Here is a 56,059-nt window from a genome sequence, read left to right as displayed (position 1 = left end):
CCGCAGCCATCTTTGACGTCTGGCTCGGCTGGCCGCTGCCGCTGACCATCGTGGTAACGCTGGTGCTTGGCCTGTTATTGGGCACCTGGAATGGCTGGTGGGTCGCATACCGTAAGGTACCCTCGTTCATCGTCACGCTGGCGGGCATGCTGGCGTTTCGCGGCATTCTGGTTGGTATTACCGATGGCACCACCGTTGCGCCAACGACGCCGGCGATGTCGCAGATCGGGCAAAGCTATTTGCCCGGCGGTGTTGGCTTTGGCTTTGGCTTCGCCGGTCTGGCGCTGTTTATTCTCTGGCAATGGCGGCTGCGGCTGCGTCGCCAGCAGCTGGGGTTATCACAACCGGCCGCCAGCGGCACGGTGGCACGCCAGGCGATTACCGCTGTTCTGGTGCTGGGTGCCATCTGGTTACTGAACGATTACCGCGGGGTGCCGACACCAGTCCTGCTGCTGGCACTGCTGCTGCTCGGCGGCATGTTTATGGCCACGCGCACCGCCTTCGGACGACGGATTTACGCCATCGGCGGCAACATTGATGCGGCGCGCCTGTCGGGCATCAACGTGGCGCGCACCAAGCTGGCGGTGTTCGCCATCAACGGCGTAATGGTGGCTATCGCCGGCCTGATCCTCAGCTCACGTCTTGGTGCTGGCTCGCCCTCGGCGGGCAATATTGCCGAACTGGACGCCATCGCTGCCTGCGTGATTGGCGGCACCAGCCTGGCCGGCGGCGTCGGTTCGGTGGCTGGCGCGGTGATGGGCGCCTTCATCATGGCGTCTCTGGATAACGGCATGAGCATGATGGACGTGCCGACCTTCTGGCAGTACATCGTCAAAGGGGCGATTTTACTGCTGGCGGTGTGGATGGATACGGCCACGCGCCGCCGGGTGTAATCGCGTGGGCGATCACAATGTGGCGCAAACAATTTCTGCTGCCTTTTCCGCCGTGCTATGCAATGCGCAACAGGTTTAAGGGAGCGCGCCACGATGCACGAAAAACGTTACCGTATTACGCTGCTGTTTAACGCCAACAAGGTATATGACCGCCAGGTAGTGGAGGGGGTCGGCGAGTATCTGCAGGCTTCGCAAACCGACTGGGATATCTTCATTGAAGAGGATTTCCGCTGCCGCATCGACAACATCCGCGAATGGCTGGGGGACGGCGTCATTGCGGATTACGACGACAGCTCGATCGAGAGCCTGCTCAGCAATGTGCCGGTGCCGATTGTCGGCGTTGGTGGCTCCTATCACCGCCAGCAGGATTATCCGCCGGTGCACTACATCGCCACCGACAACGCTGCGCTGGTGGAGAGTGCCTTTCTGCACCTGAAAGAGAAAGGCATTCATCGCTTTGCGTTTTACGGCCTGCCCGCCGCCAGCGGCAAACGCTGGGCGCAGGAGCGCGAGCAGGCGTTTCGCCAGCTGGTGATGCGCGAGCGCTACCAGGGTGTGGTGTATCAGGGGATGGAAACCGCGCCGGAAAACTGGCAGCACGCGCAAAACCGCCTCGCCGACTGGCTGCAAACGCTGCCGCCGCAGACCGGCATTATCGCGGTGACCGACGCGCGTGCACGTCATTTGCTGCAGGCTTGTGAATACCTGAAAATTCCGGTGCCGGAGAAGCTCAGCGTAATCGGCATCGATAATGAAGAGCTGACGCGCTATCTGTCCCGTGTGGCGCTCTCTTCGGTAGCCCAGGGCACACGCCAGATGGGTTATCAGGCCGCCAAGCTGTTGCATCGTCTGCTCGATCGGCAAACGCTGCCGCTGCAACGCATTCTGGTGCCGCCGGTGAAAGTCATTGCCCGCCGCTCTACCGATTTTCGCTCGCTGCGCGATCCGGCGGTGATTCAGGCGATGCATTACATCCGCTTTAACGCCTGTAAAGGCATCAAGGTCGAACAGGTGCTGGATGCGATTGGCATGTCGCGCTCCAATCTGGAAAAACGTTTTCGCGACGAGACCGGCGACACCATTCACGCCATGATTCACCGCGAGAAGCTGGAGAAAGCGCGTGAACTGCTGGCCTGCTCTTCATTGAATATTAATGAAATTTCGCAGATGTGCGGCTATCCTTCCCTGCAGTACTTCTATTCGGTGTTTAAGAAAAGCTACGCCACCACGCCTAAGGAGTATCGGCAGCATCACGGCGAGAAGGTGCAATAACGCCCCGCTGCGATCAAGATTTTGCCGCCAATTGCCGCTATACTGCGCGGCATCTTCAAAGGAAGATCGTCGTCTCCGGTGAGGCGGCCGGATTTCAAATCCGGTTGGGGCCGCCAGCGGTCCCGGGCAGGTTCGACTCCTGTGATCTTCCGCCACTCACCACTCAGGCCCAGCCATGCTCATCCATCCATCCGACAACCTTCCGTTCTCTGGCGATCCGCGTAAGGAAGAACTGCGCCAGCGGCTGCTGCGGCCGGATGCGCCCAAAGTCATTGCCGTGTCACTGTCGAAGGAGCTGGATCGCGAGCGACGCACGCATCGTCATGCCGCCGGTCAGCTGTTTTGTCTGCGCCAGGGATTGATGACGGTGAACACCTCGTCGGGCATTTTTGCTAATCCGCCGCGGCTGGTTGGCTGGATTCCGCCGTGGTTTGACCATGCCCTTGTCGGGCCGGGGCGCGTGCTGGGCTGGACGGTACTGATTGACGAAGCGCTGGCTGCGCCGCTGCCGGATCGGCCGGTGCTGCTCTCCTGCCCGACAGTGCTGGAGCCGCTGGCAGAACGGCTGGCGGTGCTGGAGCCTGAACTGTGGAGCAGCGCGCGCTATGCCCGGCTGGGTCAGGTGTTTCTTGATGAACTGTACGAATCCACGCCGCAGGAACTCACCCTGCCGCTGCCGGATGAGCCGCGGCTGCGGCAGATTGCACGCCTGCTGATGGACGATCCGGCTGATACACGCACCGGGCCGGAGCTGGCGCAGTGGGCTGGTCTGAGCGCGCGCAGTCTGAGTCGCCACTGGTCCAGCGCGGTTGGCATGAGCCTGAGTAAATATCGTCAGGTATCGCGCCTGCTCAAATCGCTGGAAGGGCTGGCGGCAGGCCACAGCGTGCAGCAGGTTGCCTGGCAGGTGGGCTTCGACAGCGTCAGCAGCTATATCAGCGCGTTTCGCGCCGCCTTCGGCTCAACGCCAGGCAAATATTTTACGACGCCAGCCGACTCTGCGAATGCAGCATCAGCAGGCTAGCCGGACCGTCAATCGGTGGCAGGCTGTGCCGGTATTTGCGGCGAAACGCGCCGGGTGGCAGGTCAAACATGCGCCGAAAGGTGCGGCAGTAGGTTTGCTGTGAATCGAAGCCAAACTGCAGCGCAATCTGCATCAGCGACGTATTACTGCTGAGCAGGGTGATGACGGAAGCCGTTAGCTTACGTTCACGGATATAGGCTCCCAGCGCCACGCCAGTGTAGCTGCGGAACAGCCGCTGCAAATGCCACTGCGAATAACCGGCCCGCTGTGCAACCGTCTCCAGCATGAGCTTTTGTTCAATATTCGCCTCTATCCACATCATCAGCTGATGCATAAAGGCTGCGTGAATATCCATCCTCTCCTCCTGATGCCGTGGTGCGACTCAATCTGCGACATTGTAAAAACAGGACGACTGGCTGTGTTTGCGCATAAAGCCAAAAAATAGCGATAACTCGCCAATTTACATGTCACTACTCTGGCGGGGAGAACACGCTGTTGCGTCAGCGCACATCATGTAATATTTTAAGTTACATGATAGATAAGCCGCCGTTCTTTCCGCTGCGCCAATCGTCACAAAGGAGAAAATCTATGCATGCCTTTTTACTCTCTGACACGGGTGTGTGCCTGGCGATTGCGCTGGCCTCAGCCAGCATCGCGATGACCATGACGCAGACCGAACTGTTTGCAGGTTTGCGCGCCTGGACCGCACGCAAACACGCCTTACTCGGCCATCTGTTTCACTGTTTCTATTGCCTGAGCCATTGGGTGGTGTTTGCCGCGATACTGATTTACCACCCGACGCTGCTGAACAGCGGTTGGCCGCTGGTCGACTGGATCATGACAGCCTTCATCACGCTGACGCTGACCACGTTTGTCAGCGGTATGATGTTTAAAGTGTTTCAGGCCGCCGTCACCACGCATGTGATGAAGCATGACGCGCAGATCAAATTGCAGAAGCAGGATTAACAGCCGCGCTGTTTAGTCGCTGCAGCGCGGAAAGATGTGCGGATCCAGCCCAAGGCTGGCCATTTTTTGCAGGTAATCGTCGGCGATGTCCGCCACGGTAATCTGGCTGAAGCGCTGCAGCAGTAGCGCTTCGGCTTCACCCAGCGCCTGGTCAAGCCGGGCGTCCACCGCATGTTCCACCAGGCAGGGCGAAGGATCGGCCGCCGGGCCAATGCTGAACAGCGCCGGTGAGCCGATAGCCTGGTACACATCCAGTAGCGTGATATCGCGCAGGTCCGCGCGCAGCTCCCAGCCGCCGCCGTGCCCCTTTTCCGACACCAGATACCCCTTTTCACGCAGCCCCGACATCATGCGACGCACCACCACCGGATTGGTGCCGAGCATTTTTGCCATGGCATCGGAAGTAGCGCGTTTAACGTGACGATCAAGATGAATGAGCGCGTGCAGCGAGCGGGACAGGCGGTTATCGCGTGGCATGGACGTTTCCTCTGAAATTCCCGCTACTGTAGCAAACCACGCTGGCGGCAACAATTTATCCCGGCTGAGAGTGGATGGCGCCCTGACCAGACATTCGTATTAATCATGCTGCCAATAGGAAAAGGCAAACCGCCACAGTAAAAGAAATTACGGTGAAAAGGCGATTGGGCATCGGTTAATTAATTAAATAACTGAGTGACAGAAAGGGAAAATTTATTTCCCAGAAGGAAAGACAACGCCCCAGAGCGGAATAAACCCTTCCCTTTTAAAATTAAATTTATCTTGTAGGACATGGACTACAAATAATTACTTTATTGTTCTTGATCATACGCAATATATAAAATTAAACGAGCGGCTAAAGTTTGACCTGTCATTCACTCATCAGGAAAAGGTTAACTATGGCTCAGGTCGTTGTGGTTGATGACCATCCGATCGCGCGGATGGCCGTTCGTTATTTGCTGGAACAAAATGGACATACGGTGCTGGCCGAAAGCGCCGATGGCCGGGAAGCGGTAACGCTGATTCAGCAGCAGCAGCCGGATATCGTCATCATTGATATCGACCTGCCGTCGCTGGACGGAATTGAAGTGGTTAAGTCATTGCGCGAGCAGAGTTTTCCAGGAAAAATCATTGTTATCTCCGGAAAAAATGAAAACGTGTATGCCGTGCAGAGCCTGCGCAGCGGTGCCAATGGCTTTGTCAGTAAAAAAACCGATATGCCAGAGATCGTCAGTGCTATTCAGGTGACACAACGTGGTTACGGTTATTTCCCGCTGGGCGGTTTTATGCAGCAAATGGAGCAGGATAGCACGCTGGCGGAGAAAAAAATGATTGAATCATTGTCACCACAGGAGTTTCAGGTTTTCCATCACATTATTAAGGGCCTGAATAATATGCGCATCGCGGCGCGGATGGGCGTCAGTAATAAAACCGTCAGCACTTATAAAAGCCGGTTAATGGATAAACTGCACTGCAAAACCATGAGTGATTTATTTGCTTTCGTGCACCGCAATCAAATGGAAGCCTCATGATCCGTCTGCTGATGTTTATCGGACTGGTGCTGTGCTGCAGCTCCACGGTGGCGCAGCCGATGCCACAGCTCTATATTCCGCTGGAGCGGGAACCGCTGGCACCGCTGATACCGCAACTGTCGCAGGACGACTGGCAGGCATTGCGTCAGTCGCCCACGCTGCGCATTGCGCTGTGGGCGCCCGATATTCCGCCTTATCTCACCTTCCTTGATATGTCATCTGAGGAAAAAAACGTGGAAGGCGTATTTGCTGATTACGCCCGGCTGATTAGCCAGGCACTTGGCATGCGGATAGAGATGCTGCGCTATACCGATCGTGACGCGGCGCTGGCCGCTATCGCTGCCGACCAGGCTGATATGCTGTTTAGCAAAGCCGGGAACACTGTGCCCGCCAACGCCCAGCTGGACGCCTCACAGAATCTGCTGATCAACCGACCGGTGGTGGTGACCCAGCGCGATCGCGCCATGCAGCCGGTGCCTTATGCAGCGCCAGTCAGACTGGCGGTGGACCAGCACTATCTCAGCGACAGCGTAATCCGGGCGCAATTTCCTCAGGCGCACATCATGCGTTATGCCTCCAGTCGCGTCGCGCTGTCGGCGCTGGCGACCGGCGAGGCGGATTACGTGCTCGATAATCTGACCTCCGCCAGCTTTTTAATTGAACGCAACTACCTCAATCAGCTGGCGCTGGCCGACATTCTCGCCCCACGCGCGCAGGATGCCAGTCGGCTACTGGTCAGTCAGCGCAGGCCGGTACTGCTGCGTGCAATAAATCGCGTCATCGCGGCGATCCCCGCAGAGCAGCATCGCGCGATCTCACGCCAGTGGACACAGCGCCCGGACATCTGGCGTCTGCAGCAGCCGCTGGCGCTTACGGCTGCTGAACAGCGCTGGCTACAGCAGCACGGCAGCGTGCGCGTGGGTTTTAATCCGTTTTTTGCGCCACTGGCACTGCTGGATGGGCGTAACCAGTTTCAGGGCATCAGTGCCGAACTGCTGCACCAAATCCACCTGCGCACCGGTATCAATTTTGTCGCCGTGCCGGAGTATCACGAAGACACGCTCCTGATGCAGCTTCAACAGCATAAAATCGACATGGTAGCCGCACTCTCCTATAACGCGCAGTGGCCAGGCCGTTTTACCCAGCCGTGGCTGCACACGCCGTTTGTGCTGATTACTGCCGCTAACGCGGGTGCACCCGCCGCGCTGCACTCGGGCTTACGTATCAGCGTAATGAAAGGCAGCCCGGTCATTGGCTGGCTGCAGCAACACTATCCTGAAGTACAGCTACAGCTGGTGGACAACGCCAGTCTCGGCATGCAGCAAGTGGTGGAAGGCAAAGCCGATGGCATGGTGCATAACCAGCTGGGCGCCGCTTACCTGATCAAACGCTATTTTTCCGGACGGATGCGTATTGTCCAGCGCGTCGGCACCCAGCCCGCTCACATCAGTTTCGCCGTGCACGCTGGCGATCCCGAGCTGCTAAGCATCATGAATAAAGCCCTGAATGAAATATTACCCAGTGAGATCTCGCAGCTCACCAGCCGCTGGCAGGGTACGCCCGAGGTGACGGCCAGCAGCTGGCCACTGTATCGCGCGCCATTTTATGCGCTGGCGGGCGTGGCAGCCTTCGTCTCCCTCGCCTGCCTGCTCTGGGTGTATCAGCGCGGCCGGGAAATCCGCCGCCGCCGCCGGGCGCAGCGGCAATTGCAGATCGCCCGCGATCGTGCCGACCGTGAAAATCAGGCCAAAAGCCGCTGGGTTGCTACCGTGAGCCATGAGATTCGCAATCCGGTCAACGCGATCATCGGCCTGCTGGCGCTGGAAGCGCGTAAGGCCGGTGCCAGCGAGGCGCTGCTGACTGCATGGCAATCGGCACAGGCATTAAGCGGCCTGGTGGGCGACATTCTGGATATGGCGAAGATTGAGCGTGGGCAGCTGACGCTGGCACCGCAGTGGCACAGCATCGCGACCCTGTGCCAGCCGGTACTGCAGCTCTATCAGGGGCTGGCGCATGAAAAAAACCTTACGCTTAGCTATCACACTACGCTGCCTGATCTTGAAGTCTGGGTTGATGCGCCGCGCCTGCGTCAGGTGATCGCCAATTACATCAGCAACGCCATTAAATTCACGCCGCAGGGAAACGTGGCGGTGTATCTCAGCGGTGAGCAAAACGCCGCTGGCGAACTGGTGCTGGAAATTGAAGTACAGGATAGCGGCATTGGCATCAGCGAACAGGAGCAACAACAGCTGTTTCAGCCGTTTGCGCAGGCCGCAGCCGGCCGTCAGCAAACCGGCTGCGGACTGGGGCTGGTGATCAGCGCGCAGCTGCTGCAACAGATGCAGGGCAGCATGCGGCTGCACAGCGAGCCGGGTGAAGGCACCCTGGTTCACGTCACGCTGCCGCTACCGAGTCGCGCACCGCCGCCGGTAACCCTGTGCGCGACTGGTGCGCCGCCCGCCGTGCCGGCACTGCATATCCTGGTGGTTGACGATCATCCGGCGAATTGTTTGCTGCTGACCCGTCAGCTGGAAGCGCTGCAGCATCGTGTTACCGCGATCGGCCAGCCTGACCTCGCACCTGAGATCATCGCAACACAGCAAATTGACGCGGTAATCACCGATTGCCATATGCCGCAGATGGATGGTTTTACGCTGACCAGTATGTTACGTCGCCGTGGTTATCGTCACAAAATCATCGGACTTACCGGCAGTGCACTGGCTGAGACGCGCGAACGCGGCCTCGCGGCTGGTATGGATGCGTGCCTGTTTAAGCCGCTGCATCCGGATCAGCTTAACGCTGCCCTGGCGCAGCCTGCTACCCTGCCGGCATTGCTGTCGTTGCCGCAGCTGCGCGCCATGGTGCACCACGATGACGATATGGTGGCAAAACTGCTGCTCAGGGTATGCGAAGAGAATCAGCGCGATTTGCAACAGGCCCAGCAGGAACTGGCGCAGCAGCAGTGGCCGGCGCTGGCACGCACGCTGCACCGGCTGGCCGGGGCAGCTCAAATTATCTATGCAGCAGATATCAATCAGCTGTGCCAGCAGCTTGAGCAGGCCTGCGTCGATGCGCGCGATGGCGACCTGCTCAGCGTGGGTCTGGCTGGCCTGGCCTCGCGTATTGACCAGCTACAGCTGGCCATTGATTGCTGGCTGCCGTTCAATCATGTTGTAAAGCAATAAATATCCCGCTTACTGCTTCATCAGGCTGCTTTGCCAGGCATGGAACAGGGTGAGCCAGTTTTGCACCGGCAGATGTTGCTTCTGCCCGGTGCCAAAGCCGTGACCGCCCTGCTGGAACAGATGCAGCTCCACATTGACCTTGTTCTGCCGCAGTGCGCTGAACATGTCCAGCGCGTTTTGCGGTGAGGCGGTGCCATCGTTCAGCGCCTGCACCAGAAAAGTCGGCGGCGTGTGTGCGCTGACGCGATCTTCCTGCGAAAGCTGTGCCATTTGTTGGGCAGTGAGATCTTTTCCGTACAGCGCCGCGCGCGTGCCTGGGTGGGTCACGCCCTGTTTCAGCGACAGCACCGGATAGATAAGCGCGCTGAAATCCGGGCGCGCCGACACCTTATCCTGCGCATCGACGGCCTGATAGTTAGCTTCATCGGGAGTGTTGCTCAGATTGGCGGCGAGAAAGGCACCGGCGGAAAAGCCCATCACGCCAATGCGGTCAGGCTCCACCTGGTACTGCTGCGCATTGGCCCGAATCAGCCGCAGCGCTCGCTGGGTGTCGGCAAAAGCCTGCTGGCGATACTGCGCTGAACCGTCGTGTGGCAGACGATAAATTAACACAAATGAAGCGTAGCCCTGCTTGCTGAGCACGTTGGCCACATCCAGCCCTTCGAGATCTTTCATAATATAAGAAAAACCCCCACCGGGAATGATTAGCACCGCCGCATGATTATTTTTTCCTGTTGCCGGAACATAAATCATTTGTGGCGCATCGACGTGGGTAACAGCCCGGTTATTAATGGCCGGGTTTTTACTAAAATTAATAAATTTATTATTTGCTGACACTTCATTTGGCCAGATCGGAATTTCCTTATTGGCAAACGCGGCCGGAAGATACAGTAAAAAAAACAGGCTAAATATCCGCAACCCTCTCATCGCACTGGCTCCAAATCCTGAATAAAAACAGTAACAAAAGTCAAACTGAACGGATAAAATCGCTCAGTGACGCTCCGGCTCCCCGCGAGATAATGAAAAAAACATACTCATCGAAAAATGTCTGTGGAAACGGTAGCAAATAAATATGGCAAAACCTATTCAATATAATATCGGACCAGGAAAAATTAGACTTTTCTCATGTTTACGTTAACAAGGCCGTATGTTATAAGTGAATTTTAAACTATAAGAATCTGTGACCATGGGAATTTACTGGATCATAAGTCTTAGCCTGACTTTCGTCGCTATTGTCGAAATCATGTTAAGTAAAAATGAAAACACAGCGCAAATCAGGACGTGGCTTTATTTTGTTGCCGTTGTAGTACTTTTTACTTTTGGCGGTATTCGTGGCCTGGGAACCGGCCTTGATGACTTCCAGTATCGCGACTTCTATGCCCAGTTTATCGATAAAATTATTATCGAAGGTTTCTGGCGTGCGGTCGTGGAATTCCGTTATGAACCAGCCATTTACGCCATTGCCGGTGCGACACGCATCTTTACCGCTAATCCGGACATTTTCATCTTTGTCTTCGCGGTCATCGCTGTTGGTGTCAACGCGCACTACTTCCGTAAGCTGACACCGCTGCCGCTGGTGGCCCTCGCCGTCTACTCTGCGCACCTGTTTATCAACAAAGACATGAACCAGATTCGCTTCGGTTTATGTTCGGCGTTTTTAATGGGCTTCGTCTGGCACATGTCGCGGCGCAGCAAGTCTGGCATGATCACCACCTTCATCCTGTCGTTTATCAGCCACGCCACCGCGATTGTCGCGCTGCTGATTCCGCTGGCGATGATTGTGCGTAAAAACAAATACATCCCGATTGCTATCGTGGTCGCCAGCCTGCCGCTGGCGTTTCTCGGCAGTTCAGCGCTGATCGCCGCGCTCTCAAGCCACCTCGGTGCGCTGGGCGACAGGGCCATGGGCTATGCCGATGCCGATTCACGCCAGGAGCAGGGCATTCTGACCCTGTCGAACCTGAAGAATATCGGCTTCGTCTTTATCTTCAGCTACATGTTGCTGAGCGATAAAATTAAAAATTTCGACCCGGAAAAGTTTAATACCTATTACATTCTGGTGATCACTTTTGCCATCGGCAGTGGCCTGAGGATGGCGCTACAGGATTACGCTTCTGGTGGTCGTCTGGCGAACTATTTGCTGCAGGTTGAGCCGGTGCTTATTTCGCTGTGTATCTGGGAAACCCGGAAGCTGAAGAAGGTACTTGCCGTGGCTGTCACCATTCTGATGGTGCTATACTATCTCTACTACAACACCGTATCGAGCAAGCAGTCGATTGTCGGCTATGAGGTGTCACGCACCTTCCAGCTGTTCCGTTAGGTCCAGAAATAACGCTAGCCAACTGGTTAGCGTTTTTTCATTAATAAGCCCTTTATCATCGTCATCCAGGGAAAATCCGAATATTTTACTGGTCCTGAACATTGCTTGCTTTTTATGAGGATTAAAATTCTAATAGATTGCATCTGCTCACGCAGAACACCTGTGATAAGAATATTCCGAAGCAACCATGCAAAGTCTTTCATGGCTTTTCCTGGCACGTCGTCACTCAATGAAAGAATGCTGACATGAACGAAAAAAACAATTTTGACATCGTACGACTTTCCCTCGCCTTTATCGTAATGCTGGTGCATTCCGCTGAGGTGACGAGAAACGCCGATATCCGTTTCCTGGCGCATTTTCTCAATAGTGATTTTGCCGTCAAAGGATTTTTCGCAATAAGTGGTTTTCTTATTGCAAAAAGTTACTTAAGAAGTAAATCGCTGACGTCCTATTTTATTAAGCGCGCACAACGTATATTGCCGGCTTATATTTTCACCATCATCATGTGTTTTGTGATTGGCATGTGTCTTACCACCCTGCCGCTGATGGATTTCCTGAAAAATAAAGAAACCCTTAAATATCTGGTCGCCAACTTCTCGTTTCTTAACTTTATTCAGCCGTCGCTGCCGGGCGTGTTTACCAACAACCCCAATCAGCCGCTGGATGGTTCACTGTGGACCATCAAAGCCGAGCTGACGCTCTACGTGCTGCTGCCCTTTATCGTGCCGTTGCTGAAACGAAGCCCGCTGAAAGTGTGGAGCGTGATTTTTATTATCTCCTGCGCCTGGTACTTCTACTTCACCGCGCTGTACAGCGGCCCGAAAGCCGATACGCTGGCCAAGCAGTTTATTGCGCTGTCGTCTTACTTCTTCTTTGGCAGCCTGCTGGCGGTGCATCAGCCAACCTTTGACCGCCTGAAAGAGATCACCATTGTGTCACTGGTGGTGTTCCTGCTGTTCAAGAGCACGGATTACGCGTTTATCGTTGAGCCGGTGGCGTTTTCGGCGGTAGTGATTCTGTTCTGCAACAACCTGTGTAAAGAGATTAAAATCAGCCAGTACGGCGATCTCTCTTACGGCATGTACCTCTATCACTGGCCGATTATTCAGGTGCTGCAGCATTTCGGTGTATTCGATGCCAACGCGTTTGCTGGCCTGGGGCTGACAATTGTAATGACGCTGGCGCTGGCTTACACCTCGTGGAATTTGCTGGAGAGCCGTTTCCTGAAGCGCACCCATCACGCTCAGCCGTCGATTGTGCCGCCCACCGCTGCACGCGACTAAGCGTTAATTATGCAGGCGCACGTCGCGCCTGCACCAGAGCGCCACCGCTCAAATGGTGGCGCCCATCGACAGCTGATAATGCAAATCCACCTGTTCAATGGTGGGCTGCTGGTTAATCTTCTTCAGCACAATTTCCGTTGCCACTTTGCCCATCTCGAAGCGCGGTGTAATCACACTGGCCAGCCGCGGCGTTGTCGCCTGACCAATCTCCAGTCCGTGGAATCCGGCAATCGCCAGCGCCTGCGGCACTGCAATGCCTGCCGCCTGACACTCCTGCAGCACGCCGACCGCCAGATCATCGTTGGTACAGAGAATGGCATCCATCTGCGGATAGAGCTGGCGCGCCAGCGTCATCATGCCAGTGCCAATCGACACCGAAGAGACTTTGTTCGGTACGATGCGTCCGGCCGGCAATCCGGCCGCCGCCACGGCATCGCAATAGCCGGCGTAGCGCTGCTGGTCACGGCGATCGGACATCGAGCCAAAATAAATCACCCGCTGTTTACCGCTGGCCAGCAGCATCGCGGTCATGTCGTAGCCGGCGCGGTAATTATCAAAGCCGACGTTAATGCGCCCGCGCGTCTCGCTCAGTCCCATCACTTCGGCGACCGGAATGGTGGCCGCGTTAAGATACTTTTCCGCGCGCACGGTGTGCACCGACTCGGTCAGGATCAATCCCTGCACGTTAAAAGCCAGTACCGTGGCAATCTGCTCCTCTTCGCGCTGCGGATTGTAGTCGTAGTTGACCACCAGCGTCTGATAGCCGTGGGCGCTGGTGACCGATTCGATACCGGCCAGCAGATCGGCAAAGATTTGATTATTGAATGAGGGGATGAGTACGCCGATGCGCGGCGGCGGGTGCCGCGACGCCGCGGTGTTTTCCTGTTCGGCGACGTAGCCGATTTCGGCCATGACGTTGGCGATTTTCGCCGCCGTTTCCGCCCTGACCTTTTCCGGCGTGCGCAGATAGCGGCTCACCGTCATCTTGGTGACCCCTGCGAGAGTCGCAATATCGTCCAGAGTGATGCGCTGCGTTTTCATTGCGCGGTCCGCAAAGAGAGCCTGTCAATCAACGTATTATGCCCGCTGGCGAGTCAAAAAAGAAACGCTGCTCCGCCGGTCATACCGCTCGTTCATAGTGCTCAATCACCGCCAGCGCCAGACCGTTGGCCGGATCGATGCGCTGCGGCAGAAAGTGCAGCGCGGTATGGGCAAAGGTAAACGCCAGCGTGCCGGCCTGTGCCGCCTGCTGTACCGCCTGCACAAACGCCGGTTGCGCATTCCACGGGCCGTCAATGATGATGCTGGCCGGATTGACCAGCTGCATCACCTGGCTCAGCGCATGGCCGAGATAGCGGCCGGTCTGCGCCATCAGCTCATACACGATCTCCGGCTCGCTGTCGCCAGACTGCCAGCGTAAGCCGGGCTTACGCCGGGCCAGCTGCTGCTGGATCGCCGGCAGGCTCACCAGCGTCTCCAGACAACCCTGTCGCCCGCAGCTGCAGCGCGCGCCGTTGGGCTGCACGCTCAGATGGCCGATCTCACCGGCGGTCCAGCTGCTGCCGCTGAACACCTCGCCGCGCTCCACCAGCGCGCCGCCCACGCCATCGGCGATGCGCAGATAGAAGTGGCTTTGCGCTTTATTGAGCTCCAGCTGCTGCACCGCCAGCAGCGCGGCCGCTTTGACGTTATTCATGATGCGCAGCGGCAGCTCAACGCCGCGCCGCAGCGGCGTCAGCACATCGACATCCTGCCAGCCGAGCGGCGCAGAAAAGTGCACCCGTCCGCGCTGAGAATCAATGATGCCGGGAAAACCGATGGCCACGCCCAGCAGCGCCGGATGCGCCGCGCGCAGCGTCTGACACACTTCCGTCAGTTCGTGCAGCAGCCCGTCGGCATCGGCCGTTTCGGTGCGCCAGGTTTGCTCGGCCACCACGCGCGAAAAGTAGTCGCACACGCGCCAGTGAATCGCCTGGCGCTCCACCATGATGCCCGCGCTTTTCAGCTGACCCGCGCGCAGTTCGATCTCAATTTTGGGCCGGCCGGCCGCAGCCACGCTGACCGGGCCAAGCTCGTGAATCAGCCCCTGCGCCAGCAGGTCATCGATAATCAGGGAAACGGTGTTTTTGCTCAGGTCGAGCGCCAGCGCCAGATCCTGGCGGGAAGTGATGCGGGTGGTACGCAGCTGCGTCATCACCCGCTTGAGGTTGTTCAGTCGAAGTACCGCTGGTCCTTTCCCGGCTGCTTTCATCGCACCCTCACCTGACAAAGAGTAATAGGTGTAAGTTTAGCAGCCCGCACCGGCGGTTAATCGCCGGTAAAACCGGGTTTTTACCGCTTCTGCCGCGTATCAGTACTCGTCACCGCGCACGCGGCTGCGGTAACTTTCCCAGTCAAAACGCACCCACAGGCTATTACCGAGGCGCATGCGATCCATCACCCGTTCGCCAAGCAGCGTGTTCATGCCGGCCGGATCGAGGTTGGAGAGCATGCCGGTCGGCCGCTTTGACGACGAACGGCGATCGACAATCTGATTGATGATCACTTTCTCGTAGCGCGATTCGCTCTGCATGCCGATCTCATCGATCACCAGCAGATCGACATGGCTGAGATCCTGCAGCAGCCGCTCTTCGGTCAGGTCGCTGCCGCCGCTGAAGGTGCCTTTCATGCTCGACATCAGATCGGCCACCGTGACAATCAGCACGCTTTTGCCGCGCAGAATCAGATCGTTACCAATCGCCGCCGCCAGATGGTTTTTACCGGTGCCAGGACGGCCGGAGAAGACAAAGCTGGCGATGCTGTTCTCAAACCCGGCGGCGTATTCACGCGCCAGACTGAGCGCCTTGCGCTGGCCGTCATTTTCGACGCGGTAGTTGTCGAACGAGCAGTTCATGTGCAACTCACGAATGCCGGAGCGGCCCATGATGCGCTGCATCTTCATGGCGCGGTTTTCGCGCACAATCGCTTCTGAGCGCAGCCGGCCCTGCTCCTGATTCCACGCCAGCAGCTCGGCGCCGTTTTTAAACTTTGGCTGCACATCCGCGGGCATAATTTTTTTCAGGCGACTGAAAAGATCGTTCGGCGTTTTCATTACTCACCTCGGAATCCATCGGGAATATCATAATCAGTATTGCTGATCTGGGTGATATCGCGCTTTGGCTGACCGCCGTTGGCGGCACGGTTCATCTGCACGCTGCGCGCCAGTTTCTGCTGCCACTGCACATGGTGAAAGAGCCGACCTTCCGCCTGCCAGTAAGCGACAAAAGCCGCCAGCTCTGCGGCGGTCACCGGCTCGCTCAGCGCCACGCCCCAGATCGCCGCCTGGCGCTGGAAGTCGCTGTCCGGCTGCCAGCCCGGATACATGGCGAACTTGCCCACCGGCACGGCGATTGGCGCGGCGTCGCTGTGAAACAGGCTGTCGTCCAGCGTGACATCATTCGGCTGCTGCGCCGCCGCTTCCAGCGCCAGCAGGTGCGCGAGGCGCTGCGGCGTGATCGCGTAAAACGCCGGAACATTGTTGTGCAGCACCGCCAGCGTGCCGTTATCGGCCTGCTGCAGCGTGGTGAGGGGATCGTGGCAAAAGCCGTCCAGCCCCACCAGCGTTGAAGATAAGATTTTGACTGACATGAAGAAACCTGACGTTGACTCACCCGGTGCACCGGCGACCCGGTGCTAAGCGGTCAGTGTACCTGTTTTAGCACCGGGGATCGCCATAAAACCGCGCGGATTTAGCGCGAGGCGAAGTGCGGTTCAGCCGCCTCAATGCTGACCACGCGACGGCTGGCGCGTGCTGCTGCCAGCGCCGGGCGGGTTTGCCACAGATAGCGCAGCGATGCCACCAGACACAGGCTGTAGCCAAACAGCTCGCTGCCCTCTTCCGCCATGTTCTTCACCACGCGGTTATAGCCATCCAGCATCAGTTGCTGCCACAGCTCATGCATGCCAAACAGCCGCGAGAACACCAGCACCGCCAGCAGCCCGGCGGCCATCATTTGCCAGCTGCGATGCTGCAGCAGTGCCGCCAGGCCCGGCAGGATTTGCCGCGGCTGACGCAGCGCCATCGCCAGCGAGGCCGCGGTCGTTGCCAGCGCAAACCACAGCCATGCGCCGTGCTGCACCACGTCGAACAGAAAATCCATTTCACGAATCAGCATGCAGCTGAAGAAGCCACCGACCAGAATCAGCGCGCTGCGCTGCTGCGGTCGTTGCCAGGCGGCGAGGAAGAACAGTGCGGCAATGACCGCCAGCATCAGCTCCTGTGTCGCTTCGGTGAAAGAGGTTTCGTGCAGTGCATCGTTCATCCAGTTGACGTCGATGTAGATCATCGCCATACAGAAGACCAGCACCAATCCACTGATGATAAAGGCCGCCAGTTCGCGGCTAATAAGAATAATGTTTTCGCGCATTGTGATACCAAATCAGAAAATAATTAGCGCGCTTATTATATTTCTGCTGGCTGGCACCACTTCTCATTTCATGCCGCTTCAGAAGCTGGCGCTGACGCCGAGGTTGTAAATGAACTGTTCGCCGCTGCTGACCGCGCCGGTCTGGGCGAAGGAGGCGAACGCCGCCATGTTCTGGCCGAGCGGCAGACGGGCACCGACGCTGACATCCATCCAGTTCGTTTCCCGGTTCATCTCTTCCGGCCGATCGCGCGGCACGGCCGTGCCGTCTAAGCTGAGCTGATGGCTGTAACTCACCTGTGCCCACGGCGATATCCAGCCAAAACTGGAATCCACGCGCCAGCCCAGTGAAGCGATGTGTTCGGCGTTGTTACGATCGACCGGCGCGCAGGCGGCGCAGCTCAGGGTGGAATCATCGACGGCAAACTGCGCCACCGGACCGGTGCGCAGGCGGTCATTCATCGGCAGGTTCCAGCCTGCCGAGTAGCGGTTCACCAGCGGCGAGTTGCCGACGCTGGCCGTTTCGCTGTGCAGCGCCATGCCGCCGCCGGGCGGATTGAGCGCGGCATCAAGCAGATCGCTGTCGCGGTTTTCTGTCAACATCAGATGATTACTGGAAATTTTTTCGGCAAGTATCGCATTGTAATCCGGCGCGCTGCTCTCGCTGGCCTGATCCCACGCGTGCGCTGGCAGGGCCGCCACCAGGAGCCACCCACCGCTAAAGGCCAGCGCAAGGAGACGCTGGCCGGTCCGCTGACTGTTCTGCCACATGGAAGACTCCTGACGAGCCGGAAGGGATCGGGTTGGCCTTGAAATTGATGATCATCCTGAAGCGTTCACGCGGTTGCAGCGCGAACGTCCATGACGTTATTATCGGCACCCATTGATTAACTATTAATCGATTCTTTCAAACGTCAAGCGACTGACCGCTTTTTCCTCATGCTTAGGGAGTGATGCAATGCAGCGATGTGGCTGGGTAACACAGGATGCGCTTTATCTGGCGTACCACGACACGGAATGGGGCGTGCCGCAGACCGATAAGCGCGCCTTATTTGAGATGCTGTGTCTGGAGGGGCAACAGGCTGGCCTGTCATGGATCACCGTGCTGAAAAAGCGCGAGAACTATCGCCAGGCGTTTCATGATTTTGATCCGCAGGCGGTGGCGCTGATGGATGAGGCCGATCTGCTGCGCCTGCTGCAGAACAGCGGTTTGATCCGCCATCGCGGCAAGCTGGAAGCCATCATCAATAATGCCAAAGCACTGCTGGCGCTGGAGGCCACCGGCGAAGACTTTTCCCGCTTTATCTGGTCATTTGTCGATAACCAGCCGATTTTGCACCGTTACGCGGATTATAAACTGGCGCCTACCACCTCCGAACCGGCCATTGCGCTGTCTAAGGCGCTTAAGAAGCGTGGTTTTAAATTCGTCGGGCCTACAACCTGCCACTCTTTTTTACAGGCCTGCGGGCTGATCAACGATCATCAAACCAGCTGTTTCTGCCATCCCGATAATCTTTAAGGCAAAAGTTTACAAATTAAGACTGCGCCTCACGAATTTCCCCATCATTGAACGGCATAATAGTGCCGTTTTGGGGCGTTTTCCCCGTTTCCGTATGAGGGACTTTTTCATGAAAAAGCGTGTACTGGCGCTGGCCTTGTTAATGAGCGGCAGCGTGGCGCTGTCGGGTTGTACCACCAATCCTTATACCGGCGAATCGCAGGCCGGGAAATCGGGCATCGGCGCGGGTCTGGGCGCGGTGCTGGGCGCTGGCGTGGGCGTGCTCTCTTCGTCGAAGAAAGATCGCGGTAAAGGTGCGCTGATTGGCGCAGCGTCCGGTGCGGCACTGGGCGGCGGCGTCGGCTATTACATGGATGTGCAGGAAGCCAAACTGCGCGACAAGATGCGCGGCACCGGCGTCAGCGTAACGCGTCAGGGCGATAACATCGTACTGAACATGCCGAACAACGTGACTTTTGACTCCAGCAGCGCCAACCTGAAACCGGCCGGCGCAAATACGCTGACTGGCGTGGCGATGGTGCTGAAAGAGTATCCGAAAACCGCCGTCAACGTGGTCGGCTTTACCGACAGCACCGGCACACGCGCACTGAACATGCGCCTGTCGCAGCAGCGAGCAGAAAGCGTTGCCAGCGCGCTGATCGTGCAGGGCGTGGCGCAGAACCGCCTGCGCACCCAGGGCATGGGCCCGGATAACCCGGTCGCCAGCAACAGCACCGAAGCCGGTAAAGCCCAAAACCGTCGCGTCGAAATCACCCTGAGTCCGCTGGGCTAAGGCACAGGCCGGTCTGCCGCTGCAGGCCGGCTTTTGACGCGCTTTTACGCGCTTATTGACGCGCAAAGCAGCAGATAACGCGTAAACGTCGCCGGACGATAGAGCCAGCGATGACTTTATGCTAGCGTGATCAAAATTTGATCAGTGGAAAGCCATCATGTCACTCAAAGCTATCGCCTCCGCCCTTGGCCTCTCTGTGACCACCGTGAGCCGCGCGCTGAATGGGTTTGATGATGTCGCCGCTGCTACCCGCAAACGCATCGAAGAGGAAGCTGACCGGCGCGGTTATCGCCCGAATGCTGCCGCGCGCCGCCTTAAGACCGGCCGTGCCAATGCGGTTGGGCTGGTGTTTCCGGTTAGCAATGCCTCACTCAACGACAGCTACTACAGTGAAATGCTGTTGACGCTCGATCAGCGCCTTGCCCTGCACGAGATCGATCTGCTGTTGCTCCCCGACAAACCGCAGGATCAGCAGCGCAATTTGCTGCGTATGCTGCGCAGCGGCGTGCTGGACGCACTGATAGTCACCCATACCACGCCGCAGGATGTGCGATTGCAGCGCCTGCAGCAGAAGGGTTTTCGCTTTCTTACGCTGGGGCGCAGTCAGCTGCCGCAGCCTTACGCCTGGTTTGATTATGATAACCATGCCGGAACGCTACTGGCGGCGCAGCACTGCCAGCAGCAGGGCTATACGCGCATCGCTTATCTCGGCGGTAACGAGCCCAGCACCTACATTCTTGACCGCCGGCAGGGGTTTATCGACGCGCTGCCCGCCACGCCCTGCGCGCAGCAGGCTGGCTGGATGGCCGCGCTGCCGCCCTCGCGCCGCGCGGGCTATCAGCAAACCCGTGCCTGGCTGGCGCACGTTATCCAGCCTGACGCCATCATTATCGACTGCAGCCCGCTCGGCGAAGGCGCAGCGATTGCCCTGCAGCAGGCCGGGCGTCTGAGCGGCGCGCAGGCGATTCCCCTGTACGTGTACGATGGTTTGCCGCACGACTCCATTATCACGCAACCGGTCAACGCGATTCTGCAATCATCACAGCAGCGGATTGGCGAACGCGTCGCCGAAATGGTGCTGCAGCTGCTGGAGGGCGCGCCGCCCGCGCAGTTACAGACGCTGTGGCAGCCAATGCTGCGCCTCACTTCTGACGCACAGTGATTGCGCGGGTGCCGCGCTGTGATAGTCTTCGCCTGATGCAATTAATCAGGTGTATGTGATGAAAACCAGGCCGCCACGAGCCACAATCAGTGACGTTGCCCGCACGGCAAAAACCGGTAAAACCAGCGTTTCCCGCTATCTGAATGGCGAAGTACATCTGCTTTCGCCGGATCTGAAAGCCCGTATCGAACAGGCGATTGCCGACCTCAACTACCGCCCCAGCCAGATGGCGCGCGGACTCAAACGCGGCCGCACCCGGCTGATAGGCCTGATCATTGCCGATATCACCAATCCCTACTCGGTGGATGTGCTGAGCGGCATTGAAGCCGCCTGCCGCGCGCGCGGCTTCACGCTGCTGATGTGTAATACCAACAACGAAGTTGACCTCGAACAGCACTACCTGCAGCTGCTCAGCAGCTATCAGGTGGAAGGCATTGTGGTGAATGCGGTCGGGATGCATGAAGAGGTGCTCAACCGTCTGCAGCAGTCGATGCTGCCGATGGTGCTGATTGACCGCAAAATTCCCGACTTCGCCTGCGACGTGGTCGGGCTCAACAACCCGGAGGCCGCCCGCATCGCCACCCGGCATCTGCTGGATAACGGCTATGAAGCGCTGCTGTTTCTCAGTGAACCGCTCGGCAGCGTCAATACCCGCCGCGAACGTCTCGCCGCCTTCTTTGACACCATCAGCAGCGCGCCACAGGTGGTGGCGGAGAATGCCGAAGTGGTGTTGCATCAGCCGGCGCAGCTGGAACAGGTGCTGCAGGCGTTTCATCAGCGCCATCCGGGCAAACGCTGCGCGGTGATGGCGGCCAACGGTGCGCTGACGCTACAGGTGGCGCGGGCGTTACAGCGCCTGACGCTGCGCTGGGGCGAGAGCATTGGCCTGCTGGGCTTCGACGAACTGGAGTGGGCGGCGCTGGCTGGCGTCGGTATCACCACGCTGAAGCAGCCCACCTGGCAGATCGGCTATGCCGCGCTGGAGCAGGTGATCGCGCGTATCGAAGGCAGCGAACAGCCGATTCGCGAGCAGGTTTTCTCCGGCGAACTGATTGTGCGCGGCTCCAGCCAGCCGCTGCGCTAATCCCGCTTTTCACGGCTCACTTCGTGAGCAGGATCATAATTCCGCACTCTGCTACTTTCCTTTGGAACCGGTTCCATTAAGCTTTTTACAGCACATTAACGTGCTGTCCGGCGCATAACGGTGCGGCGGGCAGTACAGCGAGACAGGCTGGAGGAAAGATGTCGAAAGCGGAAATTATTGTGGTCACGGCCGCCTACGGCGCGCACAAGGTGGCAGAACTGGGCGGCCAGGCAGCGCTGCTGCCGCTGATTAAAGCGGCCGGTGCCGATGGCGTCGAGATCCGCCGCGAGCTGTTCAGCGACGACGAATTGTGCCAGCTGCATACGCTTAGCGACGCGCTGCGTCAGCATCAGCTCAGCGTCAGCTATTCAGTGCCGGAAGCGCTGTGGCAGGCGGACGGTGCGCTCAATCCACGTCTGGCGCAGTTCCTGCAGGAGGCTGAGTTGCTGGGCGCTCAGCGCCTCAAGCTGGCACTGGGTCACTATGTCTCGCTGGCCGATCGCCAGCTGGTCGAGGTGCTGGCCGGCTCGCGCGTCACGCTGGTCATCGAAAACGATCAGACGCCGGACAGTAAGCTGACGCCGATGCTGCACTTCTTCCATCACGCCTGCGATGCCGCGCTGCCGCTGGATATGACTTTCGACATGGGCAACTGGCGCTGGACCGGCGAAGACGCCCTGCAGGCAGCGGCGCAGCTCAGTCGCTACGTGAGCTACATTCATGTTAAGGCGGCGGTGCCGCTCGGTGACAGCTTCCGCGCCATTGCGCTGGATGACGCCGACGACAGCTGGCGCACGCTGTTGCAGGCGCTGCCGGCCGATGCACCGCGCGGTATTGAGTTCCCATTAGCCGGCGCAGATTTACTGGCGGTGACCCGCCACTACGTCGATCTGCTGCGCGCGGTGTAAGGAGTTGAGCATGACACACACCTCTCAGCTGGATGTCGTCACCATTGGTGAAGCGATGGCGATGTTTATCGCCGGGCAAACCGGCGATCTCGCCGCAGCCGATCAGTTCACGAAGCGCATTGCCGGTGCCGAACTTAACGTGGCGATTGGTCTGGCGCGCCTCGGTTTGCAGGTGGGCTGGGTCAGCCGCGTCGGCGACGACAGCTTCGGCCGTTTTACCCTGCAGCAGCTGGCGAAAGAGCATGTCGACCACCGCTGCGTGACCATTGATAACCGCTATCGCACCGGTTTTCAGCTCAAAGCGCGCGTGGACGACGGCTCCGATCCGGAAGTGGAGTATTTCCGTAAAGGCTCCGCCGCCAGCCACCTGTCACCGGATGATTTCGACGAAAGCTATTTCGGCAGCGCGCGCCATCTGCATCTGAGCGGCGTAGCCGCCGCGCTTTCCGATAGCTCGCTGGCACTGGCTAAACACGCGGCAAAAGAGATGCGCGCCCGCGGCAAAACCATCTCCTTTGATCCTAATCTGCGTCCGGTGCTGTGGCGCAGTGAAGAAGAGATGCGTAAGCAGCTGAATTTGCTGGCAGAATATGCCGACTGGGTGCTGCCAGGTGAAAAAGAGGGGCTGATTCTGACCGGCTACCGTCAGCCTGAAGCGATCGCGGATTTCTACCTCGATAAAGGCGTGCGGGCGGTGGTGATCAAAACCGGCAGCGACGGCGCCTGGTATAAAACCGCCGCGGGCGAACAGGGCCAGATTGCGCCGATCCACGTGGAGAATGTGGTGGATACCGTCGGCGCGGGCGATGGCTTTGCAGTCGGGCTGATCAGCGCGCTGCTGGAAGGGAAATCGCTGCCGCAGGCGATTCTGCGCGGTAACAAAATTGGTTCGCTGGCGATTCAGGTTGCCGGCGACAGCGAAGGTCTGCCGACGCGCGCAGCGCTCGGCGATTATTAAAACCAGGTCGCCATCAATGGCGACCCAACGTAGGGTGCGCATTCATGCGCACCGAAAAAAACTGTCTCTACACCCTAATTTCGAGACGCATCCACAGAATGCGCCCGCCTCAACCAGAGGAGTCACCCATGAAATCGCAGACAATCGCGCCAAAACGCTGGTGGTATATCATGCCCATCGTGTTTATCACCTACAGTCTGGCGTATCTGGACCGGGCGAACTTTAGCTTCGCCTCTGCCGCAGGGATAAATGAGGATCTCGGTATCACCAAAGGCATGTCATCGCTGCTCGGTGCCCTGTTCTTCCTTGGCTACTTCTTCTTTCAGATCCCCGGCGCGGTCTATGCCGAGCGCCGCAGCGTAAAAAAACTGATTTTCTGGTGTCTGATTCTGTGGGGCGGCTGCGCCTCGCTGACCGGTATCGTCAGCAATATTCCGATGCTGGCCGCCATCCGCTTTGTCCTCGGCGTGGTGGAAGCGGCGGTGATGCCGGCGATGCTGATCTACATCAGCAACTGGTTTACCAAATCCGAGCGCTCCCGCGCGAATACCTTCCTGATCCTCGGCAACCCGGTGACGGTGCTGTGGATGTCGGTGGTGTCCGGCTACCTGATTAACTCCTTTGGCTGGCGCGAGATGTTCATCATCGAGGGCTTCCCGGCGGTGATCTGGGCAATTGCCTGGTGGTTTATGGTGCAGGATAAACCGGCCCAGGCCAAATGGATGAGCGACGAAGAGAAAGCGGCGCTGCAGGCACAGCTGCAGAAGGAGCAGGAGAACATTAAAGCGGTGCGCAACTACAGCGAAGCCTTCCGCAACCGCAACGTTATCCTGCTGTGCCTGCAATATTTTGCCTGGAGCATCGGCGTGTACGGTTTCGTGCTGTGGCTGCCGTCGATTCTGCGTAACGGCACGCAGATGGGCATGGTCGAAGCGGGCTGGCTGTCGGCGGTACCGTATCTGGTGGCGACCATCGCCATGCTGGTAGTGTCGTGGGCGTCGGACAAGACGCAAAACCGTAAGCTGTTTGTCTGGCCGCTGCTGCTGATTGGCGCACTGGCGTTCCTCGGCTCGTGGATGGTGGGCTCCAGCAACTTCTGGCTGTCGTATGCGCTGTTGGTGATTGCCGGCGGGGCAATGTACGCCCCGTATGGCCCGTTCTTCGCCATCATTCCGGAGATGCTGCCGCGCAATGTTTCCGGCGGTGCCATGGCGCTGATTAACAGTATGGGCGCACTGGGTTCCTTCATCGGTTCATGGATCGTAGGCTATCTTAATGGGGCGACCGGCAGTCCTGCCGCCTCCTATGTCTTTATGGGTGCTGCGCTACTGGCGTCGGTGTGGCTGACGCTGATTGTTAAACCGGCGGCCAACAAAACGCCGCCGCCGATTCACGGGGCGAAGCACGCCTGAAAGCGTAAGCGATGACTTTTCCGGGCGACTCAGGTCGCCCGTCACACGTTCTACAGGGAGCAAATAATGAAACCTGCTGTGATTCTGTACAAGAGCCTGCCCGATGACCTGCGTGCCAAGCTGGACCAGCACTTCAGCGTCACGGAAGTGAAAGATGTCTCGCCGGAGACGGTGAAACAGCATGCGGCGCAGTTCGCCGCAGCGCAGGGTCTGCTGGGCTCCGGCGGCAAAGTGAATGATGAGCTGCTGGCCAGCATGCCGGCGCTGCGTGCCTGTTCTACCGTCTCCGTCGGCTATGACAACTTTGACGTTGATGCGCTCAACCAGCGCAACGTTCTGCTGATGCACACGCCCACCGTACTGACCGAAACCGTGGCCGATACCATGATGGCGCTGGTGCTGAGCACCGCGCGTCGCGTCACCGAGCTGGATAAATGGGTCAAAGCCGGTGAGTGGAAAAAGAGTATCGACGCTGAGCACTTCGGTATTGACGTACACCACAAGACGCTGGGCATTCTCGGCATGGGCCGTATTGGTCTGGCACTGGCGCAGCGCGCGCACTTTGGCTTTGGTATGAACATTCTGTATAACGCCCGCCGCCAGCATGAAGAGGCGGAAACCCGCTTTGGCGCGCGCGCCTGCGATCTGGAAACGCTGCTGAAAGAGAGCGATTTTGTCTGCATCAGCCTGCCGCTGACCGAGCAGACGCACCATATGATCGGTGCGGAACAGCTGAAACTGATGAAGCCGAGCGCGATTCTGATCAACGCCGGACGCGGTCCGGTGGTCGATGAGCAGGCGCTGACCGCCGCACTGAAAGACGGCACCATTCACGCCGCCGGACTGGATGTGTTTGAAGTCGAGCCGGTGCCGGCCGATGCGGAAATCCTCACGCTGCCGAACGTGGTCGCACTGCCGCACATCGGCTCCGCCACGCATGAAACGCGCTACGGCATGGCGCGCGATGCGGTCGACAACCTGATCGCCGCACTGAGCGGTAAAGTGGAGAAAAACTGCGTTAACCCGCAGGTCCAGGCTTGATCGCACGGCTTTAGCCATTGCGCCTGCCGGTTGCGGGCGCTATGGTGGTCTTCCCCCTGATAACAATGTTTTTACCTCCTATGGCTTTTTCTCAGTTCGGCGACAAATTTACGCAACATTCCGGCATCTCTCGTCTGATGGAAGATATGGGCGAAGGGCTGCGCACGCCTGGCACGATCATGCTGGGCGGCGGTAATCCGGCGCAGATTCCGGCCATCAATGATTATTTCAGTCAGCTGCTGCTGCAGATGCATCAGGACGGCAAGCTGAACGAAGCGTTGTGCAACTACGACGGCCCGCGCGGCAAAGCGCTGCTGCTGGAGGCGCTGGCTACGCTACTGCGCGAGGAGCTCGGCTGGCCGGTGACGCCACAAAATATCGCGCTCACCAACGGCAGCCAGAGCGCGTTCTTTTACCTGTTTAATCTGTTCGCCGGCCGCCGCGCCGACGGCAGCAAAAAGCGCGTGCTGTTCCCGCTGGCGCCGGAATACCTCGGCTATGCCGATGCCGGGCTGGAGGAAGATCTGTTCATCTCCGCCAAACCCAACATTGAACTGCTGCCGGAAGGCCAGTTCAAATACCACGTCGATTTCGACCATCTGCCGCTGAATGATGAGACTGGCCTGATTTGCGTGTCGCGTCCGACCAATCCAACCGGCAACGTCATCACCGATGACGAACTGCTGCAGCTGGATGCGCTGGCACAGCAGCACGGCGTCCCGCTGCTAATCGATAACGCCTACGGCGTACCGCTCCCCGGCATCATCTTCAGTGAGGCACGTCCGCTGTGGAACCCCAACACCATTCTGTGCATGAGCCTGTCGAAGCTGGGCCTGCCGGGCGCACGTTGCGGGATTATCGTTGCCGATGAGAGCACGATCGGTGCCATTGGCAATATGAATGGCATTATCAGCCTGGCGCCAGGCAGCATCGGTCCGGCGATTGCTACTGAGATGATTGTGCGTGGCGATCTGCTGCGCCTGTCGCAGGAAGTGATTAAACCGTTCTATCAGGCCAAGGTTAGCGAAACTATCGCGATTATTCGCCGCTATATTAGCGAAGATCGCTGCCTGATCCACAAACCGGAAGGCGCTATCTTCCTGTGGCTGTGGTTCCGCGACCTGCCGATCAGCACCGAAGCGCTGTATCAGCGTCTGAAAGCGCGCGGCGTGCTGATGGTGCCGGGCCACTTCTTCTTCCCGGGGCTGGAGCAGGCCTGGCCGCACACCCATCAGTGCATGCGCATGAATTACGTACCGGACAGCGACAAGATTGAGCGTGCGGTACAGATTCTGGCGGAAGAGCTGGATAACGCCTGGAATGCTTAATCCGCGCTTAACGACAGCTGGCACCACTGCGCCAGCTGCTGAATTGCCTGTTCGACTTCGGCATTCCAGCCAAAACCGGCGTTGAGCCGGAAGCAGTGATCGTAGCGGTGATCGGTGGCAAAGATGTGCCCGGGCGCGATGCCGATGCCCGCGTTGCGCGCCTTGAGAAACAGTGCGCGCACGTTCAGCGCCTGTTGCGGCATCTCCACCCACAGCACGTAACCGCCCTCCGGATCCGACACACGCGTGCCCGCCGGGAAGTAGCGCAGCACCGCCTGGCGCATATGGTGGATCTGATTTTTCAGCTCGCGCCGCAGCTTGCGCAGGTGCGCATCGTAACCGCCGCTGCGCAGCAGTTCGGCAATCGCCGCCTGCGACAGCACCGACGTGCCCATGCTGGTGGTGTACTTCAGCGAGGCGATTTTGCGCATGTACTTGGTGCTGTGCACCCAGCCAATACGAATGCCAGGCGCCACGGTTTTGGAGAAGCCGCTGCACAGGATGGCATTCGGGCTGAAGGCGCGCATCGGAAACGGCCGGCGCTCACCGAAAGCCGTATCGCCAAAGATATCGTCCTCAATGATCACCACATCATTCTCATCGGCCTGGCGCGCGATATACGCCTTGTGCTCGTTGGGAATGCTTTTGCCCAGCGGATTATTGATGTTGTTGATGGTGAGATAGGCCTGCACCGCTTTACGCCGGAACAGCCCGGTGAGTTTCGCGACGTTAACGTAACCCTCCGGCCCGGCTTCCACTTCAATGACGCGCAGGTTGAGGTTGTGCAGCATCTGTAGCAGCACGAAGTAGCACGGCGACTCCACCGCCACGATATCGCCAGGCCGCGTGGTGGCGCGCAGCGCCAGCGAAATCGCCTCAATGCAGCCGTTAGTGACCAGGATGTCATCGGCGCTGATATTGCAGCCATAATCCACCGCGCGCCGGGCAATTTCCGCCTTGAGCGGCGCATAGCCGGTGCCTTTCACCGTATTACCGAGCAGCGCCGGTTTGCTGTAACCCATCTGCCGCATCAGCAGGCCAATTTTTTTCACCGGATAGAGCGAGATGTCGCCGTTGGCCAGATCGAGCCGCACGCGGCAGTCCGATCCCAGCATCGCCAGGTGCAGTTCGGTTTGCTCATCCAGCGGCGCCACTTCGCGCGGCTGCTCGCTGAATACCGCCGGCACTTTTTTCTCTGTGGGACGCGGTGCGACAAAAAAGCCGGACTTCGGCCGCGCCACCGCGTAGTGCTCATCCTCCAGCGTGCGTAATGTTTTCAGCGCAGTGGTCATGCTGACGCGATACTGCGTCGCCAGCGTGCGCACCGACGGCAAACGGCTGTCGGGCGGCAGCGATCCGCTGTGAATGGCCTGTTTTATCTGCTCAGCGATCTGACGGTAACGACTGCTCTGACTCTCCTGTTCCTGCGTTTCACCCGCCATCTGTTCCACCCCATATCGTGCTGATCTGTGCGTATTCATCAGATTACATTCAAAGTACTTTAGGCTGCATCTGTTAATTCAGCTTCACGCAGCACCTTCGTGGCCCGTTTTCCAGCCCGTTGTCGCCCGCACGGCAGCGGCGATTTTATTAGCCAAAGGATGAAGTGAAAAATGAATAATCTGTCCGCGATGATGAGTGAAATTGAAGAATACCTGACGCCCGCGATTCTCGATTCCGCCCAGCACTGTGCTCAGCGCCTGCTCGCCGCCCTGCCCGATCCCGACCATCCCGAACGTAACCGCGTGCTGCTGGCCTATGGCGGCGGCAAAGACAGCAGCTATATGGTGGCCTACGTACGTTACATTCAGGGGTTAATCTGGCAACAGCGCAACAGCACGTTTCAGCTGCGCATCAGCACTAACCGCCATGCCGCCATGAACGACAGCGTGATGGAAAACATCGACCGCGTCTATCGTGCGCTGCGTATCCATGACGACGCGTTCACCGAGTGCCTGGTGACCGACGGGCTGCAGATTCGTCCCTTCGATCGCCATTTGCCGATGCCGCAGAAGCGTGCGTCAGCAGAACCGCGACGATGTGCTGATGAATGGTCACCGCTTCCGTGCCGACGCGCGCTCCACCTTCTGCAACGCCTGCAACCTGAGCATGGTGAATTCGTTTGGCCTGGCGGCGCACTACGATGGCGGCGTCGATGTGATCATCACCGGCGATTCGCCGCAGGAGCAGACCGCTTACCTTGCGTGGGCGCGCCACCTGTCAAAACTGTTTGATGCGCCGATGGCCGATAAGTCGCGCGGCTTCAGCGGCTTTCTGCACACGCTGGACGGCGTGGCGGCGCGTTACTTCGCCGACATTTACGGCGCTGACCAGGTCACGCCGGCACATCGCATTACCTGGCAGCTGGCGCGCGACCCGCTGTTCTTCAACATCTATCAGGACACCGCTTATGAGGCCGGCGCGCACTGGGCGCTGCTGACCGAGTTCATGCATTTCCGCTTCGACGAGCTGATGTTCAGCTTCTCCGAGTCGGACTGCGGCAACCCGACGTTAATGGCACATATTCGCGGTCTGCGTGCGGAGACGCTGTTGCAGCGCAGCTACGCCGAAGGCATTCGCGAATATGTGCGCTTTGCGCTCGGCCTGATGGTGCAGAAGGACTTTCCACCGCAGCTGATCGATGAGATGGCCGCGCGCTATCAGGATGATGCCGCGATTGCCCGCGCACGCCAGCGCGCCGCGCAGTTCGCACTCGACGCTTTCGGCCTCAGTGAAACCCAGCTGGTATGCATGATCTATTCACCGTTTATCGCCGCCGGCCAGCAGCTTAAAGCCTGGCTGTTGCAGCTGCCGGCCGCGCCGGAAGAAGCCGCGGTGCGCGCCTTGCTGAGCGGAGAGAGCGAGGATGTGGCGCTGGCGCAGCAGCTCACGCAGCTGTCTGGCCTCAGCGTGGCACAGATGCGGCACTGCTGGCGCAGCGCGGCGGTAAGTTCGCTGCTGGACGGCGCGCGCGGCGATGCGCTGTCGCGCGTGTTGCGTTTCGACCCGCACAAAGCGGTGATTCAGGTTAACAACGGTGCGTTACAGGACATCGTTACTGAAGTGATTTCCGGGCGTTAACCCGGTAAGGCGACGCGATGAGAAAGATTTTTCTGCAGATTGGCGCCACGCGCGACGGGCAAAATCCCTACTGCGCGGTGGCAAAACGCGAAGGCTATTTTACCGTACTGGCCGAAATGGGGGATTTTGTCGACTATCAATCGCTCAGCATCGCCCTGCCGTTCGATCTGATTGTGCGTCTCGATCGCCCGGAAAATCCGTGGGATGTCCTCAATGCCTGTCTGCACGCCGGTCTGCTGGAGCATCCACAGGTGGTGCTGGCCGGTTTTGAGGCTTACAACGCCAGCGCTGGCCGGGTGCGTGAACTGCTGGCCGGCCCGGATGCCGGTCCGGGTTTTATCCCGCCGGATAAATATGCTCAGCGCATGGCGCTGCGCAAAGCCTGGCCGCGTTTTCCGCAGCCGGAGTTTCGCTTTTTTGCCTCACCGCTCAGCATTGGCGATGCGCGGGATGCGCTGCTCTACCCCTGTGTGATCAAACCGGTCGACGGCGGCGGCGGGCTGGGCATCTGGCTGGTGGAAGAGGCCAGCCAGCTGGATGCGGTGATTGCCCGGCTGCTCGACACCATGAACTATGGCGGACGCGGCTTTACCGGCTTTATCGTCGAAAGCTGGCTGGCCGGTGACGAATATTCGCTGCAGGGCGTGGTGGAGAATGGACACGCGGTGGCGCTGACCTGCTGCCAGAAGGTGATTGAGCAGCATACCGAGGCCGACGGCTGTATCAGCTTTTACGAATCCGGCCATGTGGCGATGGCGGCGCAGCAGCTGCCCGCCGCCTTCACCAGCCTGATGAGTTTCTGCTGTGAAACCTTCGGCTACCGGCGCGGCGCTTTCCACATTGATTTCATTATGGTGAACGGCGAGCCGCACTTTCTCGAAATGGGCTTTCGCCTGTCCGGCATGGGCGTGGTGAACCTGGTGGAAGAGGTCACCGGCATCAACTGGGCCGAGGTGGCCTTTCAGGTTGAAGCCGGACGCGGCCTGCCTGAACTGCACTTCGCTTCACCCTCACAGGCCGTCGGCCGGCTGCGGTTGCGCCAGCGGCTGCAGTATGACGCCGCCGAGCGCTGGATTGCCGAGCACCAGCGCGGCCAGCTGTTGCCACCGCTCAACTTACCGGCGCTGGAGGTCTCGCCGCGCTCATCGCTGTACGCCGATCTGACGCGCCACGCCGGGATTCTCGCTACGCTGCGTCTGCCTGCCACCAGCCGCGACGAAATTCTGGCGGTGTTTCACGCCCTTCTTGCTGTTCCCGCTTTGACCTCACGGAGAGATTTACTATGTGCAGAATGATTCTGGCACACGGCCAGTTTGACGCCGCTGCGGTACTGGACGCCGCACGCGCCATGAGCTGCGGTGAAACCGCCGCGCACGATGGCCCGATTAAACAACATCCCAACGGCTGGGGCTGTCTGTGGCTGGAGCACGGTCAGATCCGTACGCTGCATGGCAGCGGCACCTTTGCCGAAGCACTACCAGGCATTGACGTCACGCGCATACAGCACAGCCGCTTTCTGGCGGTGCACGTGCGTCACGCCACGCTCAGCAAAAACCAGGGCATTGCGTTCTCCCATCCGCTGCGGCGCACCAGCGGCACCACCCAGTGGTACATGATGCACAACGGCTTTTTGCCGACCGTCTATGCGCAGCTTGGCATGGCGCAGTCGCGCTTTGATTCCGCTGAATATCTGGAATATATCGTCGACCGCGTCACGCCCACCGATTTCACCCGCGACTATCTGCGCGAAAAAATGGCCCGGGTGGCGCCGGGTGGCAGCGCGGCAAACGCCATTTTCGTCACCCGCGAGAAGGCCTGGGCGTGGCAATGGCATCCTGATGACACGCCTTACCCCGACTATTTCACCCTGCATCGTTGTCAGCAGAACAACAGCACCTTTATCTCCTCTGAACCTGTTTCAACACTGGGCACGGCGTCAGCATGGCACCGTATGAGCAACCATGAACTTCATGAAATTCCATTTGGAGAGTGAACCCATGGCCATTTTCAATCAGATTCGCGTCATTAACCCCAACATGTTCGTCGAAAGCACCTGGCTGGATGACATCGTCACCGCGCGCGTGCCGCTGCTGGTGCTGCGCAATTTCCTCACGCCAGAGGTGCGCAACGCGGTGGTGGCTGATCTCCAGCAGTGCCGCGAGCAGGTACGGGTTTCTCACTATCCAAATGGCGCGCTGACCACGCTCGGCCCGTATCTGGCGAAGCACACCGCCGCGCCGGAAAACTATTTCACCGAACTGCGCGACATCCAGCCGGCGCTGCCGGCCTCGCTGCACGCCCTGCGCGCGCAGATTTACCACTGGGTGCAGCATGCGCTGCGCCTTGAGAGTCTGCAAACCGCCACCGAACCGGCACTGGGTGATTACGCCGGCTCGATTGTGCGTTTCCACGCTGACGGCGTCGCTAATCCGCTGCATAACGACAACATCGTGCGCGATGCCGCTGGCAGCGGTCTGGCGGTGACGCACATTCTGCATCAGCTGAGCTGCGTCGTGTGCCTGCAGGAGTGCAACGCCGGCGGCGCGCTGCGCATCTTCAATAAGAAATGGCAGCCGGAAGACGAGCGCTTTAAAACGCCCGGCGAGCTGGGCTACCAGAGCGGCGTCATCGCCGGCAGCGAGACTTGCGAATTCGCGCCGCGCAGTGGCGATATCTATCTGTTTAATCCCGCGTTTTATCATGAAATCGATCGCGTTGAGGGCGACACGCGCATCACCATGGGCTTTTTCTTTGGCCTGACCGACAAAAAAATGAAGCACGCCATTGCCTGGAGTTAATCCCGGCCTTAGACGAGGAAGACAGTATGACAACCTATGACAAAGTGATCGCGCTGCTGGATACGCAGCAGGCCCGCTACCGCGTGGTGGAGCATGAGGCCATCGGCCAGACCGAGGTGATCAGCGCCATCCGCGGAAACGATCTCCAGCAGGCAGCCAAAGCGATGGTGCTGGAAGTCACCATGCCGGACGGCGCCGCGCCGCGCTATCTGCTGGCGATCGTACCCGGCGACTGCAAAATCAACTTCAAACACGCCGCGCGTGCCATTGGCGGTAAGAAGTCGACGTTTGCCACCCCTGAGCAGGCACAAGCGCTGACGCAGTGTGTGATGGGCGCGGTGCCGCCGTTTAGTTTTGATGACCGACTGGCGCTGCGCGTGGATACGCGGCTGCGTGATGTCGGGACGCTGTGGTTTAACGCCGGCGCGCTGGACCGCTCGGTAGCGTTGGATGTGGATGATTATTTTCGACTGATCGGCGACGACTGCGGTGCAGAGATCGCCACACCGGTGACGGCAACCGCCTGATTGCCGCGCTGAGGAATGCGTATGTCCGTGAAAGATATGTTGTTAGCCCTGTGCGTCGTGGTGGCGTGGGGCGTAAATTTTGTGGTGATTAAGCTGGGTTTGCAGGGCATGCCGCCCTTTTTGCTGGCGGGACTGCGTTTTACGCTGGTGGCGTTTCCGGCGATCTTTTTCGTGCGTCGTCCGGCAATTCCGCTGCGCTGGCTGGTGGTGTATGGCATGACCATCAGCTTTGGTCAGTTCGCGTTTCTGTTCCTCGCCATCAAGCTTGGCATGCCAGCCGGGCTGGCTTCGCTGGTGCTGCAGGCGCAGGCATTTTTCACCCTGCTGCTCGGCGCGCTGCTGCTGGCCGAGAAGCTGCGCTGGAACCACATCGCCGGCATTCTGGTCGCCACGCTCGGCATGTTTATGCTGGCAACCGCCGGTATGGAGGGCCAGACAACCGCGGGCATCACGCTGACCACCATGATGCTGACGCTGGCGGCAGCGCTGTCGTGGGGGCTGGGCAATATCACTAACAAGATTATCCTGCGCAACCGCAAGGTGCCGGTGATGTCGCTGGTGGTGTGGAGCGCGCTGGTACCGATTGCGCCGTTCTTTGCCTGTTCGTGGTGGTTCGAGGGCGAATCCGCCATTGTCACCAGCCTGCTGGATATTTCGCTGCAGACGGTGCTGGCGCTACTCTATCTGGCGTTTTTCGCCACCATCATTGGCTACGCCATCTGGGGCAATCTGCTCAGCCGCTACGAAACCTGGCGCGTGGCGCCGCTGTCGCTGCTGGTGCCGGTGGTCGGCATTCTCAGCGCCGCGCTGATCCTCGGTGAAACTCTGTCGGCACAGGAGATTCTCGGCGCGTCGGTGATCATTCTCGGGCTGCTGGTGAATGTGTTTGGCGGTATGGTGAGCCAGCGCCTGCTGGTACGTACCTGATGATGCAGCCATAAAAAAACGCCGCGTTGCAGCGGCGTTTTTCTTTACTTCGTTAGCCTTATTTCAGGATTTCAATCCGGCGTGGTTTCGCCTCTTCCGGGACGATGCGTTCCAGATCGATACTCAGCAGGCCCAGTTCGAGACGCGCATCGCGCACCACGATGTGATCGGCCAGCTGGAATTTGCGTTCGAAGTTACGTTCTGCGATGCCCTGGTACAGGTATTTACGTTCCTGCTGCTCTTCAGGGTGGGCGCCGCGCACCACCAGCATGTTGTCATGGGCGGTGATATCCAGTTCGCTCTGCGCAAAGCCGGCGACGGCAATGGTGATGCGATAGTGGTTTTCGTCTACCAGCTCGACGTTGTACGGAGGGTAGCCGCCGTTGGCCTGGTTTTGATTGGACTCAAGCAGGTTAAACAGACGGTCGAAACCAATAGCAGAACGATAAAGCGGAGAGAGATCAAAGTTACGCATAATAAGACTCCTGATAATCAGCAAGTTTTGGCAACCTTCCACCATGGACAGGTTGTCCGGCCCGTCGGTGTCCCTGTCGGCGACCGCGTCGTGACCGTAGCTTAAAGATGGGTGCGCTCAGGTCGCTTTCAAGGGGCAATGCGCTTTTTTTTGCAGCAATTCTGACGATATGGCATACACTCAGGGGACGCTTCGCCTGACGGGAAGGACATAACCACAGAGTTATGCGGATGTCAGGTGACACACTCCAGCCAGGGCCATGCCATGACTGTAGGGATGATGATGATGAAAATGATGAAACGCTTTCCGCTCACCGGCCTGCTGGTCTGCTGCGCCTGTGCCACATCAGGCTGCTCCAGCGTGATGTCGCATACCGGTGCCAGCCAGGGTTACTACCCCGGCACGCGCGCCAGCGCAGAGATGCTGACCGATGACAATACCAGCTGGGCGATTAAACCGCTGGCGCTGATCGATCTGCCCTTTTCGGCGGTGATGGATACGCTGCTGCTGCCGTGGGATTACTTCCGCGCCGACGACGATAAAACCAAAGATTCGCCGCGCGAACGCGTGCTGCAGAGCGAGAAGATGGCTGGCACCCAGGCCAGCCTGGCCACCGCGGCGGCTATGCCGGCGGAATCGCACTGACGCAGAACAGCTGTCGCCAGCCGTCAACCTCGCGCATGTAGGCGATCTGCTTCCCGTCCGGCGACCACACCACCGCGTCGCCGCCCGGCGGTTGCGCGCTGCGCGCGGTAAGGCGCGTACACTGTCCGCTGGCTATCTCACAACGCATCACGCTGTTATCACAGATAAAGGCGATGGCTGCGCCGTCCGGCTGCCAGCTGAAAGCAGACTGAATGCTGCTGCGCAGTGAGGTGATCTGACGCGCCGCGCCACCGTTGGGTGAGACTGTCCACAGCTGCACAATGCCCTGCTCGTCAGCCTGCAAAAAGGCGATTGCGCTGCCATCCGGCGCAGCGCGCAACCAGTGGCGCGGCTGCAGCGCCAGCCCTTTACCGTGCGTGATGCGCCGCTGCTGCACGCCAGCCGGCGGTGCCGGCAGCTGCTCTGCCGTGCCCTGCAGCGGTGCATTGCCGGCTCTGGCATAGTCCGCCAGCGCCTCAGGCAGATCGACCACAAACACTTCCGGCACTTTTTCACCACTGGCATTGCGCGTATCGCCGATAAAGGCGATGGCCCAGCGCTGCCAGCTGCCGTCCGCTTTCTGATAGCCACGCTCACCGATCCAGCACTCTTCATAAGCGCGGTCAATCTGATCGCTGCCCGGTTGTGGATCGCGCCGGGTGTGGCTCACCAGCACGCAGTAGTGGCTGCCGTCATATTCGCGCGGATGCTGCTTCGGCGGGCACACCGGATGCAGCGGCACCGCCACGCCGACGTTGCGCAGGTCGTCACGCACATCGCGCTCATGCATCACGTGATCGTTATAGGTAAAGCTCAGCCGCGAGCCATCCGGACTGAACACATGCACGTGCGAGCCACCACGCAGCGCACCTGGCGTATAGGGCGCGGTGATATCGCAGGCGTCGAGGTTCTCTGCGATGCCCTGCTGAACAATCACGCCGCGCCGGTGATGAAAGTCATAATGCCAGTGCGCATCGGGATGCTCCGGCCCATGAATACAGACATAGCGCGGCGGCAGATCCGGACTCACGGTCACCACGCCGACGTACGCGCCATCGCGCGCCTGATAAAGCACCTCGACCGCGCCGCTGTGCACGTTGACGCGCTCAATGGTCAGGCTGGTAAACGAGGCGCCGGACGGCCGCACATCAAATGCCAGCCACTGGCTGTCGGCGGTCCAGACGTTGATATTGGTCAGCTGATGATGGCGCTGAGTAAAGGTGAGTTGTTTTTCTGACATGGGGCAACCTCAGATGTAACCGTTGCCGGACAAATTACGTGATGCCGTTCAGTTAAGCAAAAGCTGAGCAGCTAATGCGGGTGCGCAGGCATGCGCACCCGGAAGCTTAGCCCACGCGCTTCACATCCCCCACCAGCAGGATGTAAGAGAGCGCGCCAATCAGCGCAACGGCGGAGATGTACACCAGCGCGGGCGCAAAGCCGTAATCCTGCGCCAGATACCCCACCACCAGCGGTACCGTGATGCCACCGAGGCCGCCGATAAAGTTAAACATGCCGCCGGTCAGGCCGATCAGGCGTACCGGCGCCAGCGACGAGACCAGCGACCAGGTGATGGACGCGAACCCGTTGCCGAAAAAGGCCAGCGCCATCAGCACCATAATCCACAGCGGATCGTTGGTGTAGTTTGCGCCCATAATGCAGGTGGAGATCAGCAGGCCGCAGATGATCGGCGTCTTGCGGGCAAAGCCGAGCGAGCGGCCGCTGCGCACCAGACGATCGGCCACCATCCCGGAGAGGATCACGCCAATAAAGGCGGCGAGAAACGGCACGGTAGTCATAAAGCCGGCCGTCAGCGCGGCAATATGTTTCTCCTGCGTCAGGTAGTTGGGGAACCAGGTAAGGAAAAACCACAGCGTTGAGGTCACCGCGAACTGGCCGAGATACACGCCGCACAGCTTGCGATGAAACACCAGTTTCCAGTCGGCCGCGGTGAGTTTAACGCGTGCTTTTTTCTCGCTGGGCGCATCGCCGTCGACCATCGCGCCACCGGCACGAATGTAATCCAGCTCGGCCTGATTGATGCCTTTGCTCTGGCTCGGTGCCTGGTAAACCTTCATCCACACCAGCGACCAGACAATGCCAATCCCGCCGGTGATGATAAACACCCAGTGCCAGCTCAGCAGTTCCTGAATCCAGATCAGCAGCGGCGTGAGAAACGCCAGGCCGACAAACTGACCGGAGGTGTAAAAACCGACGGCCGAAGCGCGCTCCTGTTCCGGGAACCAGCTGGTAACCAGGCGGTTATTGGTCGGGAAAGCCGGCGCTTCAAAAATACCGGTAATGGCGCGCAGACCTATCAGCGATAATAAGCCGCTGGCGAATCCCTGCAATAATGTCGCCACCGACCAGCCGAGAATAGCGATAAAATAGGTCAGGCGTGAGCCTACGCGATCGAGAAACCAGCCGCCGGGAATCTGGCACAGCGTATATAACCAGGCAAAAGCAGAAAACACATACCCCATTTCTGCTTTGCTGATGCCAAATTCCTGCTGAATATGCGCCGAGGCCACGGCTAAATTAGCGCGATCGACATAACAAATGACCACCGTAATAAAAATCATCAGCAGCGTAATATAACGGCGACGCGTAGGTTTCGCCTGAACAGCAGAGAGATCCATGGTGTTTCTCCGTCAGATGTCAGCTGGCGGACGTGCCGAAACACGCCGCAGCCAACGCAGGGTAAGGTTATCGAAGATAAAAGCCGCAGCTGCGGCAAACTGGCAGCGCGGTGAAAACAGGTTGAGCGCTGCCCTGTGCCTTATATATTCCGCACATGGTTTAAATAGTCAGATGTTTAATCGCTTGGTAATCGGTGCTGTTATAAAGCGGTAAACGTAGCGACCGGGCGCAATACCACCGCCATTACCACTCGGCTACCGATCCATCCGGAAAGCGCCATAATGGGTTACGCCAGTCTGGCGCATTTTTACTGCGCGCAATCACCAGCTCTTCATTAATTTCCACACCGAGGCCGGGTTTATTTAACGGATAGAAATGGCCGTCATTCATTTTAAAATCATCTTTATTGATCACGTAATCGAGCAGTTCAGCGCCCTGATTATAGTGAATGCCCATGCTCTGCTCCTGGAACACCGCGTTACGCGACACGAAGTCGACATGCAGACAGGCAGCCAGCGCAATCGGCCCCAGCGGACAGTGCGGCGCCAGCGCCACGTCGTAGGACTCGGCCATCGCCGCGATTTTGTAGCATTCGGTGATGCCGCCGGCGTGTGACAGATCCGGCTGCAGAATCGCCAGCCCACCGGCTTCCAGCACGCGCTTGAACTCGAAGCGGGAGAACATGCGTTCGCCTGCGGCAATCGGCAGATGTGTCTGCGCCGCCAGGCGCGGATAGTATTCTGCCTGCTCGGCCAGCACCGGTTCTTCAATAAACAGCGGACGATACGGCTCCAGCTCTTTGATCAGCACTTTGGCCATCGGCGCGCTGACGCGACCGTGGAAATCGAGGCCAAACTCAATATCATTGCCAAAGGCTTCGCGGATCTGCGCTACGGTGTTAACAGCGGCATCGACCTGACGAGAATTGTCAATGATGCCCATCTCTTCACAGCCGTTGAGTTTGAAGGTATCAAAGCCGATACCACGTAATTTCTTAATGCCATCAATCACTTCAGCCGGACGATCGCCGCCTACCCAGCTATAGGCTTTGATGCTGTCACGCACCAGACCGCCCAGCAGCTGATACACCGGCACGCCCAGCGCTTTGCCTTTAATATCCCACAGCGCCTGATCGATACCGGCAATGGCGCTCATTAAAATCGGGCCGCCGCGGTAAAAACCGCCGCGATACATCACCTGCCACAGATCATTAATCCGCGCCGGATCCTGCCCAATCAGATATTCCGACAGCTCATGCACCGCCGCTTCGACGCTGCGCGCGCGCCCTTCAATCACCGGCTCACCCCAGCCGATGATGCCTTCGTCGGTTTCAATTTTCAGGAACATCCAGCGCGGCGGCAGGCGATAAGTGGTCAGTTTAGTAATTTTCATCGTACAGCGTCCTTATAGGCAGCAATAAATGCGCGGGCCTTCTCCACGGTGCGCGACAGCGGCTGACCGGCGCGATAGAGATCGCTGCCCAGGCCAGCTCCGACGCAACCGGCGGCGATAAATTCATGCAGGTTTTCCGGCGTAACGCCGCCCACGGCAAAGACCGGCACCTCCGGCGGCAGCACCGCTTTCAGCGCTTTGATGTAGCCCGGACCAAACGCCGACGACGGGAAAATTTTCAGCGCCTGTGCCCCAGCCTGCAGCGCGGTAAAGGCCTCGCTGGCGGTGGCACAGCCTGCGGCAACCAGCATGCCGTGCGCCACGGCCTGGCGAATCACCGCAGCATCGGTATTGGGCGTCACCACCAGCTTGCTGTTGAGCGCCGCCAGCTGATCGACCTGCGTCACCTGCAGCACGGTGCCGGCACCGATCAGCGCTTTATCGCCGAAGGTTTGCACCATCGCGCCGATACTTTTCGCCCACTCTGGCGAGTTGAGCGGAATTTCAATCGCATCGAAACCGGCGTCGATTAACGCCGCGACGTGCGCTTCAGCTTCATCCGGCGTGATGCCACGCAGAATGGCGATCAGCGGAAGTTTAGTGGGCCAGGACATGCGCAATACTCCTTATTCCGTGCTGGAAAGCGCGATCGCCCTCCAGCGTGACTGAATCTGTTCCGATAAAGGCCAGCGCCTGCTGATAACGCTGTGCCAGCGCGCTGCCGGCGATAATGACAATCGGCTGGCGGCTATGCGTTAACTGCTGCGTCATCTGCGCCACTTCTTGGCCGATTAACAGGCCAGAGAGAAAATCACTGATATGGCGACGATCGCGCGCGCCAAGCACGTGGGCGGCACGCACTTCAAACAGGCGCGCCAGAATTGATGGGTCGTGGCTGCCAATCTGCAAACCGTCCCGGAACGCGTCCGGACTGGCTTCCTGCGCGGGTAAACCGGCGCCAATCAGCGACTGCTTCAGCAGTAAATGGTGCAGCTCGCCGGTCATCACGGTGCGGAAATCGATGACGCGATCCTGTTCCATCTGCACCCACTTGGCGTGCGTGCCCGGCATGACATACAGCGGCGCGGGCTGCAGCGTGACCGCGCCGAGCAGCTGGGTTTCTTCACCGCGCATTACGTTGTAGTTGTCGTCACGTTCGACGCTCAGTCCCGGCACAATCCACGCTTTTCCTTCCACGCAGGTCAGGCGATCGCTTAATGCATTGAGCGCCACCGGGCAGGCGAGATAAGGCACTGCCAGCCAGCCAGCGTTGCTGCCCACCATGCCGGCCATGATCACCGGGACTTCGGCCACCGGCCAGCCGTCGGTAATGGTGGCAAACACCTGAGCAGGCGTGCGGTCGCCGAGGCGCGTCACGCCCGCTTCCGAACGGCGCTCATCGACGCATTCACCGGCGCGGTAATACCAGGCGCGCAGGTTGGTGGAGCCCCAGTCAATGGCGATATAACGCGTCACAAAATCTCCTTGAGTCGGGCGGTTGAGCTGGCAATCATCGCCTTCGCCGCCTGTTCCGCCGCATCGCCATCCTGGTGACGAATGGCATCGAACAGCGCTTTATGTTCGGCTAACGTGCGCGGCATGTTGCCGGAGTCCGCCATGTAGGTTTGCGCAAACACCGCTTTTTGCAGCTGGCTGATCGCCACATTGAGTTGCTGCAGCACCGGGTTATGCACCGAGGCCATCACCGCTTCGTGATAGCGGATATCTGCGTCGTTAAAGGCATCACGGTTGAGGTGGTTGGCCACCATCTCGTTGTAGGCCAGCTCAATCGCCGCCAGATCGGTCGACGTTGCCCGCTCGGCCGACCAGCGCGCAATCTGCGGCTCCACCAGCACGCGCACCTCGTTCATGGCCGCGATCAGACGCGGATCGTGATCGTGCGCCAGCGCCCACTGCAGTACATCGCTGTCGAGATAATTCCACTGGTTACGTGAGGTGACAAACGCGCCGCGGTAGCGCTTCATCTCCATCAGGCGTTTAGCCATCAGGGAGCGATACACTTCGCGGATAATATTGCGCGAGGTTGAAAATCGCTCGCACAGCTCCGCTTCCGCCGGCAGCGCGGCGCCCGGCACATATTTTCCGGCAACAATCTCTTCACCCAGCGTCTGGATGATGCGCTCTGTTTTACTCAGTGGTTCCTGCGTCATCGTGTTCGATTCCATGAAAGGCGTGAGAAATCAGATTACTGCTTTCGTAGTGCAAAGCCCAATCCCTGACGCATTCTGTAGCGGCGATTGTAGTACCATATATATTGTTTGTACTACAATATGGATCACAAAACAGACAACCCATCGGCGCGCTGACAGCAAAAATTCAGCAGAGAAGTGACGGGCAGCAGAACGCCGCCCGCATCAGAGGAGGGTTACAGCACTAGCTCTTCAATGGCGTGCGCGACACCATCTTCCATATTGGTCTTGGTCACGAACTGCGCAATCTGCTTCACGGAATCAATCGCATTGCCCATCGCCACGCCGGTGCCGGCGTATTCAATCATCGCCAGATCGTTTTCCTGATCGCCAATCGCCATCACTTCTGACGGCTGCAGGCCGAGTTTCTCCGCCAGCATTTTTACGCCGTAGCCTTTGTTGACCAGCGGATTAAGGATTTCGAGATAGTAAGGTGCACTTTTCAGAATGGTATAACTGTCGCGGGCGCGCGCCGGTAAGGCGGCGATGGCTTTATCCAGCAGCTCCGGTTTATCGATCATCATCAGTTTCGGGAAACGCGTCGCCGGATCCATCTCCTCTACGGCGCGATAGCGCACCGGAATGCCGGTCAGGCTGGCTTCGTGAATGGTGTATTCACTGATGTCTTTATTTGGCGTGTAGAGGAAGGATTTGTCGAACGCCTGAAAATGTACCCCAAGGTCGCGCGCCAGCTGCTCCAGGTAGAGATAGTCATCAAAGCCAAGCGTCTTCTCAGCCACCACCTCACCGCTGTCCGCGCTGTGCGCCAGTGCGCCGTTGTTGCTGATGCAATACTGCCCCGGCTGACGCAGATCCAGCTCCATCAGATAGCGCTCCACACCAACAAACGGGCGTCCGGTGGCCAGCACGATCGACACACCTTTATCCCGCGCCCGGCCAATCGCCGCTTTGACGCCCGCCGTGATTTCGTGCTGCGGATTCAGCAGCGTGCCGTCCATATCGATCGCAATCAGTTTTATCGCCATAACGTCCTCGGTTAATTCAGGGTCTGGCTTTAATGCTAGCGCGATTCAGCTCACATTGACCAGTTAATCGGCAGATAACGCCTGTCATGCTTTGTGCAGCATTATCCAGTTTGAGCATTTGGTGTTTTACTTCTGCTGATTCGCTTGATCATATAAGTGATTGCTTATAAATTACTATAAGCAATCACTTATATGGAAATTGCGTTATGTGGGAAATCATTTTTACCGACACCTTCCGGGAATGGTTGCGGGCACAGGACAACAAACTGAAAAAACGCATCGCTGCGGCCCTGTTAAACCTGCAGCATTATGGCCCGTTGCTGCCACGGCCCTATGCCGATACGGTTAACGGATCACGCTTCCACAACATGAAAGAACTGAGAATACAGTACGCTGGTCAGCCAATTCGGGCGCTATACGCATTCGACACGCAACGCAAAGCGGTCATTTTGTGTGCTGGCAATAAATCCGGAGACAAACAATTTTATGCGCGGATGATATGCCTTGCAGATCAATTGTTCACGGCTTACCTCAATAACGCAGAGGAAAATCATTCATGAACGACTTACAAAAATTTATCGAGAGTGAGTTTACTGAAGCTGAGCAAGCTGACATTCAGCTGATGGCAGATGAGCTGATTCTCGAAACCGGCCTGCAACTGCTGCGGGAAGAGTTAGCGTTATCGCAGAGAACCGTTGCGGAAGCGATGGGTGTTAAGCAGCCGCGTATCACGCAAATTGAGCAGGGCGGCGCCGATCAGCGTCTGATCACCATTAAGCGCTACATTGAAGCGATGGGCGGCAAGCTAAGCCTGCTGATTGAAATGCCGGACGGCTCGGGTGGAAGAATTCTGCGCGTTTAATAAAACAAAAAACCCTTCCCGTTTGGGAAGGGTTTTGCGATATCAGATATCGATGTTGGCGGCTTTCAGCGCGTTCTCTTCGATGAAGGCGCGGCGCGGTTCAACCGCATCGCCCATCAGCGTGGTGAACAGCTGGTCGGCGGCGATGGCGTCTTTGATGGTGACGCGCAGCATGCGGCGGCTGTCCGGATCCATGGTGGTTTCCCACAGCTGATCCGGGTTCATCTCGCCCAGACCTTTATAGCGCTGCACTGACAGACCGCGGCGCGACTCTTTCACCAGCCAGTCAATTGCCTGCTCGAAGCTGGCAACCGGCTGACGGCGCTCGCCGCGCTCGATATAGGCATCCTCTTCAATCAAACCACGCAGGTGCGCGCCGAGTGCACAGATTTTGCGGTATTCCGCGCCGTCAATGAACTCGCTGTCCAGCGGATAATCGGTATCAACGCCGTGAGTACGCACGCGCAGCACCGGCTCAAAGCGCTGCTGTTCGCGGTTTTCCCGCACCTGGGCCACATAGCTGCTGCCATGCGCTTCGCGCTCGTTCAGGTAAGCCACCAGGCTCTCCAGCCATGCGGTCACTGCAGCCTGATCGCTGAGATCGCTCAGGGTTGGATGATAAACCAGCGCGCGCAGCAGCGCAGACGGGAAGCGGCGCTCCATACGTTTGATCATCTTCTGGGTGCTGTTGTATTCCGCCACCAGGCTTTCCAGCGGCTCGCCGCCCAGTGCCGGTGCGCTGGCGTTGGTGTGCAGCGTTGCGCCGTCCAGCGCGATGGCAATCTGATACTGATCCATCGCGTCGTCATCTTTAATGTACTGCTCCTGCTTGCCCTTCTTCACCTTGTACAGCGGTGGCTGCGCGATGTAGACGTGGCCACGCTCGATGATTTCCGGCATCTGGCGATAGAAGAAGGTCAGCAGCAGCGTACGGATGTGCGAACCATCGACGTCCGCATCGGTCATGATGATGATGCTGTGATAGCGCAGCTTGTCCGGGTTGTACTCATCGCGTCCGATACCGCAGCCCAGCGCGGTGATCAGCGTGGCAACTTCCTGTGAAGAGAGCATTTTGTCGAAACGCGCTTTCTCCACGTTAAGGATTTTACCTTTCAGCGGCAGAATCGCCTGGTTCTTACGGTTACGTCCCTGCTTGGCGGAACCGCCTGCAGAGTCACCCTCCACCAGGTAGATTTCAGACAGCGCCGGATCGCGCTCCTGACAGTCCGCCAGCTTGCCCGGCAGGCCCGCCAGGTCCAGCGCGCCTTTACGGCGGGTCATTTCACGTGCACGACGTGCGGCTTCACGCGCACGCGCGGCATCGATGATTTTACCGACCACGATTTTGGCGTCAGACGGATTTTCCAGCAGGTATTCGCTCAGCAGTTCGTTCATCTGCTGTTCCACCGCCGATTTCACCTCGGAAGAGACCAGCTTGTCTTTGGTCTGAGAGGAGAATTTCGGATCCGGCACCTTCACCGAAACCACTGCCACCAGCCCTTCACGCGCGTCGTCACCGGTAGCGCTGACTTTGGCTTTTTTGCTGTAACCTTCTTTATCCATGTAGGCGTTGAGCGTACGCGTCATCGCCGCGCGGAAACCGGCAAGGTGCGTTCCGCCGTCGCGCTGCGGAATATTGTTGGTGAAGCAGTAGATGTTTTCCTGGAAACCGTCGTTCCACTGCAGCGCAACTTCGACGCCGATACCGTCTTTTTCGGTGGAGAAGTAGAACACATTCGGGTGAATCGGGTTCTTGTTGCGGTTGAGATATTCAACGAACGCTTTGATACCACCTTCGTAGTGGTAGTGATCGTTTTTATCGTCGCGCTTGTCTTCCAGGCGAATCGACACGCCGGAGTTAAGGAATGACAGCTCGCGCAGACGCTTCGCCAGGATTTCATATTCAAAATCGGTGACGTTGGTGAACGTATCGTGGCTCGGCCAGAAACGCACGCGCGTACCGGTAGCGTCGGTATCGCCGGTCACCGCCAGCGGCGCCTGCGGCACACCGTGCACGTAGGTTTGCTGATGCACTTTGCCGTCGCGACGAATGGTCAGTTCCAGCTTCTGCGACAGGGCGTTCACCACCGATACGCCGACGCCGTGCAGACCACCGGAAACTTTATAAGAGTTGTCATCAAACTTACCGCCGGCATGCAGTACGGTCATGATCACTTCGGCAGCAGAGACTCCCTCTTCCGGGTGGATACCGGTCGGAATACCACGGCCGTCATCCTGTACGGAGACAGAGTTGTCGGCATGGATGGTGACCACGATATCACTACAGTGGCCGGCGAGCGCTTCGTCGATGGCGTTATCCACGACCTCGAATACCATGTGATGCAGACCGGTGCCGTCATCCGTATCGCCGATGTACATACCCGGGCGTTTGCGTACCGCATCAAGCCCTTTCAGGACTTTGATACTTGAGGAGTCATAAGAATTCGACATCAACGTTTCTCGCTCATTTAATCTTCAGGTTGAACCGCTATTTTACCCTGTTCCACGCGGAACATCTTGCCCTTTTCGTCACTCATATCGATTACATGCTCGACACCAATGGCGCTGACAAACACCTGAGCCTGCGTGGCTTTCAGGCGTTCCGCCAGCAGGCGACGACGGGTGTCATCCAGCTCGGAGGCGAAGTCATCAATCAGGTACAAACAGCGACGTCCGCTGCTGCGCGTCAGGTACTCGCCCTGCGCTAACCGCAACGCACACATCAGCAGCTTTAACTGACCGCGTGAGAGTAAATCTTCCACCGGCGTGCCTTCAGCACGAATCCGAAAATCGGCTTTGTGCGGACCGCTGGCGGTGTAGGTGAGCGCACGATCGCGCTCGAAGTTGCGCTCCAGCAACTCGCCGAAGTCGCTCTCTTTGTCCCAGCCGCGCTGGAAGGAGAAGCTCAGCGCAAACTCCGGTAAAAACTGGCTGCAGGTGGCGGTGATTTCGCTGGCAATGGCTGCGCTGTATTCCGCGCGCCAGGCGCTGATCTGTTCTGCCAGCGGCACCAGCTCCTGATCCCATGGCCGGATCTGGCTGTAGCGCGCGACCTGGCGCAGCGCCGCGTTGCGCTGTTTCAGCAGGCGACGCAGATTGCTCCAGGCCAGAAAGAAACCGGGATAAGCATGAAAGCAGCCCCAGTCGATGTAGGCTCTACGGTATTTGGGGCCGCCGTTGAGCAAAGTAAACCCCTCTGGCGTAATCAGCTGCATCGGCAGCAGCTGCGCCAGCTCGGCAACTTTATGGCCGTCGCTGCCGTCGATGCGGACTTTGCTGTCGCCGGCGCGGTTTTTACTCAGGCCGACCGCCAGCTCGCGCTCGCTGCCTTCAATCCGCCCGTGCAACACAAACGCGTCCTGATCGTGACGAATTACGCGTCCGGCCTGCAAACTGCGGAATGCGCGGCCGTGGCCCAGCGTATAAATCGCCTCCAGCACGCTGGTTTTACCGCTGCCGTTGGCGCCCACAAGAAAATTAAAGCCCGGCGCCAGCGTGAGATCGGCCTGCTCGATATTACGAAAATCTTTAATCAGGAGGCGGGTTAAAGCCATGAACGAATCCAGCTGCGCATTAAGAAGTGGTGTTCACCTAACCCTGCAATCGAGGGCGTTAACGGCGAAGCTAGTTTGCGCACGGCCAGCGCACAGACCCTGGGAGCATACTGAAGTATGTGACCAGGGGCGAGCACTGCCCGGGTGCAAAATAGCGAGTAAGTTAGCCCGCCAGACGATCACAGGCGCATGGGCATCACGACGTAGGCCGCAGCCGGACTGGCTACATCTTCAATCTGCACGCTGGAAACCGAATCCGTCAGCAGCAGACGCACGTTTTCGCACTTCAGCGCGTTCAGCACATCCAGCACGTAGCTGACGTTAAAACCAATCTCCAGCTCGGTGCCGCTGTACGACACGTCCAGCATCTCTTCCGCCTCTTCCTGCTCCGGGTTATTGGCGGTGATGCGCAGCTGATTTTCGGTGATATAGATGCGAACGCCGCGGAACTTCTCGTTCGACAGGATTGCCGCGCGGGCAAAAGCCTGTTTCAGCAGATCGCAGCCCGCTTCCAGCGCTTTGTCAGGATTCTTCGGCAACACACGGCGATAATCCGGGAAACGGCCATCAACCAGCTTCGACGTAAAGATGAAGTCGCCGACATGCGCGCGAATGTTGCTGCTGCCAATCTGCACCTGCAGCGGCGTTTCACCGCCGTCCAGCAGACGAACCAGCTCAATCACACCTTTACGCGGTACGATCACCGAATGGTTCGGCAGCGCCTGGCCGACAGGCATCGAACAGACCGCCAGACGGTGACCGTCAGTGGCAACGGTGCGCAACTCTTCGCCTTCGGTCTCAAACAGCATGCCGTTGAGATAGTAACGCACATCCTGATGCGCCATGGAGAACTGCGTGGCTTCAATCAGGCGTTTGAGCGTGGCCTGCGGCAACGTGAATTCCACTTCGCTCTGCCAGTCGTCGAGATTTGGGAAGTCGCTGGCTGGCAGCGTCGACAGCGAAAAGCGGCTGCGGCCGGAGCGCACCAGCATGCGGTCACCTTCCAGCGTCAGACTGATCTCTGCGCCTTCAGGCAGACCACGGCAGATATCAAGAAACTTACGCGCCGGGACGGTGGTCGCGCCCGATTCGTGCGGCTGGGTCAGCGCCACGCGCGCCACCATCTCCATCTCAAGATCGGTACCGGTCAGCAGCAGCGTGCCTTCATTCACCTGCAGCAGTAAATTTCCGAGGATCGGCAGCGTCGGGCGTCCGCCAAGCGGGCCACTCACCTGTTGCAGTGGCTTCAGCAACTGCTCACGTTCAACAATAAATTTCATATGCGTCAGGAAGATAATGTTCGAATGAGGTTAGAGAAATCTTCTTTGATGTCGTGGCTCTCTTCACGCAGCTGCTCGATTTTACGGCAGGCATGAAGCACGGTGGTATGGTCACGGCCACCAAACGCATCGCCAATTTCCGGCAGGCTGTGGTTGGTGAGCTCTTTGGCCATCGCCATCGCCATTTGACGCGGACGCGCCACCGAGCGCGAACGGCGCTTCGACAGCAAATCCGCCACTTTAATTTTGTAGTACTCGGCCACCGTCTTCTGGATGTTGTCGATGGTCACCAGCTTTTCCTGCAGTGCCAGCAGGTCGCGCAGCGCTTCGCGCACAAAATCGATGGTGATGGCACGGCCGGTAAAGTTGGCATTGGCAATCACGCGATTCAGTGCCCCTTCCAGCTCACGCACGTTAGAGCGCAGACGCTTGGCAATAAAGAAAGCCACTTCGCCCGGCAGACGGATGTCGTTTTCGTCCGCCTTTTTCATCAGGATCGCGACACGCGTCTCCAGCTCAGGCGGCTCGATCGCCACGGTTAATCCCCAGCCAAAGCGTGATTTCAGACGATCTTCCACCCCGTTGATCTCTTTCGGGTAACGATCCGAGGTCAGGATGATCTGCTGATTACCTTCCAGCAGCGCGTTGAAGGTGTGGAAAAACTCTTCCTGCGAGCGCTCTTTATTGGCAAAGAACTGAATATCATCGATCAGCAGCGCGTCCACCGAACGGTAGTAGCGCTTAAACTCCTCGATGGCGTTGTTCTGCAGCGCTTTCACCATATCCTGCACGAAGCGTTCAGAGTGCATATAAACCACTTTGGCATTCGGCTTGCGCGCGATGATGCCATTGCCCACCGCGTGCAGCAGGTGCGTTTTGCCGAGGCCAGTGCCGCCATACAGGAACAGCGGGTTATAAGCGCCGCCAGGATTATCCGCCACCTGACGTGCCGCCGCGCGCGCCAGCTGGTTGGATTTACCCTCAACGAAGTTGTCGAAGTTGTGGCGATTATTCACGTTCGAGCGGTAGGTCACATCAGCCGGTGCCGGAACCGAATCCCAGCTCGGGCGCAGCGGCTGTGCCGGTGCCGGACGATTCTCAGCCGGTGCGGGCGCGCTGACGCTGCTGGCCATGGCGGGTTGCGTAGCAGCCACCGGCGCAGCCGGGCGCGTACCGACCTCAAAACGCAGCAGCGGCACGTTCGCACCGCAGAATTCATTCAGCAGCCCATTGATACTATTGAGATATTTATCCCGAACCCAGTCGAGTACAAACCGATTTGGTGCATACAAGGCCAGCGTATTGTCGTTCAATTCAGCCTGCAGCGGACGAATCCACATGCTGAATTCGGTGGCAGGAAGCTCATCCTGCAAACGGGCAAGACACTGTTGCCAAAGCGTAAGTGACACGGCGGACTCCACTCGTACAAAATCGATAAGAATTTCAGGCGCTAATAATAGAAACTGTCTTTTTTGACACAGGCGGTCAGAAAGCGCCTGCGACCGCTATCCGCGGTAGTCATCCCCGGCGATCGCAAGGAGGATCGTCAGCGGAAGGGCGGATCATAGCGCAAAGCGCCTCAGAGATCTTCCCTTTCTACACAGTTTTGATCCATTTTATCCACAGGGTGTCCAGGCATGCATCAGTTTACGCCGTCTGCGGAAAAAGCGAGCGGGGATCAGGCTGAAAGCGAGAAATTTTCCGCCGCGCTCGCATTTTTGCCGTTACGATCGGCGCGGCGATCGCAAGAAGATCCTGGACGATCCTTGCGCTTTCCTTTATAGCCCGTATAATTCCCCACCCGGCATTGGCGCGTGAAGCTTTGATGCCCGGAATTAGCGGGCTGTATCAGAGTTTTCAGGTCTCGCGCCCAGCGAAGTAAATTGACTCCGGACTGTACAATTATTACAATCCCGCCTCTTTATTAAAGACACATTGAGGCGTCGGTCGTTTTACTGGCCCGAAAACGCGTCACCCAGTGAAATTTTTCAAGTTTAGGTAGAAATCGCCATGAAACGCACTTTTCAACCGTCCGTACTGAAGCGCAACCGTTCTCACGGCTTCCGTGCTCGTATGGCTACTAAAAATGGTCGTCAGGTTCTGGCACGTCGTCGTGCTAAAGGCCGTGCTCGTCTGACCGTTTCTAAGTAATAAAAGCTAACCCTCGTGGTTAAGCTCGCATTTCCCAGGGAGTTACGTTTGTTAACTCCCGCTCATTTCACTTTCGTCTTCCAGCAACCTCTTCGGGCTGGCACGCCGCAAATCACCATCCTCGGCCGCCTTAATTCGCTGGGGCATCCCCGCATCGGTCTTACCGTCGCCAAGAAGCACGTGAAACGCGCCCATGAACGCAACCGGATCAAGCGATTGACCCGCGAAAGCTTTCGTTTGCGTCAACACGAGCTGCCGCCGATGGATTTTGTCATCGTGGCGAAAAAAGGGATTGCTGACCTCGATAACCGTGCACTGACGGAAGCGTTGGAGAAATTATGGCGTCGTCACTGTCGCCTGGCGCGCGGCTCCTGATCGCCCTGATACGCGTTTATCAACGCGCCATCAGCCCACTGCTGGGACCTCATTGCCGGTTCCATCCCACCTGCTCGCAGTATGGGGTGGAAGCTGTACGCCGCTTCGGCATGTTAAAAGGCAGTTGGTTGACGATTAAACGCGTATTAAAATGCCACCCTTTGAACCCGGGTGGCGACGATCCGGTGCCGCCAAAAACCTTTGATACCAGAGAACATTAACGATGGATTCGCAACGCAATCTCTTTCTCATCGCTTTTCTGTTCGTGTCTTTTATGATCTGGCAAGCCTGGCAGACGGACCACGCTCCGCAGCCACAGCAGACCCAGACCACGCAGAACACAAGCAGCGCAGCGGGTGATGCCGCCTCTTCCGGCGTGCCGGCTAGCGGCCAGGGCAAAACGATCACCGTTAAGACTGATGTCCTGTCACTTAACATTAATACCCGCGGCGGTGATATCGAGCAGGCACAGCTGCTGACTTACCCGGACAAACTGGGTTCAGATGCACCGTTCCAGCTGCTGGAAACCACTCCGGCCTTCGTTTATCAGGCGCAGAGCGGCTTAACCGGCCGTAACGGTCCGGATAACCCGAACAACGGCGCACGTCCGCTGTATACCGCTTCCCAGGATCACTTCGAGATGGCCGATGGCCAGACCGAGCTGCGCGTGCCGCTGAGCTGGACCGGTGAGAACGGCGTGGTTTACACCAAAACCTTCGTGTTCAAACGTGGCGAATTCGCGGTTAACGTCGACTACAACATCAATAACGCCTCGCAGCAGCCGCTGGAAGTGGCGATGTTTGGTCAGCTGAAGCAGACGATCGATCTGCCGAAGCATCGCGATACCGGCAGCAATAACTTTGCGCTGCACACTTTCCGTGGTGCCGCTTACTCGACCAGCGATGCGAAGTATGAAAAATACAAATTCGATACCATCGCTGATAACGAGAACCTGAACACCACCACCAGCAACGGCTGGGTGGCGATGCTGCAGCAGTACTTTGCGACCGCATGGGTGCCGCGCACTCAGGGTAACAATACGCTGTACACCAGCAATCTCGGCAACGGTGTGGCGGCAATCGGCTATAAGTCGGCGCCTGTGACCATCGCCGCCGGCGCGCAGCAGGATCTCGGTGCCACTCTGTGGGTGGGTCCGGAAATCCAGGACAAAATGGCCGCTATCGCGCCGCACCTCGATCTGACCGTGGATTACGGCTGGCTGTGGTTCATCTCTCAGCCGCTGTTTAAGCTGCTGAAATTCCTGCACAGCTTTATCGGTAACTGGGGCTTCTCCATTATCGTTATCACCTTCATCGTGCGTGGCATCATGTACCCGCTGACCAAAGCGCAGTACACCTCGATGGCCAAGATGCGTATGCTGCAGCCGAAGATTCAGGCCATGCGTGAGCGTCTGGGTGATGATAAGCAGAAGCAGAGCCAGGAGATGATGGCGCTGTATAAGGCGGAGAAAGTGAACCCGCTGGGCGGCTGTCTGCCACTGGTTATCCAGATGCCAATCTTCCTGGCGCTTTACTACATGCTGTCCGGTTCCGTTGAACTGCGTCATGCTCCGTTTGTACTGTGGATCCATGACCTGTCCGCGCAGGACCCGTACTACATTCTGCCGGTCATCATGGGTATCACCATGTTCTTCATTCAGAAGATGTCACCGACCACCGTGACCGATCCGATGCAGCAGAAGATCATGACTTACATGCCGGTTATCTTTACCGTGTTCTTCCTGTGGTTCCCATCAGGTCTGGTGCTGTACTACATCGTCAGCAACCTGGTAACCATTCTCCAGCAGCAGCTGATTTATCGCGGGCTGGAAAAGCGTGGTTTACACAGCCGCGACAAGAAGAAAGCGTAACGCCCGGCAACGCTGAGCAGGACGCAACATCTCCAGGGGCGGCATTTATGCCGCCCTGTTTTTTTTGGAAGAAGGTACTTATGAGCCACAGTGACACTATTGTTGCCCAGGCGACGCCTCCCGGCCGTGGTGGCGTCGGTATTCTGCGTATTTCCGGTGGCAAAGCCGCTGAGGTGGCGCAGGCCGTGCTGGGCAAGCTGCCGAAGCCGCGCTACGCCGACTATCTGCCCTTTAACGATGCTGATGGCAGCGTGCTGGATCAGGGCATCGCGCTGTGGTTCCCGGGTCCGAACTCCTTTACCGGCGAAGATGTGCTGGAGTTGCAGGGCCACGGCGGCCCGGTGATTCTCGATCTGCTGCTGAAGCGCATCGTGGCGCTGCCGGGTGTGCGCATTGCGCAGCCGGGCGAGTTCTCGGAACGCGCCTTTCTGAATGACAAGCTCGACCTGGCGCAGGCTGAAGCGATTGCCGATCTGATTGATGCCAGCTCCGAGCAGGCCGCCCGCTCCGCCGTCAACTCGCTGCAGGGTGCCTTTTCACTGCGCGTTAATGCGTTAGTGGAAGCACTTACTCACCTGCGCATCTATGTGGAAGCGGCGATTGATTTTCCGGATGAGGAGATCGACTTCCTTTCCGACGGCAAAATCGAAGCGCAGCTGAATGCGGTGATCGGCGATCTCAACGGCGTGCGCGCCGAAGCGCGTCAGGGCAGCCTGCTGCGTGAAGGGATGAAAGTGGTGATTGCCGGTCGTCCCAACGCCGGGAAATCGAGCCTGCTCAACGCACTGGCCGGACGCGAAGCAGCGATTGTCACTGATATCGCCGGCACCACGCGTGACGTGCTGCGCGAGCACATCCACATCGACGGCATGCCGCTGCACATCATCGATACCGCCGGTTTGCGTGAAGCCAGCGACGAAGTGGAACGTATCGGCATTGAACGCGCCTGGCAGGAGATTGAGCAGGCGGATCGCGTCCTGTTCATGGTGGATGGCACCACCACTGACGCCACTGAAGCCGCCGCCATCTGGCCTGATTTCGTGGCGCGCTTACCGGCCGCGTTGCCAATTACCGTGGTACGTAATAAAGCGGACATGACCGGTGAAACGCTGGGCCTGACAGAAGTAAATGGCCACTCACTTATTCGCCTGTCGGCGCGCACCGGTGCTGGCGTCGATACGCTGCGCGAGCACCTGAAACAGAGCATGGGCTTCGCCGGCAATATGGAAGGCGGCTTCCTCGCGCGTCGCCGCCACCTGCAGGCTCTGGAGTTAGCAGCCACTCACTTACAGCAGGGCAAAGAGCAGTTGCTGGGAGCCTGGGCGGGCGAACTGCTGGCCGAAGAGCTGCGGCTGGCGCAGCAGGCGCTGAGCGAAATCACCGGCGAGTTTACCTCCGACGATCTGCTGGGCCGGATTTTCTCCAGCTTTTGTATTGGTAAATAGTCACCGTCACAGGTCGCCATGAATGGCGCCCCTACAGGGGATTCATGCGATGCTGCAGGGTGCGCATTCAGGCGCACCGGGATCGCTACCAACATACATCTTTGTTATTTGGCGCGCCCTCGCCTTTGTCGTATAACGGTTGAGGGTCGCCGCGTAAACGCAGCGGCCCCATCCATTATTCATGCTAAAAATCAGGCGCAGGTTGTTGCCTGAACAGGAGAGAAACATGAGTACACCGCTCGACAGCGTGGCGCTGAACGCGCTGTTTACTGAAGCCCGCACCCATAGCTACTGGCAGGATAAACCGATTTCGCAGGAGGTGCTGAAGCAGCTCTATGCGCTGACGGCGCTGGGGCCAACCTCAGCCAACTGCTCGCCGGGCCGCTTTGTGTTCGTGACGTCTCAGGAAGGTAAAGAGAAGCTGAAGCCGGCGCTCTCCTCAGGCAATGTGGATAAGACCATGGCGGCACCGGTGACGGTGATTGTGGCGTGGGATCCGACCTTTTATGAAGCACTGCCAAAACTGTTCCCGCATGGCGATGCACGCAGCTGGTTTACCAGCAGCCCGGATTTGGCCAAAGAGACCGCGTTTCGCAACAGCAGCCTGCAGGCGGGCTATCTGATTCTGGCGGCCCGCTCACTGGGACTCGATGCCGGCCCGATGTCCGGTTTTGATCCGGCTAAAGTTAACGCCGCGTTCTTCAGCGAAAATAACTGGCAGGTCAACTTACTGATCAACCTCGGCTATGGCGAAGCCAGCAAGCTGCATCCGCGCCTGCCGCGTCTGAGCTTTGACGAAGCCAGCAAATTTGCCTGATACGTTAAGCAGCGCAGCCGCACGACGCGCTGCGCCATGACTTAGCCCAGCGAGTGAAAACCGCTGTTGAAGTAGACCATCGGCGCTGTCGCTTCGCCCGGCAGCGCAATACCCACGATACGCGCCAGCAGCACGCTGTGGGTGTTCCACTCCACCGTTTTTTCCAGCTGACAATCGAAGCTCACCAGCGCATCAGCCAGCACGGGCGCGCCCGTATTCAGGGTTTGCCATTCACCACTCTGGAAACGCTCAGCGCGTCGCGTCGGCGAGCTGAACTGCGCGCACAGGTCATCGTGCTGCTCGCGCAGAACGTTCACGGCAAAGTAGCCCGCCTGCAGAATGGCATCATGGCTTGATGCGCTGCGGTTAACGCAGACCAGCAGGCTGGGCGGTTCCGCTGCCAGCGAGCTGACCGAGGTGGCGATCAGCCCGAACTTTTCTCCGCTGGATGAGGTGGTCACCAGCGAGACACCGGCAGTGAGACGGCGCATGCCGTGACGAAATTCATCCAGCGAGATCGATTCCTGGCGAGCAAGAGAGGTAACAGACATAACAACTCCGACGTGCATGGTTTGCGATGCGCACGATTGGCAGATAGGTGAATAATTTAAGCACTTCATTGTGCAGCTCTTTCCTGTCCAAATCCTACACCACATCCGCCGCTTCGGCACCCCATCCGACACCAATGTGCAAAAGCCTCATATTCAATTGCAGCTCATGGCAATGAGATTCGCCTCGTCCTTATCTGAATTTACTGGCTATCCAGCGTAAGCCGGATGCAAACCCATGAGAAAATTCTTACAATAGCCCTGATGATTATCCGACCATTTTCACGGAGCGACAGATGGCTAGTCATTTTGTTCGTTGGGTGGTTAACCCGCCCCTCACCCCAGAGACCATGCGGGTTCCACAGGATGTGATGACCAGCGCCGGGCACCTGCCTGATAAGCGCCGCGGCCGCTTTCTTGCCGCACGCGCGCTGCTGG

The 56,059-nt window shown here is 58.3% G+C and carries 56 protein-coding genes, 1 tRNA gene and 1 pseudogene (2 of these 58 only partly in view); 34 read left to right on the top strand and 24 right to left on the bottom strand.

Annotated features, from left to right (window positions below; genetic code table 11):
- From xylH to ABVR31_RS00535, 4 genes are all read left to right on the top strand, one after another.
- Positions 1-893, top strand: partial view of a xylose ABC transporter permease XylH gene (gene xylH, locus ABVR31_RS00550; protein ID WP_058758166.1) — the 3' portion only. 289 nt of this gene lie to the left of the window's left edge; the window shows 893 of its 1,182 coding nt (coding positions 290-1,182); the start codon falls outside the window, past its left edge; it ends in the stop codon at positions 891-893.
- 93 nt (positions 894-986) lie between these two features.
- Positions 987-2,165 carry a D-xylose utilization transcriptional activator XylR gene (xylR, locus tag ABVR31_RS00545; RefSeq protein WP_058775595.1) on the top strand — a complete coding sequence of 393 codons (1,179 nt, stop codon included), beginning with the start codon at positions 987-989 and terminating at the stop codon, positions 2,163-2,165.
- A gap of 60 nt (positions 2,166-2,225) precedes the next feature.
- Positions 2,226-2,320, top strand: a tRNA-Sec gene (locus ABVR31_RS00540).
- Between the two features lie 20 nt (positions 2,321-2,340).
- Positions 2,341-3,189, top strand: coding sequence for an AraC family transcriptional regulator (locus ABVR31_RS00535; RefSeq protein ID WP_058758167.1), 849 nt, complete (start codon positions 2,341-2,343; stop codon positions 3,187-3,189).
- Here ABVR31_RS00535 and ABVR31_RS00530 read toward each other — a convergent pair.
- Positions 3,146-3,544 (bottom strand): helix-turn-helix domain-containing protein, encoded by a 399-nt coding sequence (locus tag ABVR31_RS00530; RefSeq protein ID WP_021506873.1) that lies wholly within the window; start codon positions 3,542-3,544, stop codon positions 3,146-3,148. The two genes, ABVR31_RS00535 and ABVR31_RS00530, sit on opposite strands and share 44 nt — an antisense overlap.
- Positions 3,545-3,777: 233 nt before the next feature.
- Between ABVR31_RS00530 and ABVR31_RS00525 the strand changes: the two genes are divergently transcribed.
- Positions 3,778-4,155, top strand: coding sequence for a DUF1360 domain-containing protein (locus tag ABVR31_RS00525; RefSeq protein ID WP_372771692.1), 378 nt, complete (start codon positions 3,778-3,780; stop codon positions 4,153-4,155).
- A 12-nt stretch (positions 4,156-4,167) separates the two neighbouring features.
- Here ABVR31_RS00525 and ABVR31_RS00520 read toward each other — a convergent pair whose 3' ends face one another.
- Entirely contained in the window at positions 4,168-4,632 is a 465-nt protein-coding gene (locus ABVR31_RS00520) for an Rrf2 family transcriptional regulator (protein WP_058758169.1), read from the bottom strand.
- 398 nt (positions 4,633-5,030) lie between these two features.
- Here ABVR31_RS00520 and ABVR31_RS00515 point away from each other — a divergent pair, with 398 nt between their 5' ends.
- Positions 5,031-5,663 carry a response regulator gene (locus ABVR31_RS00515; RefSeq protein ID WP_058781884.1) on the top strand — a complete coding sequence of 211 codons (633 nt, stop codon included), beginning with the start codon at positions 5,031-5,033 and terminating at the stop codon, positions 5,661-5,663.
- Positions 5,660-8,848: an ATP-binding protein gene (locus ABVR31_RS00510; protein WP_372771691.1), complete on the top strand. Its 3,189-nt coding sequence runs from the start codon at positions 5,660-5,662 to the stop codon at positions 8,846-8,848. The genes ABVR31_RS00515 and ABVR31_RS00510 overlap by 4 nt, the downstream gene beginning before the upstream one ends.
- Before the next feature lie 9 nt (positions 8,849-8,857).
- Here ABVR31_RS00510 and ABVR31_RS00505 read toward each other — a convergent pair whose 3' ends face one another.
- On the bottom strand, positions 8,858-9,601 hold the full coding sequence (locus tag ABVR31_RS00505) for an alpha/beta hydrolase (RefSeq protein ID WP_371221995.1): 744 nt from the start codon (positions 9,599-9,601) through the stop codon (positions 8,858-8,860).
- 490 nt (positions 9,602-10,091) lie between these two features.
- On the opposite strand from ABVR31_RS00505, the gene ABVR31_RS00500 reads away from it, so the two are divergent.
- Complete coding sequence (locus ABVR31_RS00500) at positions 10,092-11,168, top strand: EpsG family protein (protein ID WP_223815726.1); 1,077 nt, start codon at positions 10,092-10,094, stop codon at positions 11,166-11,168.
- A gap of 26 nt (positions 11,169-11,194) precedes the next feature.
- Here ABVR31_RS00500 and ABVR31_RS00495 read toward each other — a convergent pair whose 3' ends face one another.
- Complete coding sequence (locus tag ABVR31_RS00495; protein WP_193750250.1) at positions 11,195-11,524, bottom strand: hypothetical protein; 330 nt, start codon at positions 11,522-11,524, stop codon at positions 11,195-11,197.
- Here ABVR31_RS00495 and ABVR31_RS00490 point away from each other — a divergent pair.
- Positions 11,414-12,451, top strand: a complete 1,038-nt coding sequence (locus tag ABVR31_RS00490) for an acyltransferase family protein (RefSeq protein WP_372771690.1) — start codon at positions 11,414-11,416, stop codon at positions 12,449-12,451. The genes ABVR31_RS00495 and ABVR31_RS00490 overlap by 111 nt on opposite strands.
- 48 nt (positions 12,452-12,499) lie before the next feature.
- On the opposite strand, the gene ABVR31_RS00485 is transcribed toward ABVR31_RS00490, so the two are convergent.
- The 6 genes from ABVR31_RS00485 to ABVR31_RS00460 form a co-directional block, all read right to left on the bottom strand.
- Entirely contained in the window at positions 12,500-13,492 is a 993-nt protein-coding gene (locus tag ABVR31_RS00485) for a LacI family DNA-binding transcriptional regulator (RefSeq protein WP_058758175.1), read from the bottom strand.
- A 79-nt stretch (positions 13,493-13,571) separates the two neighbouring features.
- Positions 13,572-14,702, bottom strand: a complete 1,131-nt coding sequence (locus ABVR31_RS00480) for an ROK family protein (RefSeq protein WP_021506882.1) — start codon at positions 14,700-14,702, stop codon at positions 13,572-13,574.
- Between the two features lie 99 nt (positions 14,703-14,801).
- Complete coding sequence (gene dnaC, locus ABVR31_RS00475) at positions 14,802-15,542, bottom strand: DNA replication protein DnaC (RefSeq protein WP_021506883.1); 741 nt, start codon at positions 15,540-15,542, stop codon at positions 14,802-14,804.
- Entirely contained in the window at positions 15,542-16,078 is a 537-nt protein-coding gene (dnaT, locus tag ABVR31_RS00470) for a primosomal protein DnaT (RefSeq protein ID WP_021506884.1), read from the bottom strand. The genes dnaC and dnaT overlap by 1 nt, the downstream gene beginning before the upstream one ends.
- A 101-nt stretch (positions 16,079-16,179) precedes the next feature.
- A complete protein-coding gene (locus ABVR31_RS00465) occupies positions 16,180-16,857 on the bottom strand; it encodes a hypothetical protein (RefSeq protein WP_058758176.1) in 678 nt (225 codons plus the stop codon).
- 78 nt (positions 16,858-16,935) lie between these two features.
- On the bottom strand, positions 16,936-17,625 hold the full coding sequence (locus tag ABVR31_RS00460) for an autotransporter (RefSeq protein WP_325925667.1): 690 nt from the start codon (positions 17,623-17,625) through the stop codon (positions 16,936-16,938).
- A 187-nt stretch (positions 17,626-17,812) separates the two neighbouring features.
- Here ABVR31_RS00460 and ABVR31_RS00455 point away from each other — a divergent pair, with 187 nt between their 5' ends.
- The 9 genes from ABVR31_RS00455 to ABVR31_RS00415 all read left to right on the top strand — a co-directional run bounded on the left by ABVR31_RS00455 (position 17,813) and on the right by ABVR31_RS00415 (position 27,038).
- Complete coding sequence (locus ABVR31_RS00455) at positions 17,813-18,373, top strand: DNA-3-methyladenine glycosylase I (RefSeq protein ID WP_058781878.1); 561 nt, start codon at positions 17,813-17,815, stop codon at positions 18,371-18,373.
- A 109-nt stretch (positions 18,374-18,482) separates the two neighbouring features.
- A complete protein-coding gene (locus tag ABVR31_RS00450) occupies positions 18,483-19,145 on the top strand; it encodes an OmpA family lipoprotein (protein WP_021506888.1) in 663 nt (220 codons plus the stop codon).
- Between the two features lie 157 nt (positions 19,146-19,302).
- The gene (locus ABVR31_RS00445) at positions 19,303-20,307 is read left to right on the top strand and encodes a LacI family DNA-binding transcriptional regulator (RefSeq protein ID WP_325925669.1); all 1,005 of its coding nucleotides are present in this window, start codon (positions 19,303-19,305) and stop codon (positions 20,305-20,307) included.
- A gap of 58 nt (positions 20,308-20,365) precedes the next feature.
- Entirely contained in the window at positions 20,366-21,391 is a 1,026-nt protein-coding gene (locus ABVR31_RS00440; RefSeq protein ID WP_058770743.1) for a LacI family DNA-binding transcriptional regulator, read from the top strand.
- Positions 21,392-21,549: 158 nt separating this feature from the next.
- Positions 21,550-22,299 (top strand): sugar phosphate isomerase/epimerase family protein, encoded by a 750-nt coding sequence (locus tag ABVR31_RS00435; protein ID WP_372771689.1) that lies wholly within the window; start codon positions 21,550-21,552, stop codon positions 22,297-22,299.
- A gap of 10 nt (positions 22,300-22,309) precedes the next feature.
- A complete protein-coding gene (locus ABVR31_RS00430; RefSeq protein ID WP_058758183.1) occupies positions 22,310-23,257 on the top strand; it encodes a sugar kinase in 948 nt (315 codons plus the stop codon).
- A gap of 128 nt (positions 23,258-23,385) precedes the next feature.
- The gene (locus ABVR31_RS00425) at positions 23,386-24,669 is read left to right on the top strand and encodes an MFS transporter (protein WP_021506893.1); all 1,284 of its coding nucleotides are present in this window, start codon (positions 23,386-23,388) and stop codon (positions 24,667-24,669) included.
- A gap of 66 nt (positions 24,670-24,735) precedes the next feature.
- Positions 24,736-25,710 (top strand): glyoxylate/hydroxypyruvate reductase GhrB, encoded by a 975-nt coding sequence (gene ghrB / locus ABVR31_RS00420; RefSeq protein WP_058758185.1) that lies wholly within the window; start codon positions 24,736-24,738, stop codon positions 25,708-25,710.
- A gap of 80 nt (positions 25,711-25,790) precedes the next feature.
- Complete coding sequence (locus ABVR31_RS00415) at positions 25,791-27,038, top strand: valine--pyruvate transaminase (RefSeq protein WP_372771688.1); 1,248 nt, start codon at positions 25,791-25,793, stop codon at positions 27,036-27,038.
- On the opposite strand, the gene ABVR31_RS00410 is transcribed toward ABVR31_RS00415, so the two are convergent.
- Positions 27,035-28,480: a PLP-dependent aminotransferase family protein gene (locus ABVR31_RS00410; RefSeq protein ID WP_058775612.1), complete on the bottom strand. Its 1,446-nt coding sequence runs from the start codon at positions 28,478-28,480 to the stop codon at positions 27,035-27,037. The two genes, ABVR31_RS00415 and ABVR31_RS00410, sit on opposite strands and share 4 nt — an antisense overlap.
- Positions 28,481-28,651: 171 nt before the next feature.
- Here ABVR31_RS00410 and ABVR31_RS00405 point away from each other — a divergent pair.
- The 6 genes and pseudogenes from ABVR31_RS00405 to ABVR31_RS00380 all read left to right on the top strand — a co-directional run bounded on the left by ABVR31_RS00405 (position 28,652) and on the right by ABVR31_RS00380 (position 34,371).
- Positions 28,652-30,119: pseudogene (locus tag ABVR31_RS00405) on the top strand (hypothetical protein).
- Positions 30,120-30,136: 17 nt separating this feature from the next.
- Complete coding sequence (locus ABVR31_RS00400; protein WP_372771687.1) at positions 30,137-31,414, top strand: acetyl-CoA carboxylase biotin carboxylase subunit family protein; 1,278 nt, start codon at positions 30,137-30,139, stop codon at positions 31,412-31,414.
- Entirely contained in the window at positions 31,402-32,112 is a 711-nt protein-coding gene (locus ABVR31_RS00395) for a class II glutamine amidotransferase (protein WP_141496830.1), read from the top strand. Before ABVR31_RS00400 ends, ABVR31_RS00395 begins: the two co-directional genes overlap by 13 nt.
- A gap of 4 nt (positions 32,113-32,116) precedes the next feature.
- Positions 32,117-32,917 carry a hypothetical protein gene (locus ABVR31_RS00390; protein ID WP_159377278.1) on the top strand — a complete coding sequence of 267 codons (801 nt, stop codon included), beginning with the start codon at positions 32,117-32,119 and terminating at the stop codon, positions 32,915-32,917.
- Between the two features lie 26 nt (positions 32,918-32,943).
- On the top strand, positions 32,944-33,444 hold the full coding sequence (locus ABVR31_RS00385; RefSeq protein ID WP_372771686.1) for a YbaK/EbsC family protein: 501 nt from the start codon (positions 32,944-32,946) through the stop codon (positions 33,442-33,444).
- A 21-nt stretch (positions 33,445-33,465) separates the two neighbouring features.
- Complete coding sequence (locus ABVR31_RS00380) at positions 33,466-34,371, top strand: EamA family transporter (protein WP_021506902.1); 906 nt, start codon at positions 33,466-33,468, stop codon at positions 34,369-34,371.
- A 58-nt stretch (positions 34,372-34,429) separates the two neighbouring features.
- Here the strand turns inward: ABVR31_RS00380 and ibpA are convergent, their stop codons facing one another.
- Positions 34,430-34,846: a small heat shock chaperone IbpA gene (ibpA, locus tag ABVR31_RS00375; RefSeq protein ID WP_010617843.1), complete on the bottom strand. Its 417-nt coding sequence runs from the start codon at positions 34,844-34,846 to the stop codon at positions 34,430-34,432.
- A gap of 285 nt (positions 34,847-35,131) precedes the next feature.
- Here ibpA and ABVR31_RS00370 point away from each other — a divergent pair, with 285 nt between their 5' ends.
- The gene (locus tag ABVR31_RS00370; protein WP_040679624.1) at positions 35,132-35,491 is read left to right on the top strand and encodes a YceK/YidQ family lipoprotein; all 360 of its coding nucleotides are present in this window, start codon (positions 35,132-35,134) and stop codon (positions 35,489-35,491) included.
- Here the strand turns inward: ABVR31_RS00370 and ABVR31_RS00365 are convergent.
- From ABVR31_RS00365 to yidA, 7 genes are all read right to left on the bottom strand, one after another.
- Positions 35,469-36,731: a DUF3748 domain-containing protein gene (locus tag ABVR31_RS00365; protein ID WP_159377265.1), complete on the bottom strand. Its 1,263-nt coding sequence runs from the start codon at positions 36,729-36,731 to the stop codon at positions 35,469-35,471. The genes ABVR31_RS00370 and ABVR31_RS00365 overlap by 23 nt on opposite strands.
- A 106-nt stretch (positions 36,732-36,837) precedes the next feature.
- Positions 36,838-38,130, bottom strand: coding sequence for an MFS transporter (locus ABVR31_RS00360; protein ID WP_058758193.1), 1,293 nt, complete (start codon positions 38,128-38,130; stop codon positions 36,838-36,840).
- A 244-nt stretch (positions 38,131-38,374) separates the two neighbouring features.
- Complete coding sequence (dgoD, locus tag ABVR31_RS00355; protein ID WP_372771685.1) at positions 38,375-39,523, bottom strand: galactonate dehydratase; 1,149 nt, start codon at positions 39,521-39,523, stop codon at positions 38,375-38,377.
- Complete coding sequence (locus tag ABVR31_RS00350) at positions 39,520-40,137, bottom strand: 2-dehydro-3-deoxy-6-phosphogalactonate aldolase (protein WP_166712409.1); 618 nt, start codon at positions 40,135-40,137, stop codon at positions 39,520-39,522. Before ABVR31_RS00350 ends, dgoD begins: the two co-directional genes overlap by 4 nt.
- Positions 40,121-40,999, bottom strand: coding sequence for a 2-dehydro-3-deoxygalactonokinase (locus ABVR31_RS00345; protein ID WP_372771684.1), 879 nt, complete (start codon positions 40,997-40,999; stop codon positions 40,121-40,123). The genes ABVR31_RS00350 and ABVR31_RS00345 overlap by 17 nt, the downstream gene beginning before the upstream one ends.
- Entirely contained in the window at positions 40,996-41,694 is a 699-nt protein-coding gene (locus ABVR31_RS00340; protein ID WP_058770730.1) for a FadR/GntR family transcriptional regulator, read from the bottom strand. The genes ABVR31_RS00345 and ABVR31_RS00340 overlap by 4 nt, the downstream gene beginning before the upstream one ends.
- 215 nt (positions 41,695-41,909) lie before the next feature.
- Positions 41,910-42,719 carry a sugar-phosphatase gene (yidA, locus tag ABVR31_RS00335; protein ID WP_058758197.1) on the bottom strand — a complete coding sequence of 270 codons (810 nt, stop codon included), beginning with the start codon at positions 42,717-42,719 and terminating at the stop codon, positions 41,910-41,912.
- Between the two features lie 206 nt (positions 42,720-42,925).
- On the opposite strand from yidA, the gene ABVR31_RS00330 reads away from it, so the two are divergent.
- Positions 42,926-43,279, top strand: a complete 354-nt coding sequence (locus ABVR31_RS00330; RefSeq protein ID WP_058758198.1) for a type II toxin-antitoxin system RelE/ParE family toxin — start codon at positions 42,926-42,928, stop codon at positions 43,277-43,279.
- On the top strand, positions 43,276-43,581 hold the full coding sequence (locus ABVR31_RS00325; RefSeq protein ID WP_058758199.1) for a helix-turn-helix domain-containing protein: 306 nt from the start codon (positions 43,276-43,278) through the stop codon (positions 43,579-43,581). The genes ABVR31_RS00330 and ABVR31_RS00325 overlap by 4 nt, the downstream gene beginning before the upstream one ends.
- Positions 43,582-43,623: 42 nt before the next feature.
- Here the strand turns inward: ABVR31_RS00325 and gyrB are convergent, their stop codons facing one another.
- The 4 genes from gyrB to dnaA all read right to left on the bottom strand — a co-directional run bounded on the left by gyrB (position 43,624) and on the right by dnaA (position 49,824).
- Entirely contained in the window at positions 43,624-46,032 is a 2,409-nt protein-coding gene (gene gyrB / locus ABVR31_RS00320; protein WP_127833470.1) for a DNA topoisomerase (ATP-hydrolyzing) subunit B, read from the bottom strand.
- A 17-nt stretch (positions 46,033-46,049) separates the two neighbouring features.
- Positions 46,050-47,135 (bottom strand): DNA replication/repair protein RecF, encoded by a 1,086-nt coding sequence (recF, locus tag ABVR31_RS00315; RefSeq protein ID WP_058758201.1) that lies wholly within the window; start codon positions 47,133-47,135, stop codon positions 46,050-46,052.
- A 179-nt stretch (positions 47,136-47,314) separates the two neighbouring features.
- Positions 47,315-48,415, bottom strand: a complete 1,101-nt coding sequence (dnaN, locus tag ABVR31_RS00310; protein ID WP_288423912.1) for a DNA polymerase III subunit beta — start codon at positions 48,413-48,415, stop codon at positions 47,315-47,317.
- A gap of 5 nt (positions 48,416-48,420) precedes the next feature.
- Positions 48,421-49,824 carry a chromosomal replication initiator protein DnaA gene (gene dnaA, locus ABVR31_RS00305; RefSeq protein ID WP_127833471.1) on the bottom strand — a complete coding sequence of 468 codons (1,404 nt, stop codon included), beginning with the start codon at positions 49,822-49,824 and terminating at the stop codon, positions 48,421-48,423.
- A 601-nt stretch (positions 49,825-50,425) separates the two neighbouring features.
- On the opposite strand from dnaA, the gene rpmH reads away from it, so the two are divergent.
- The 6 genes from rpmH (at position 50,426) to ABVR31_RS00275 (ending at position 55,073) form a co-directional block, all read left to right on the top strand.
- Positions 50,426-50,566 (top strand): 50S ribosomal protein L34, encoded by a 141-nt coding sequence (gene rpmH, locus ABVR31_RS00300; RefSeq protein ID WP_000831330.1) that lies wholly within the window; start codon positions 50,426-50,428, stop codon positions 50,564-50,566.
- Between the two features lie 15 nt (positions 50,567-50,581).
- Positions 50,582-50,941 (top strand): ribonuclease P protein component, encoded by a 360-nt coding sequence (gene rnpA / locus ABVR31_RS00295; protein WP_040679622.1) that lies wholly within the window; start codon positions 50,582-50,584, stop codon positions 50,939-50,941.
- Positions 50,905-51,162 (top strand): membrane protein insertion efficiency factor YidD, encoded by a 258-nt coding sequence (yidD, locus tag ABVR31_RS00290; protein WP_071813586.1) that lies wholly within the window; start codon positions 50,905-50,907, stop codon positions 51,160-51,162. The genes rnpA and yidD overlap by 37 nt, the downstream gene beginning before the upstream one ends.
- A 2-nt stretch (positions 51,163-51,164) precedes the next feature.
- On the top strand, positions 51,165-52,811 hold the full coding sequence (yidC, locus tag ABVR31_RS00285; protein WP_021506916.1) for a membrane protein insertase YidC: 1,647 nt from the start codon (positions 51,165-51,167) through the stop codon (positions 52,809-52,811).
- Positions 52,812-52,891: 80 nt separating this feature from the next.
- Entirely contained in the window at positions 52,892-54,256 is a 1,365-nt protein-coding gene (gene mnmE / locus ABVR31_RS00280; RefSeq protein WP_088516155.1) for a tRNA uridine-5-carboxymethylaminomethyl(34) synthesis GTPase MnmE, read from the top strand.
- A gap of 226 nt (positions 54,257-54,482) precedes the next feature.
- Positions 54,483-55,073, top strand: coding sequence for a malonic semialdehyde reductase (locus ABVR31_RS00275; protein ID WP_021506918.1), 591 nt, complete (start codon positions 54,483-54,485; stop codon positions 55,071-55,073).
- 41 nt (positions 55,074-55,114) lie between these two features.
- Here ABVR31_RS00275 and ABVR31_RS00270 read toward each other — a convergent pair whose 3' ends face one another.
- Positions 55,115-55,624, bottom strand: coding sequence for a flavin reductase family protein (locus tag ABVR31_RS00270; protein ID WP_031279601.1), 510 nt, complete (start codon positions 55,622-55,624; stop codon positions 55,115-55,117).
- 293 nt (positions 55,625-55,917) lie between these two features.
- Here ABVR31_RS00270 and ABVR31_RS00265 point away from each other — a divergent pair, with 293 nt between their 5' ends.
- Positions 55,918-56,059 carry the beginning of a 4'-phosphopantetheinyl transferase superfamily protein gene (locus ABVR31_RS00265; RefSeq protein ID WP_031279602.1) on the top strand. 623 nt of this gene lie beyond the right edge of the window, so the window shows 142 of its 765 coding nt (coding positions 1-142); the start codon lies at positions 55,918-55,920; its stop codon lies off the right edge, out of view.

It is taken from the genome of Pantoea sp. WEP (genome assembly GCF_041678305.1).
Taxonomy (GTDB): domain Bacteria; phylum Pseudomonadota; class Gammaproteobacteria; order Enterobacterales; family Enterobacteriaceae; genus Pantoea; species Pantoea dispersa.
Note: the sequence above shows the minus strand (reverse complement) of the source record. Positions and strands in the feature narration are given on the sequence as shown.

Bases quoted from the DNA above. Each gene is read 5' to 3' on its own strand.
- xylR (WP_058775595.1), top strand. From the start codon at position 987: ATGCACGAAAAACGTTACCGTATTACGCTGCTGTTTAACGCCAACAAG.
- ABVR31_RS00535 (WP_058758167.1), top strand. From the start codon at position 2,341: ATGCTCATCCATCCATCCGACAACCTTCCGTTCTCTGGCGATCCGCGT.
- ABVR31_RS00530 (WP_021506873.1), bottom strand. From the start codon at position 3,544: ATGGATATTCACGCAGCCTTTATGCATCAGCTGATGATGTGGATAGAG.
- ABVR31_RS00525 (WP_372771692.1), top strand. From the start codon at position 3,778: ATGCATGCCTTTTTACTCTCTGACACGGGTGTGTGCCTGGCGATTGCG.
- ABVR31_RS00520 (WP_058758169.1), bottom strand. From the start codon at position 4,632: ATGCCACGCGATAACCGCCTGTCCCGCTCGCTGCACGCGCTCATTCAT.
- ABVR31_RS00515 (WP_058781884.1), top strand. From the start codon at position 5,031: ATGGCTCAGGTCGTTGTGGTTGATGACCATCCGATCGCGCGGATGGCC.
- ABVR31_RS00510 (WP_372771691.1), top strand. From the start codon at position 5,660: ATGATCCGTCTGCTGATGTTTATCGGACTGGTGCTGTGCTGCAGCTCC.
- ABVR31_RS00505 (WP_371221995.1), bottom strand. From the start codon at position 9,601: ATGATTTATGTTCCGGCAACAGGAAAAAATAATCATGCGGCGGTGCTA.
- ABVR31_RS00500 (WP_223815726.1), top strand. From the start codon at position 10,092: ATGTTAAGTAAAAATGAAAACACAGCGCAAATCAGGACGTGGCTTTAT.
- ABVR31_RS00490 (WP_372771690.1), top strand. From the start codon at position 11,414: ATGAACGAAAAAAACAATTTTGACATCGTACGACTTTCCCTCGCCTTT.
- ABVR31_RS00495 (WP_193750250.1), bottom strand. From the start codon at position 11,524: ATGCGCCAGGAAACGGATATCGGCGTTTCTCGTCACCTCAGCGGAATG.
- ABVR31_RS00485 (WP_058758175.1), bottom strand. From the start codon at position 13,492: ATGAAAACGCAGCGCATCACTCTGGACGATATTGCGACTCTCGCAGGG.
- ABVR31_RS00480 (WP_021506882.1), bottom strand. From the start codon at position 14,702: ATGAAAGCAGCCGGGAAAGGACCAGCGGTACTTCGACTGAACAACCTC.
- dnaC (WP_021506883.1), bottom strand. From the start codon at position 15,542: ATGAAAACGCCGAACGATCTTTTCAGTCGCCTGAAAAAAATTATGCCC.
- dnaT (WP_021506884.1), bottom strand. From the start codon at position 16,078: ATGTCAGTCAAAATCTTATCTTCAACGCTGGTGGGGCTGGACGGCTTT.
- ABVR31_RS00465 (WP_058758176.1), bottom strand. From the start codon at position 16,857: ATGCGCGAAAACATTATTCTTATTAGCCGCGAACTGGCGGCCTTTATC.
- ABVR31_RS00460 (WP_325925667.1), bottom strand. From the start codon at position 17,625: ATGTGGCAGAACAGTCAGCGGACCGGCCAGCGTCTCCTTGCGCTGGCC.
- ABVR31_RS00455 (WP_058781878.1), top strand. From the start codon at position 17,813: ATGCAGCGATGTGGCTGGGTAACACAGGATGCGCTTTATCTGGCGTAC.
- ABVR31_RS00450 (WP_021506888.1), top strand. From the start codon at position 18,483: ATGAAAAAGCGTGTACTGGCGCTGGCCTTGTTAATGAGCGGCAGCGTG.
- ABVR31_RS00445 (WP_325925669.1), top strand. From the start codon at position 19,303: ATGTCACTCAAAGCTATCGCCTCCGCCCTTGGCCTCTCTGTGACCACC.
- ABVR31_RS00440 (WP_058770743.1), top strand. From the start codon at position 20,366: ATGAAAACCAGGCCGCCACGAGCCACAATCAGTGACGTTGCCCGCACG.
- ABVR31_RS00435 (WP_372771689.1), top strand. From the start codon at position 21,550: ATGTCGAAAGCGGAAATTATTGTGGTCACGGCCGCCTACGGCGCGCAC.
- ABVR31_RS00430 (WP_058758183.1), top strand. From the start codon at position 22,310: ATGACACACACCTCTCAGCTGGATGTCGTCACCATTGGTGAAGCGATG.
- ABVR31_RS00425 (WP_021506893.1), top strand. From the start codon at position 23,386: ATGAAATCGCAGACAATCGCGCCAAAACGCTGGTGGTATATCATGCCC.
- ghrB (WP_058758185.1), top strand. From the start codon at position 24,736: ATGAAACCTGCTGTGATTCTGTACAAGAGCCTGCCCGATGACCTGCGT.
- ABVR31_RS00415 (WP_372771688.1), top strand. From the start codon at position 25,791: ATGGCTTTTTCTCAGTTCGGCGACAAATTTACGCAACATTCCGGCATC.
- ABVR31_RS00410 (WP_058775612.1), bottom strand. From the start codon at position 28,480: ATGGCGGGTGAAACGCAGGAACAGGAGAGTCAGAGCAGTCGTTACCGT.
- ABVR31_RS00400 (WP_372771687.1), top strand. From the start codon at position 30,137: ATGAGAAAGATTTTTCTGCAGATTGGCGCCACGCGCGACGGGCAAAAT.
- ABVR31_RS00395 (WP_141496830.1), top strand. From the start codon at position 31,402: ATGTGCAGAATGATTCTGGCACACGGCCAGTTTGACGCCGCTGCGGTA.
- ABVR31_RS00390 (WP_159377278.1), top strand. From the start codon at position 32,117: ATGGCCATTTTCAATCAGATTCGCGTCATTAACCCCAACATGTTCGTC.
- ABVR31_RS00385 (WP_372771686.1), top strand. From the start codon at position 32,944: ATGACAACCTATGACAAAGTGATCGCGCTGCTGGATACGCAGCAGGCC.
- ABVR31_RS00380 (WP_021506902.1), top strand. From the start codon at position 33,466: ATGTCCGTGAAAGATATGTTGTTAGCCCTGTGCGTCGTGGTGGCGTGG.
- ibpA (WP_010617843.1), bottom strand. From the start codon at position 34,846: ATGCGTAACTTTGATCTCTCTCCGCTTTATCGTTCTGCTATTGGTTTC.
- ABVR31_RS00370 (WP_040679624.1), top strand. From the start codon at position 35,132: ATGAAAATGATGAAACGCTTTCCGCTCACCGGCCTGCTGGTCTGCTGC.
- ABVR31_RS00365 (WP_159377265.1), bottom strand. From the start codon at position 36,731: ATGTCAGAAAAACAACTCACCTTTACTCAGCGCCATCATCAGCTGACC.
- ABVR31_RS00360 (WP_058758193.1), bottom strand. From the start codon at position 38,130: ATGGATCTCTCTGCTGTTCAGGCGAAACCTACGCGTCGCCGTTATATT.
- dgoD (WP_372771685.1), bottom strand. From the start codon at position 39,523: ATGAAAATTACTAAACTGACCACTTATCGCCTGCCGCCGCGCTGGATG.
- ABVR31_RS00350 (WP_166712409.1), bottom strand. From the start codon at position 40,137: ATGTCCTGGCCCACTAAACTTCCGCTGATCGCCATTCTGCGTGGCATC.
- ABVR31_RS00340 (WP_058770730.1), bottom strand. From the start codon at position 41,694: ATGACGCAGGAACCACTGAGTAAAACAGAGCGCATCATCCAGACGCTG.
- yidA (WP_058758197.1), bottom strand. From the start codon at position 42,719: ATGGCGATAAAACTGATTGCGATCGATATGGACGGCACGCTGCTGAAT.
- ABVR31_RS00330 (WP_058758198.1), top strand. From the start codon at position 42,926: ATGTGGGAAATCATTTTTACCGACACCTTCCGGGAATGGTTGCGGGCA.
- ABVR31_RS00325 (WP_058758199.1), top strand. From the start codon at position 43,276: ATGAACGACTTACAAAAATTTATCGAGAGTGAGTTTACTGAAGCTGAG.
- gyrB (WP_127833470.1), bottom strand. From the start codon at position 46,032: ATGTCGAATTCTTATGACTCCTCAAGTATCAAAGTCCTGAAAGGGCTT.
- recF (WP_058758201.1), bottom strand. From the start codon at position 47,135: ATGGCTTTAACCCGCCTCCTGATTAAAGATTTTCGTAATATCGAGCAG.
- dnaN (WP_288423912.1), bottom strand. From the start codon at position 48,415: ATGAAATTTATTGTTGAACGTGAGCAGTTGCTGAAGCCACTGCAACAG.
- rpmH (WP_000831330.1), top strand. From the start codon at position 50,426: ATGAAACGCACTTTTCAACCGTCCGTACTGAAGCGCAACCGTTCTCAC.
- yidD (WP_071813586.1), top strand. From the start codon at position 50,905: ATGGCGTCGTCACTGTCGCCTGGCGCGCGGCTCCTGATCGCCCTGATA.
- yidC (WP_021506916.1), top strand. From the start codon at position 51,165: ATGGATTCGCAACGCAATCTCTTTCTCATCGCTTTTCTGTTCGTGTCT.
- mnmE (WP_088516155.1), top strand. From the start codon at position 52,892: ATGAGCCACAGTGACACTATTGTTGCCCAGGCGACGCCTCCCGGCCGT.
- ABVR31_RS00275 (WP_021506918.1), top strand. From the start codon at position 54,483: ATGAGTACACCGCTCGACAGCGTGGCGCTGAACGCGCTGTTTACTGAA.
- ABVR31_RS00270 (WP_031279601.1), bottom strand. From the start codon at position 55,624: ATGTCTGTTACCTCTCTTGCTCGCCAGGAATCGATCTCGCTGGATGAA.